The organism is Sulfuricystis multivorans (genome assembly GCF_003966565.1).
GTDB classification, from domain to species: Bacteria; Pseudomonadota; Gammaproteobacteria; order Burkholderiales; family Rhodocyclaceae; genus Sulfuricystis; species Sulfuricystis multivorans.
Map to the genome: position 1 here is coordinate 2515776 of NZ_AP018718.1, position 43722 is coordinate 2559497.

Consider the following 43722-nt stretch of genomic DNA (forward strand, 5'->3'; position numbering starts at 1 on the left):
GCGGCTTTGAGCGCCGGCAGCCCGCCGGCGGGACAAACCAGTTCGAAAGGTGTGCTCATCGGGCAGTCCGTAAAAAGTGGCGGTCGACTATAAGGCCGCGCGATGTGTCACGGCTTGACCTGGGTCAAACTCGGCGGCTTCGGGACGGCACATCAACGCAATGTCCCGCGCGGCTTCCGGCCGGCGTGCGAGAATATCCGGTCATAGAGCGGTCGCGGCAGCCATTTCAACACGCCGGCGACCAGTCCCATCTGCCAGGGCATCACCGCGAAGCGCGCGCCGCGCTCGATCGCCCGCGCCATGCTCGCGGCGGCGCGATCCACCGGCATCAGGAAGGGCATCGGATAGGGATTCTTCTCGGTCATCGGCGTGGCGATGTAGCCGGGCGCGAGGGTGACGACCTTGACACCCGTGCCGGCGAGTTCGACCCGCAGGCTCTCCAGATAGGCGATCGCCGCGGCCTTCGAGGCGCAATAGGCACCCGCGCCGGGCAGGCCGCGTATGCCGGCGACCGAACTGATGCCCACCAGCCGGCCGCGCCCGGCCTGCTTCATCGCCGCGACGAAGGGCTGGAAGGTATGCACCATGCCCAGCACGTTGATCTCGAGCACACGACGGAAGGACTGCAGATCCTCTGCCGCTTCGGTGAGCGTGCCGACCGAAACCCCCGCATTGGCGATCACGATGTCCGGCACGCCGGCCTTGCCGATGAAATCGGCGCCCGCCGCCTGCAATGCGGCGGCATCGGAGACATCGAGCGGGTAGAGATGGCAGGCCGTGTCCAGCTTCACGGCCAGCGCCTGCAACGCTTCGCCGCGCCGGGCGGCGAGGCCGAGGGTGGCGCCTGTTGCGGCATAGTGCCGTGCCAGCGCCGCGCCGATGCCCGAAGAGGCGCCGGTGATGAAGACGGATCGGGCGACTTTCAGGGTCTTACTTCTTCGCCGCTTTTTGCGACGCCGCCGGTTTCTTGATCTCGGCGCGGTTCCTGGCGATCAGGAAATCGGCCACCTGCAGCATGTGCTCATACGATTGCAGCTCCGGCCCGGGGCTGTATTTGCCGCCGATGACGAGCGCCGGCACCCCACTGAAACCGTATTCCTGAGTCATCTCGGCGGCTTTGCGCACCCGGGCTTCGACGCTGAAGGACTTGTAGGTGTCGGCAAAGGCCTTGCGATCGATGCCTTGCTTGGCCACCCAGTCGAGCAAAATGCTCTCGTTGCCAAGATCGATGTGCTGGTTGACCATCGCGTCGAACACCGCGCCGCCCAGCTTGTCGAGTAGGTTCATCGCCTCGAGGGTGTAGTAAAGGCGCGCGCCCGGCGCCCACCTGTCGCTCAGGATCGCCGGCACCTTGCGGAAAGAGACATCGGCGGGTAAGCGTTTCACCCAGGCTTCGAGCAAAGGTTCGAGTTTGGCGCAATGCGGGCAGCCATACCAGAAGAATTCGATCACCTCGACCTTGCCGTTCGCTTCGGTCGGCTGCGGCATCTGCAGGCGATGGTAATTGCGGCCCTCGACCGGATCGGCGGCCAGCGCCGGTTGCAGGGCCAATGCGCCGATGGCCAGTGCAGCGAATGCGATTTTGGCGAGCTTCATGCAAAACCCCCTTTTTAGTCTTGCGCCCTGACCACCGTGGTCTGGACACCCTGTTCGGACAATTCGCGTCGTGCCTGGTTCAATTCGTCCAGCGACGCGAAGGGACCGAGGCGCACGCGATGCACCGTGCCCTTGCCCGGCACTTCGACTTGGAGCACATTGGCTTCGAAGCCGAGCATCGCCAGTTTGGCCCGCAGGTTGTCGGCATCAGTCTTCTTCTGGAAAGCGCCGACTTGCAGATAGCTCGCGCCTGCCGTAGCGGTGGGCTCGGGCTTCGCCGGCGTCTCGGTCGCGGCTGGCGCGGTGGCCTGCGCCTCGGCAGCGGGCGGTTTCTTGCCTTCGAGGATGTCGTAAAACTCGAACTTGCGTTCGCTGCCGACCGGCTTGTCACCCGGCTTGCCGGGCAGTGCCAGCGGTTCCTTGGCGCCGTTGGCCACCTCCGGCCTCGATACTTTCTCGGTAAATGGCAGCGGCGTCTTGTTCAGATACCAGACCACGCCGAACGAGATCAGCACGCCGACGAGGATGCCCAGCATCAAGCCGATCAGGGTGCCACCGCGTTGGGTCATGTTCATGTGCCGTCCCGAAGCCGCCAACGTTTATTTACATGGCATCCGGGGCACTGACGCCGAGGATGAACAGGCCGTTACCGATCACCTGGCGCAACGCCAGCGCCAGCGCAAGACGCGCGCGCTTGACTGCCTCATCGTCAACCAGCAGGCGCGAGGCAGAGTACCAGGCATGGAATTCCGCCGCCAGCTCGCGCAGCCAGAAAGCGACGAGATGCGGCGCACGCTCACGCGCGGCATTCTCGATCAGCTCGGGAAACTCGAGGAGCCGGGCGGCCAGCTTGAGCTCGCGCTCGCCGGACAGCGGGGCCAGATCGGCGTCGGCAAGCGTTGCGGGGTCGCCGCCCCATTGCCGCAGCACGCTGCTGATGCGCGCATGAGCATATTGCACGTAATAGACCGGGTTCTCGTTCGACTGACTCTTGGCGAGCTCGAGATCGAAATCGAGCGGCTTGTCCTGCTTGCTGAGCAGATAGAAGAAGCGGCAGGCATCGTTGCCCACCTCTTCGCGCAACTCGCGCAAGGTCACATAGGAGCCGGCGCGCGTGCTCATCGACACCTTTTCCTTGCCGCGATAGAGGCTGACGAACTGTACCAGTGCCACTTCGAGCGCTTCGGCAGCCAAGCCCAGCGCCTGCAAAGCACCCTTGACGCGCGGAATATAGCCGTGGTGATCGGCGCCCCAGACGTCGATGATCTTCGTAAAGCCGCGCTCGAACTTGTTGCGGTGATAGGCGATGTCGGAGGCGAAATAGGTGAATTGGCCGTTTTCCCGCTGCACGACGCGATCCTTCTCGTCGCCAAAGGCGGTCGAGCGGAACCACTTGGCGCCATCCTGCACGTAGATGTGGCCGCGCTTTTCCAGCTCCGCGACGGCTTTCGCCACCATGCCGGTGTCAAAGAGGCTCTTCTCCGAGAACCAGCAGTCGAAATGCACGCCATACTCTTCGAGATCGGCGCGGCAGTCGGCGAGCTGCTCGGACAGCGCATGCTGGTGGATGTAGTTCCAGTCTTCGCCGAGCAGGTCTTTGGCCACCGCGATCAAGCCATCGAGATGCGCTTCGACGTCGGGCTCCGGCGGCGGCACGCAGGCCAGCACCGCAGCGGCCGGATGGACGTAACGATCGCCATGCGCCTCCTTGATCTGGCGCGCCATGTCGCGCACGTAGTCGCCCTGATAGGCATTGGGCGGGAAGGGCACTTTCTCGCCGAAGATTTCCAGATAGCGCAGCCAGGTCGACACGGCGAGGATGTCCATCTGCCGGCCAGCGTCATTGACATAGAACTCGCGGCAGACCTCGAAGCCAGCAAAAGCCAGCAGGTTGGCGAGGCTCGCGCCATAGGCCGCGCCGCGGCCATGGCCGACATGCAGCGGGCCAGTGGGATTGGCGGAAACGAACTCGACCTGCAGCCGGCCGGGCTTTTTCCCGCCCCGGCCGAAATGCTCGCCGCGCGCGAGGACCGCATGGATCACGGCGGTCTTGGCCACCACCGCAAGACGGAAATTGATGAAGCCGGCGCCCGCAGCTTCGGCCTTCTCCACCCACGGCGAGCGGGGCAGCTCATGCACCAGGCGTTCGGCGATCTTACGCGGGCTTTCTTTCAGGCCCTTGGCAATCTGCAAGGCAAGATTGCTCGACAGGTCACCATGCGCCGGATCGCGCGGCCGTTCGAGCTGGATTTCCGCCTTCACGCCGGGCGCGACGCTGGCAAGCGCCGCATCGAGCAGCGCGGCGAGATGCGACTTGATTTCAAAGGTGTGGGAGGACATGGCGGCAGATTATCCTAAAAACCTCAGTTGGACGCGCCCGATGGTGCGTCCCGGCGGGTGCATGGCGCGACGCGACGACGCAGCAGGCTCATGCCTGCAAGGAGGAGCAACAAAGCCAGGCGCCCGCCGGGGTGCGCCAGGGGGTGCGTAGCGGGCTCACCTTTTTGGTGAGCAGCGAAAGCGAGATAACTGCTGATTTCCGAAGACATTTTTTGCCTTGAGGAGCGGTCAACTGGGGTTTTTAGGATTATAGCGCCCAGCCGAGAAAGGGAATTTCGCCCGGGCAAAAGACATAGCTATTTTGTATGGAATAAGCCGCCCACCATAACCGTCTATCCATCTGCTGTTCGTCAATCCACACAACCCCGACGGAGGAGATCATGAAAAAAACGCTTTGGACGGTATGGCTGCTCGTTTGCTTTGTATTCACTGGCGCCGCGCTCGCCGACAGCGGCAGGCTCGGTGTCGCGATTCAGGTCAGCGACGACAACGTCGCCACCTGGAATCAGGCGCTCAATGTCGTCAAGAACATCCAGGCCAGCTACGGCAAGGACAAGGTGGAGGTCGAGCTGGTCGTATTCGGCAATGGTGCCGGTTTGCTGAAATTCGATTCGCAGCTTTCCAACCGCATCGACGACACGCTGGCCAGCGGCGCGAAGGTGCTGATGTGCCAGAACACGATGAAGGCTCAGAAGCTCACGCCTGAGGACATGCACGCCGGCATCGGCTATGTGAAGGCCGGTGTGGTCGAGCTGATCGAGAAGCAGCGGCAGGGGTGGGCGGTGATCCGACCCTGACGCGCGAACGGGTAGCGCGTTCCATTCCGTGATCCGGCGCTGGCGGAAAATGTGGCGTCCCGCCGGGCGCCGACCCACTTCGAATAGTCGGCGCTGGCGGGACGGCACCCCGCTGCCGGATCACGTGCCGTGGCGGATCATATGGTCGAAGGCGGACAGTGATGCCTTCGCGCCTTCGCCCATCGCAATGACGATCTGCTTGTAGGGCACCGTCGTGCAATCGCCGGCGGCGAATACGCCGGGCACCGAGGTGGCGCCGCGCGCGTCGATCTCGATCTCGCCGAAGCGGTTGAGCGCGACCGTACCCTTGAGCCAGTCGGTGTTCGGCAACAGGCCGATCTGCACGAAGATGCCTTCGAGTTCGAGGTGGTGACTTTCGTTGGTGGTGCGATCGGTATAGACGAGGCCGGTGACCTTCTGGCCGTCGCCGATCACCTCGGTGGTCTGGGCGCTCACGATCACGGTCACGTTCGGCAGACTGGCGAGCTTTTGCTGCAACACCGCATCGGCGCGCAGCTTGCCGTCGAACTCGAGCAGCGTGACGTGGGCGACGATGCCGGCGAGATCGATCGCCGCCTCGACGCCGGAATTGCCGCCGCCGATCACCGCGACCCGCTTGCCCTTGAATAGCGGCCCATCGCAGTGCGGGCAGAAGCACACGCCCTTGGCCTTGTATTCGGCCTCACCCGGCACCTTGAGTTCACGCCAGCGCGCTCCGGTGGCAAGGATGACGGTCTTCGCCTTCAGCGTCGCGCCTGATTCGAGACGAAGCTCGTGCAGCCTCTCGCCAGGCACGAGTTCGACCACGCGCTGTGCGTTCATGATGTCGACGCCGTAGTCACGCACGTGCGCCTCGAGCGCCGCGGCGAGCCGCGGTCCTTCGGTGTATTTCACCGAGATGAAGTTCTCGATCGCCAGCGTGTCGAGCACCTGGCCGCCGAAACGTTCGGCGACGACGCCGGTGCGGATGCCTTTCCTCGCCGCATAGATCGCCGCTGCGGCCCCTGCTGGTCCGCCACCGACGACGAGCACGTCGAAAGGCGCCTTGGCGGCGATCTCCGCGGCGGCGCGCTGGCCAGCACCGGTATCGAGCTTGGCGACGATTTCCTCGAGGCTCATGCGGCCATGACCGAATTCCTCGCCATTCAGATAGACGACCGGCACGGCCATGATCTGGCGCGCCTCGACTTCCTTCTGGAACAACGCGCCATCGACCATCGTGTGGGTGACGCCGGGATTGAGCACCGCCATCAGGTTCAGCGCCTGCACGACATCCGGGCAGTTGTGGCAGGACAACGAGACGAAAGTCTCGAATATGAACTTGCCAGGGATGGCCTTGATCCGCTCGATCAGTGCGGCATCGACCTTTGGCGGATAACCGCTCGCCTGCAACAGCGCAAGCACCAGAGAAGTGAATTCGTGCCCCATCGGCAGGCCGGCGAAATGGATGCGATGGGACTCACCCGGCCGCCCCACCGAAAACGACGGGCGACGCTCGGCAGCACCGTCTTCACGCACGCTCACTTTCGGCGAAAGCGCGGCGATCTCGGCTAGCAGCGCACTCATCTGGCGCGAGACGTCGCTCGCATCCGGCGAGACGACGAGCTCGATCGGCTCGACCAGACGTTCGAGATAGGCACTCAGCTGGGCCTTGATGGTATCGTCGAGCATGAGGACTTCCTTGTGCAGGGATGACAAGGGAAAGCCCCGGGGCTTTCCGCTGCCATCCCCCGGCGGAGCCGGGGGGATATGGGAAGGTGATGCTTAGATCTTGCCGACCAGTTCCAGAGACGGCTTCAGCGTCGCTTCGCCTTCCTTCCACTTCGCGGGGCAGACTTCACCCGGATGCGCCTCGATGTACTGCGCGGCCTTGACCTTGCGCAGCAGCTCGGAGGCATCACGACCGATGCCGAGATCATGGATTTCGATGACCTTGATGACGCCCTGCGGGTTCATCACGAAGGTACCGCGCAGCGCCAGACCCTCTTCCTCGATCATCACGTCGAAGTTGCGGGAAATCGTGCCGGTCGGATCGCCGATCATCGGATACTTGATCTTCTTGATCGTCTCGGAGGCATCGGCCCAGGCCTTGTGCACGAAGTGAGTGTCGGTGGACACCGCATAGACCTCGACGCCGATCTTCTGGAATTCCGGGTAGAGATCGGCCATGTCGCCCAGCTCGGTCGGGCAGACGAAAGTGAAGTCGGCGGGGTAGAAAAAGAAGACCGACCACTTGCCTTTGACGTCGGCATCGGTGATTTCGACGAACTTGCCGTTGTGGTAGGCCTGGGCTTTGAAAGGTTTGAGGGTGGTGTTGATCAACGACATGATGTGCTCTCTCCTTGTGTGGTGGTTGGATGATGTTCGGATGTGTGGCGTCGATAATCCCGACGCGACTGAATGAATTCTATGTGCGGCTGCAGCATCGTTCCAATTGATTGTTGCGATTTTCACGATAGCCTTTCCCTATTGACATGATCAGCCTTCTGATAGCCAAAGGCTATCAAATCATTATGAAAAAACAATTTCCCCAACGCTTCGCGCGGCTCTAGGATGAAATGGTCAGAGCGTTACTGCGTTCTGCGCCAACAACCATCATCTGAGGAGGTCACCATGCAACTCAAAGGATCAAAGACCGAACAGCACCTGAAAGCCGCTTTCGCGGGTGAATCGCAGGCAAACCGCCGCTATCTGTATTTCGCCAACAAGGCCGACGTCGAGGGTTATCCGGACATCGCCGCACTGTTCCGTTCCACCGCGGAAGGTGAGACCGGCCACGCCCACGGCCATCTGGAATATCTCGAACAATGCGGCGACCCCGCGACCGGACTGCCCTTCGGCACGACCAAGCAGAACCTCGCCGCCGCCGTTGCCGGCGAAACCCATGAATACACCGACATGTATCCGGGCATGGCCAAAGATGCCCGCGCAGAAGGGTTTGACGAGATCGCCGACTGGTTCGAGACGCTGGCGAAGGCCGAGCGCTCGCATGCCAATCGCTATCAGAAGGCTCTGAACGAAATGGGCTGATCCCACCGCGCGCGACCGAAGGCCGGATTGCGATGGCCGCCGGCGAGCACCCCCGACGCCGACAGAATCCTTCGAAAGGGATCACCATGGCACGCGAAGGCAATCTCGAAGCCCCAACCCGCCACCCCCTCGATTGGCAGAATCCCGCCTTTTACGACGAGGCGGCGCTCTACCAGGAGATGAAGCGGGTCTTCGAGATCTGCCACGGCTGCCGACGTTGTGTGAGCCTGTGCCAGTCCTTCCCAACCTTGTTCGACCTCGTCGATGTCTCGGAGACGATGGAAATCGACGGCGTCCGAAAGGAGGACTATTGGAAGGTCGTCGAGCATTGCTACCTCTGCGACCTGTGTTATATGACCAAGTGCCCATACGTGCCGCCGCACGAGTGGAATCTGGATTTCCCGCACTTGATGCTGCGTGCCAAGGCGGTGCATTTCAGGAAGGGCCAGACGAAGCTGCGCGACAAGCTGCTCACCAGCACGGACATGGTCGGCAAGTTCTGCGGCATCCCCATCGTCGCGCCGACCGTCAACGCCGTCAACAAGATCGGCGCGATGCGCAAGCTGCTGGAGGATGTCGCCGGCATCCATGCTGAGGCCTGGTTGCCCGAATTTTCCTCAAGGCCGCTGCGCAGCCGCCTGCGCGTGCTGCCGGATGACACGCCAGCCGAACCGACTGCCGGCACCACCGGCAAGGTGGCACTGTTCGCCACCTGCTACATGAACCGTAACGAACCGGGGCCGGGCGAGGACTTGGTCGCCGTCTTCGAGCACAATGGCATTCCAGTGTCTCTCGTACCCAGCGAGCAATGCTGCGGCATGCCGAAGCTGGAGCTCGGCGATCTCGAGGCCGTGCGTCGCGCCAAGGAAAACAACATCCCGGTGCTGGCGAGGCTCGTCGACGCCGGCTGGGACTTGACCGCCCTGATCCCTTCCTGCGTGCTGATGTTCAAGCAGGAACTGCCGCTGATGTTCCCTGCCGACCCTGAGGTGCAGAAGGTGAAGGATGCCTTCTTTGATCCGTTCGAGTATCTGATGCTGCGTCACCGTGAAGGCAAGCTGAAGACCGACTTCAAGCAGGGCTTGGGCAAGGTCTCCTATCACGCCGCCTGCCACCAGCGTGTGCAAAACATCGGCCAAAAGACCCGGGAATGCCTTTCGCTGATCCCCGACACCACGGTGGACATCATCGAGCGCTGTTCCGGCCATGACGGCACCTATGCGGTGAAGCGCGAGTTTCACCCCTCGGCGATGAAGATCGTCAAACCGGTGGTCAATCGCATCAACCAGAACGCGCCTGACCATTATGGCTCGGACTGTGCGATGGCCGGCCATCACATCGGCCACGCCCGCGCCGATGGCAGCGCGCCCGAACACCCGATCACCCTGCTGAGAAAGGCCTACGGCTTATGAATCCACTAACCCACGAGGAGCTGTTCGGCCTCGAGCAGTACGCGCGCGTGCGCAATGAATTCCGCGCCAAGGTTCTCGCCCACAAAAAGAACCGCATCGTCGCCCTCGGCCCGAATGCGACGTTGCATTTCGAGGATCGCCTGACGATGCAGTATCAGATACAGGAGATGCTGCGTCTCGAGCGCATCTTCGAGCCCGAACTGATCCAGGAAGAGCTCGACGTCTATAACCCGCTGATCCCGGATGGCAGCAACTGGAAAGCGACTTTGATGCTCGAGTTCCCGGACGAGACGGAACGCAGGGCACGGCTCGCCCAGCTGATCGGCATCGAGAAAGCGGTATGGATCCAGGTAGCGGATTTCGCGCGTGTTACGCCCATCGCCAATGAGGATCTCGAGCGCGAAACTCCCGGCAAGACCGCCTCCGTTCATTTCCTGCGTTTCGAGCTGACGCCAAAAATGCGCGAGGCCGCCAAGGCAGGTGCCATGATCCGCGCCGGCATCGATCATCCCCACTATCAGGCCGAAACGACCCTGCCCCAGGCCACACGCGACTCATTGGCCAGTGATCTGGCCCACGGTGACTCAGGCGGCGAGCAGCGTATGTAACAGCCGATGCACGTCTTCTCGCCGTCGCGCGTCGACGGCGCAGACCGGAGCATCTTGCTGCTGACCCCGCAAAAAGTCTCGATACTCGCCTAACCCGGGCAGCGGGCTGCGATCCGTGAAACTGACGCCTACGGCCATTTTTCCCGAAAAGGCAAAAGAGTGACGCCAGCGCAGATAAAAGCCGAGATCGTCGAACGGAGACCGGCGGCTGTTGTCGATCAAGATCGCCAGCCCCGAGATGCCTTCCCGCAAGATTTCCCACATGAAGTCGAAACGTTCCTGCCCTGGCGCCCCATAAAGGTGAACCCGCCTGCCGTCCGTAAGGTTCGTGACGCCATAATCGAGCGCGATGGTCGTGCGCGGCTTGCGAACACGGGTCATGTCGCTGACGGCGACGTCGGTGCAAACGACCGCTTTGTCACTCGCCGCGGCAATCGCCGTTGTCTTGCCGGCGCCGACCGGTCCGATGAACAATATCTTGTGCCGTTCTTGGCCATTGGCCATTTCTTGCTCCCGAAAGAAAAAAACTGTACAGCTTTGCGCAGCTAAGATGCCGATTGACTAACCTATCCCAGATCTCGATTCGCTTCGGGTGGAATAGCTGCCAAGGAATGGGGCAAATCGTGGTTTGCCCGGCGTAGAATGCAACGCTTCCCCACAGGAGTAGCCCAGTGAGCATCAGCCCGATCCAGGACATCGTCGCCGACATACGCGCTGGCAAGATGGTCATCCTCGTCGATGAGGAGGACCGTGAGAACGAGGGCGATCTCGTCCTCGCCGCCGAATTCGTCACACCCGAGGCGATCAATTTCATGGTCACGCATGCGCGCGGCCTGGTTTGTTTGACGTTGACCGAGGAACGCTGTCGCCAGCTCGACCTGCCGTTGATGGTGCGCGACAACAAGACACCGCACGGCACCGCCTTCACGGTATCGATCGAAGCCGCCGAAGGCGTCACCACGGGCATTTCGGCACATGACCGCGCCCGCACGATTCGCGTCGCGGTTGCCAAGCATGCCAAGCCCACGGACCTCGTCCAGCCCGGTCACGTCTTTCCGCTGAAGGCGCAAAAGGGCGGCGTACTGGTGCGCGCGGGGCATACCGAAGCCGGTTGCGACCTCGCGCAAATGGCCGGTTGCGAGCCCGCTGCGGTGATCTGCGAGATCATGAACGAGGACGGCTCGATGGCGCGCCTGCCGCAGCTGATCGAGTTCGCGGCGAAGCACGGTCTCAAGATCGGCACCATCCGCGACCTGATCCAGTATCGCTCGGAAAACGAAAAGCTCGTCGAGTGCGTCGCCGACAAGGAAGTGATCTGCACTCACGGCAGCTTCCGGCTGCGCGCCTATCTCGACCAGACCAGCAACGATGTCCATTTGACCCTGACGCGTGGCGAGATTCGTCCGGAGACCGAAACCCTGGTACGCGTGCACGAACCGGTCTCGGTGCTCGATTTTCTCGACTGCAAGAACCGCCGTCACAGCTTCACGATCGATCAGGCGGTGCAGATCATCGCGAAGGCGGAACGAGGCGCCATCGTGCTTCTGCATCGCAATGAAACCGGCGCCGACCTGCTCGACGCCTTGCAGAACGAGGCGCCGCCCCCGGCGCAGAAATGGGATCCGCGTCTGTATGGCATCGGCGCGCAAATCCTGCGCGAGCTGGGTGTGGGCAAGATGCGCCTGATGGCCAGCCCGCGCAAGCTGCCGAGCATGACCGGCTTCGGCCTCGAGATCTGCGGTTATCTGACCCCCGAGGAAATCCAGCCATGAGCTTCACCCCGAATCCGCCGACCTCTCCTGCCGCCACTCATCCTTGCTCCGCCGAGCTTACCGAGATCGAGCCCAATCTCGCTGGCGCCGACCTTGCCATTGGCATCGCCATGGCACGCTTCAACAAGGACATCGGCGAAGGGCTGCTCTCCGGTTGTTGCCATGAACTCCGCCGCCTCGGCGTCACCGACGTCACGCTCGTCAGCGTGCCGGGCGCGCTGGAGATCCCGCTCGCCTTGCAGACGATGGCGCAGACCGGCAAGTTCGACGCGCTGGTGGCGATTGGCTGCGTGATCCGCGGCGAGACCTACCATTTCGAAGTGGTGTCGAACGAATCCGCGCGCGGGGTGACCGATGTGCAACTGGCCACCGGCGTTCCGATCGCGAATGCGATCCTCACCGTCGAAAATGAGGCGCAGGGCGAAGTGCGGATGATCCAGAAAGGCGCCGAGGCCGCGCAGTGCGCGGTCGAAATGGCCAATCTGATGAAAGCGCTGAAGTGAGGGCCGAAAATTCCCACGCTGCCAAAGCGAAGAAGGCATCGGCGAGCCCGCGCCACCGCGCGCGCGAATTCGTCGTGCAGGGCCTCTACCAATATCTGGTCGGCGGCCAAGATCTTCCCGCGATCATCAGTCAGGCCGAATCGGTCGCCGGCTTCGAGAAGGCGCATCGTCCGCTCTTTGAGAGCCTGCTCCAGGGTGTGCTGGACGATCCGCAGGCGCTGCAGACCCTACTCGAACCCCACATCGCGCGTCCCTGGGGCGAGGTATCGCCGATCGAGCGCAGCATCCTGCTTCTGGCCGCTTGCGAGCTCAAGCACCATCCCGAGACGCCCTACCGCGTCGTCATCGATGAGGCCATCGAGCTGGCCAAATCCTTCGGTGGCACCGATGGCCACAAGTTCGTCAATGGCGTGCTCGACAAGCTGGCGCCGCGCCTGCGGCCTCATGAGGCGACAACGAAGTAATATTCGGCAGGCATGCCTTGCGAATTCGCACTGATCGACCGCTACTTCCGTCGCCCGCCCCGTCATGCCGTGCTCGGGGTGGGTGACGATGCCGCCATCGTGCGGCCCTCCCCCGGCTGCGAGCTGGTGATCTCCACCGACATGCTGGTCGCCGGGACGCACTTTTTCGCCAACGACGATCCCGAGGCGCTCGGCTGGAAGACGCTCGCGGTCAATGTCTCGGACATCGCAGCGATGGGCGCTCAGCCGCGCTGGGCGGTGATCGCCGCCGCCCTGCCGACCGCGAACGAGACCTGGCTGGAGAAATTTGCCAGCGGGCTGTTCGCCTGCGCCGATGCCTTCGGCATCGACATCGTCGGCGGCGACACCACGCGCGGCCCGCGCAATTTCTGCGTCACGATTTTCGGCGAAGTGCCGCAAGGCATGGCGCTTATGCGTTCCGGTGCCCATCTCTACGAGGAGATCTGGGTCTCGGGCATGCCTGGCCGCGCCGCGCTCGGCCTGGCTCACCTCCAAGGCCGCATCGTACTCACCGAGCCGGCGCTCTCCGTCTGCCTTGCCGCCCTGCACCGTCCCCAGCCACGCTTGGAACTTGGCCTCGCCTTGCGTGGGCTGGCCTCTGCGGCGATCGACGTTTCCGACGGCTTGCTCGCCGATCTTGGCCATCTGCTCGAAGCCTCGCGGCTTTCCGCCACGCTGCGTCTCGAACGACTGCCGGCATCCGGTCCGGAACGCGAGGCCTATCTTGCCGGCGGCGATGATTACGAACTGATTTTCACCGCCTCACCCGAGCATCACGCGGCGATCGAGGGGCTGTCCAAACGGCTCGGCCTGCCGCTCACCTGCATCGGCAAGACCGAAGCCGGCGAGGCGGGGCGGCTCACCGTCCTCGATGCCAGCGGAAAGCCGGTCGAAGTCAAGCAGCGTGGGTACGACCACTTCGCCTGAGATGTCATGGCCAAGGCCCCGCCCCCGCCTGCCGGCTTCCTGCTCTCCCATCCGGCACACCTGATCGCCTGCGGCTTCGGCAGCGGCCTTTCGCCCTTCGCGCCCGGTACTGCAGGCACGCTGTTCGCTTGGCTCACCTATCCCCTGCTGCGCATACCATTCCCCGCCGACGGCACCTTCGCCGTCTTCCTGCTGTTGGCCTTCGTGCTGGGGGTTACCTCCTGCCAGATCACTGGCCGCACGCTGGGCGAGGCCGATCATGGCAGCATCGTCTGGGACGAGATCGTGCCGTTCTGGGCCGTCCTGATGATGACGCCGGCCGGCTGGCTTTGGCAGCTCGCTGCCTTCCTGTGGTTCCGTTTCTACGACATCATCAAACCGCCGCCGGCGAATCATTTCGACGCGCGCATGAAAAACGGGCTGGGCGTGATGATGGATGACCTGATCGCAGCGGCCTACACTGTCTTCACCCTCGCACTGTTCAAACGCATCGTCGAAGCGCTGTCCTGAAATGGATGCCGAACTGGTCGCTCTCTCCGAAGCCGTCGGGCAGATCTGCCAGCGGCGCGGTCTGCTGATCGCCACTGCCGAATCTTGCACCGGCGGCTGGGCGGCGCAAGTGATCACTCACACGCCAGGCAGCTCCGCCTGGTTCGACCGCGGCTTCGTCACCTATACAAACGCGGCAAAAGTGGATATGCTTGGAGTACGCATGTTCACCATAGAAACCTTTGGCGCGGTTAGTCTGGAAACGGCCGGGGAAATGGCCGCGGGTGCCCTGACGCATTCCAACGCGACGATATCCCTGGCGATCACCGGCATTGCCGGCCCCACCGGCGGCACGCCGGAAAAGCCGGTCGGCACGGTCTGTTTCGGCTGGTGTCTGAAAGATGGGATGCCGTCTTGCGAACGCCGACTTTTTTCGGGTTGCCGCGAAACGATCCGGCGCCAGGCGGTGATCCATGCGCTGACCGGACTGATTTTAACCGCAAGAAACATGCCATAATCGAGCAATTTTTAGGGAAGGATGCAACATGGACGACAACAAGGCCAAGGCGCTCGCGGCGGCGCTCGCGCAGATCGAAAAGCAGTTCGGCAAAGGCTCCATCATGAAGATGGGCGAGGGCCAGATCGAAAACGATCTGCAGGTGGTGTCGACCGGCTCGCTGGGCCTGGACATCGCACTCGGTGTCGGCGGATTGCCGCGCGGACGCGTCGTCGAGATCTACGGCCCGGAATCTTCCGGTAAGACGACGCTATGCCTGCATGTCGTCGCCGAAGTGCAGAAGGCTGGTGGTGTGGCCGCTTACATCGATGCCGAAAATGCGCTCGACCCGGTCTATGCCGGCAAGCTTGGCGTCAATGTCCCCGATCTGCTGATCTCCCAGCCCGATACCGGCGAGCAGGCGCTCGAGATCGCCGACATGCTGGTGCGCTCCGGCGGCGTCGATCTGATCGTCATCGACTCGGTCGCCGCGTTGGTGCCGAAAGCCGAGATCGAGGGCGAAATGGGCGACCAGCTGCCCGGCCTGCAGGCGCGGCTGATGAGCCAGGCACTACGTAAGCTCACCGCCAACATCAAGCGCACCAACACGCTGGTGATCTTCATCAACCAGATCCGCATGAAGATCGGCGTGATGTTCGGCAACCCGGAGACCACCACCGGCGGCAATGCGTTGAAGTTCTATGCCTCGGTGCGCATGGACATCCGCCGCGTAGGCAGCATCAAGAAGGGCGAAGAGGTGATCGGCAACGAAACCAAAGTGAAGGTCGTCAAGAACAAGGTGGCGCCGCCCTTCAAGGAAGCCCATTTCGACATCCTCTACGGCGAGGGCATCTCGCGCGAAGGCGAGATCGTCGAACTGGGCGTCGAGCACAAGATCATCGAGAAGTCCGGTGCCTGGTACGCCTACAACGGTGAAAAGATCGGCCAAGGCAAGGACAACGCGCGCGAATACCTGAGGGAGCACCCGGAGATCGCGCGCGAGATCGAAAACAAGATCCGCGCCGCGGTCGGGGTAGCGGCATTGAGCGCTCCGCTTGCGGGTGACTGAGCTCTATGACCGCGCAGTGAGGCTGCTGGCGCGGCGCGAGCACACGCGCGCCGAGTTGTTGCACAAGCTCGCCGCGCATGGCACGCCGGATGAAATCGAAATGGTGCTGAACCAGCTTGCCGCTGCCGGGCTGCAATCCGACGCGCGTTTCACCGAGAGCTATCTGCGCGCCAAGGCCAGCCGACACGGCCCTGCCCGCCTGCGCCAGACCCTGCGCGCCAAGGGTGTCGATGAGGCCTTGATCGAAGCACAGATGGCCTCTCTGCCCGACGAGCTGGAACGCGCCCGTGAGGTCTGGGCGAAGAAGTTCTCCGCCCCTCCTGCCAATGTCCAGGAGTGGGCAAAGCAGGCCCGCTTTCTGCACGGACGCGGCTTCGCCGCCGATGTCATCCGTCAGCTGCTGAAAGAGATCGATTCATGACGACGCTCTCCGCCCGCCATCTGCTCAAGAAATTTCGCGGCCGCACCGTCGTGAAGGACGTCAGCTTCGATGTCGCCGCAGGTGAGGTGGTCGGCCTTTTGGGCCCCAATGGCGCGGGCAAGACCACCTGTTTCTACATGATCGTCGGCCTGATCCCCGCCGACGGCGGGGAAATCTTCATTCAGGACAACGGGCGCGAGACCCGCATCACCCATCTACCGATCCATCGGCGCGCCCGGCTCGGGCTTTCCTATCTCCCCCAGGAAAACTCGGTGTTCCGAAAGCTCACGGTGCAGGAAAACATCCGCGCCGTGCTCGAGCTCCAAGACTATGATGCAGCGACGATCGATGCCCGCCTCCAGGAACTGCTCGAAGAGCTTCACATCAGTCATCTGCGCGATCAGCGAGCGGTGGCGCTCTCGGGTGGCGAACGCCGCCGCGTCGAGATCGCCCGTGCGCTCGCCACCCAGCCGCGCTTCATCCTTCTCGACGAGCCCTTTGCGGGCGTCGACCCGATCGCGGTGATCGACATCCAGAAGATCATCGGTTTTCTCAAGGAGCGCGAAATCGGCGTCTTGATCACCGATCACAACGTGCGCGAAACGCTGGGCATCTGTGACCGCGCGACGATCATCAACGAAGGGGTGGTGCTCGCGGCTGGACATCCGGCCGAGATCATCGATAATGAAAACGTGCGCCGGGTCTATCTCGGCGAGCATTTTCGGATGTGAGTGTCGTGAAGCAAACGCTCCAGCTCAAGCTGTCGCAGCATCTCGCACTGACGCCGCAGTTGCAGCAATCGATCCGCCTGTTGCAATTGTCGACGCTGGAGCTCAACCAGGAAATCGAGCAGGCGCTGCAGGACAATCCATTGCTCGAATGGGCAGAGCCGGATGATGCTCACGTCTTCAGCGGCGCTTCGGATGCCTTGAGCCATGCCAATGAACTAGCGCCATCCACTGGCGAGGAGCACATCGAAACCACCGCCGCATGGAGCGAGGATGGCTTGGAGTGGCCCAGCGCTGGCGCCAAAGGGCCGCGTGATCCGAACGATGAAAACGATGCCGATGCCGGCGAGCTCGCAGCCGCCGCGACGAGCCTCACCGATCACCTGATCGCCCAATTGGCCCTGACGCAGCTTGCCGGGCGTGACCGGCTGCTCGTGGCGTTCCTGATCGAAGCGCTCGATGAGGACGGCTATCTCGGTCAGTCATTGGAAGAACTCGCAGAAGTGCTGCCACCGGAACTGATCGGCGAACCAGATGAAGTCGTCGATGACTTGCAAATCGCGCTCAAGCATTTACAAAGTCTCGATCCAACGGGCGTCGGAGCTCGCGATGCGCGCGAATGCCTGCTGCTCCAGCTCGCCAACTTACCGGCCACCCCGGAGCGCACGCTGGCCATGACGATCGTGCGCGACCACCTCGAACAATTGGCGGCACACGATTACGCGCGCATCAAAAAGGCGACGGGCTGTGACGACGAGGCATTGCGCAACGCCCAGGAGTTGATCCGTTCGCTCAACCCGCGGCCGGGCGCGCAATTCGCGGCGCTCGACACGCGCTATGTCGTGCCCGACGTGATCGTCCGGAAACTGCGCGGCCAGTGGGTTGCCCAGTTGAATCAGGATGTCATGCCGCGGCTGCGCATCAACCGTCAATACGCCGATCTGCTGCGCCGCCATCGCGCGAGCGGCGGCAACAATCTCACCGGCCAGCTGCAGGAAGCCAAGTGGCTGATCAAGAACGTGCAGCAGCGTTTCGACACCATCGCCCGCGTCGCACAAGCCATCGTCGACCGCCAGCGCGCCTTCTTCGACCACGGCGAGGTGGCGATGCGGCCATTGACACTGCGCGAGATCGCCGAAACGGTCGATCTGCACGAATCGACCATCTCGCGCGTGACGACGCAGAAATACCTCGCCTGTCCGCGCGGTGTCTATGAACTCAAATATTTTTTTGGCAGCCACGTCGCCACCGATACCGGCGGCGCGGCTTCATCCACCGCGATCCGGGCGCTGATCAGGCAGCTCGTCGCCGCCGAAGATGGCCAAAAGCCGCTCTCCGACGCGCGCATCGCGGATATCCTCGGCGAACAGGGCTTCAAGGTCGCGCGGCGCACCGTCGCCAAGTACCGCGAATCTCTGGGTATTCCGCCGGTCAACCTTCGCAAAACTCTCTGAAAGAGGAGCCATCATGAATCTCTCCATCACTGGACACCACATCGAGGTCACCCCGGCCCTGCGCGATTACGTTTCCTCCAAGCTGGAGCGGGTCGTGCGGCATTTCGATCACGTCACCAGCGTCCATGTGATCCTTTCCGTCGAGAAGCTGGTGCAGAAGGCCGAAATCACGCTGCACGTCAAGGGCAAGGACATTTACGCCGACAGCAGCGATAGCGATCTTTACGCCGCGATCGACACCCTGATCGACAAGCTCGATCGCCAGGTGCAAAAGTACAAGGGCAAGCACAACGATCACGGCCATACCCGTCCAGCGCTCGAGTAAGCGGCGAAATCATCCACGGGAAAGGAGGCGGGGTATATACTTCGCCCCCTGTTCGCCAGATTCGGGAAACCCCCGGCAGCGGCGAATCCCTTTTCACTCAGGGTGAACGGGCGATCCCCTTACCTGAAATGAACCTGATAGCTCAACTCCTCAGCAGCGACGACATCGTCGTCGGTCTGGATGCGACCAGCAAGAAGCGCCTGTTCGAACAGGCCGGGCAACATTTCGAACAACGTTACGGTATCTCCAGAAGCACGGTATTCGATGCGCTCTTCGCGCGCGAAAAGATGGGCTCGACGGGGCTGGGTCTCGGCATCGCGATTCCGCATGGGCGCATCAAAGGCTTGAAGGAAGCGCGTGGGGCCTTTTTCCGCTTGGCGGCACCAGTTCCATTCGATGCGCCGGATAATCAACCGGTCAATCTGGTGTTCGTCCTCTTGGTCCCCGAGGCAGCCAGCGAACACCATCTGCAGCTCCTCTCCGAACTGGCCCAGATGTTCAGTGACAAGAACTTCCGCGAACATCTCGCCGCTGCAGCGGATGTGAATGCGGTGTTTTCGCTCTTCACGCAGTGGCCATCGGTCAGTTGATCGTCGCCCAGCTGTTCGAAAAGAATCGCGAACGGCTGAAACTCACCTGGATCGGCGGAACCCTCAACCGCCCGATCGCCGTCAATCGCGACGATGTCTCTCCGGCCGATCTGATCGGCCATCTGAACCTGATCCACCCTGACCGCGTGCAGGTGCTCGGTTCGCCCGAGATCATCTGGTACAAGCGCCACCTGGGCGATCCCCACGAGCACATCTTCCAGCAGGTCATCGATGCCCGCCCGCCGGCGATCATCGTCGCCGATGGCTGCGACATCCTCGAGGAGATTCGCGCCGCCTGCGAGGCTACCGACACACCGTTGTTCGCCACGCCGCTGCCCACCGCGCAGGTCATCGACGCGTTGCGCATCTATGTCTCGCGCCAGCTCGCCGAAACCGTCATGCTGCACGGCGTGTTCATGGACGTGCTCGGCATCGGCGTGCTGATCACCGGCGATTCCGGCGTCGGCAAAAGCGAACTCGGCCTCGAGCTGATCACGCGCGGTCACGGCCTGGTGGCCGATGATGTCGTCGAGGTCTCACGCGTCGCCCCCGATGTTCTCGAGGGCCGTTGTCCGGAGCTGCTCAAGGATTTCATCGAGGTGCGCGGCTTGGGGCTGCTCAACATCCGCACCGTCTTCGGCGAAACCGCCTGTCGGCGCAAGATGCGCCTCAAGCTGATTGCCCACCTACAGCGGCCCTCCGCGGCCTCTGGCGAAATGGCGCGCCTGCCCCTCGATGCGCTGACCGAGAACGTGCTCGGTGTGCCAGTACGCAAGGTCGTGTTACCGGTGGCCGCCGGCCGTAACCTCGCCGTGCTGCTCGAAGCGGCAGTGCGCCAGACGATCCTGCTGCTCAGAGGCATCGACAGCATGGAGGAATTCCTGCAGCGCCAGCAACGCGCCCTGGATCAGTCCGAGTTCGGCTGATACTCAGCGCCTTGCGCTATGATGTCGAGACCCCACGTATTGGTCTATCTTCAACCCCTTCTGAGGCGATCATGGCCGGACTCGACCGCAAGACTCCCAACCCTACCGAAATCAAGTTGCACCAGAAGTCGCGCGAAATGGAGATCACCTTCGACGACGGCAGCAACTTTCGTCTTTCCTACGAATTCCTGCGCGTCTATTCGCCCTCCGCCGAGGTGCGCGGTCACGGACCAGGGCAGGAAACCCTGCAGACGGGCAAGCGCAACGTCGATATCAAATCCCTCGAACCAGTAGGCAATTACGCCGTTCAGCCCGTCTTTTCCGACGGCCACGATACCGGGATCTATTCCTGGGATCTCCTTTACGACTACGGCAAGAACCGCGATGCGCTCTGGGCTGACTATCTCGCCCGTCTCGAAGCGGCCGGCTTAAGCCGCGACATCGATTCCACCACGCAGCCACCGAAGACTGGCGGGGGTTGCGGCCACCACTGACAGGAACGACTCATGGCGAATACCCACTTCGGCTTCCAGACCGTTCCTGAAAGCGAGAAGGCGCAACGCGTCAAGGGCGTGTTTTCATCGGTCGCCGACAAGTACGACCTGATGAATGATCTGATGTCCGTCGGCTTGCACCGCCTGTGGAAGCTTTTTACCCTGCAGGTCGCCGCCGCGCGGCCGGGCGAACGCGTCCTCGACATCGCCGGCGGCACCGGCGATCTGGCGTCCGCTTTCCATGAGCGCGTCGGCCCGACCGGCGAGGTCTGGCTTACCGACATCAACAACGCGATGCTCACACGCGGCCGCGACCGACTGCTCGATGAAGGCAAGACCGGTCCCGTCGCCCAATGCGATGCCGAGAAACTGCCCTTCCCGAACGACCATTTCGACATCGTCACCGTCGCCTTCGGTCTGCGCAACATGACCCACAAAGAACAGGCGCTCAGGGAAATGTTGCGCGTGCTGCGACCTGGCGGCCGTCTGCTGGTACTCGAATTCTCGAAGATCTGGCAACCTCTGTCTTACGCCTATGACTTTTACTCGTTCAAGGTGTTGCCGTGGCTGGGCAAGAAAGTGGTCAATGATCCGGACAGTTACCGATATCTGGCGGAATCGATCCGTATGCATCCCGACCAGGAAACCCTGAAGCAGATGATGGAACAGGCCGGCTTCTCCCACGTCGATTATTTCAACCTGACGGCCGGCGTGGTCGCGCTGCACCGTGGCTACAAGATCTGATGATCGAACGGCCTTTGCTCGCCCTGCTCAATCATCTGCTCGACGGCGCGCCCTGGGCGCGCACACGGCTCATGCCTTACGCTGGCCGCCGCGCCAGCTTCGACATTCCGCCGCTGGCCCTCTCCTTCGCAATCACTGCAGAAGGCCGCCTGTCTGCGGCTGACGGCTCGACACCGACCGACGTCGTCATCCGTCTGCCGGCCGACACGCCACTCAAGCTGCCCCAGGGGCTCGACAAGGCGATGGCCCAGTTGAGCGTCGAAGGCAACGCCGAATTCGCAACGGCGCTGTCCTTCGTCTTCCGCAATCTGCGCTGGGACATAGAAGAAGACCTGTCATGGCTCGTCGGCGACATCGCCGCACATCGGCTCGTGCTCGCCGCCGCGCGCTTTTCCGAATGGCAGCGCCGCACCGCAGTAAGGCTTGCCGAAAACCTCGCCGAATACCTCGCGCATGAACGACGCTTGCTAGTGCCCAGGGACGATCTCGACGTCTTACGCGCCGAAATCGATCGCCTCACCGCCGCGCTCGGCAGCTTCGAGAGTCGTCTGGCGTCATTCGGCCGCTGACCCCTGCGGCTCATCCGCTTCGTTCATCACCATCAGGACCACCGCCTCGTCGTTTTCGGGCATCGCGACCGTCCGGCACTGGCAGCGCAACCAACGCACGCCGCCCTTGGGCGGAATCACTCCGACGACGGCTTGCCGCGCGGTGTCATTACCCGCCGCTGCGAGTAACTGCAGGACGGGATGATCGGCCACCGCGAGCGCGGCACTGTCTGCATCCACCCAGCGCAGGTTCAGTTCGGCAAACCTCATACCACGGGCAAGCGGCGCACCGAGCAACACCTCGGCGGCGGGGTTGGCGAGCAGGATTCTCTGCTGCGCGTCGATCACGACGATGGCTGCCGGCAGCGCCGCGAATACAGCGGTGAATTCGGCAGCGATTCGCCGCCGCGCCGCATCGGCTTCCATGAAGCTGGTGATGTCTTCTTTCACCGCCATGAAATGCGTGATGCGGCCTTTCGCATCATGTACCGGCGAGATCGAAGCGCGTTCCCAATACAGGGAGCCATCCTTGCGACGATTATGGAAGACCCCACGCCATTCCCTTCCCGCCTTGATGGTATTCCACAGCCGTCGATACTCTTCCGGTGAGGTTTCCCCCGACTTGAGGATCCGTGGCGTCAGGCCGATCACCTCTTCGATCCGGTAGCCGGTAGTGCTGACGAACTTCGGATTGGCGTAGACGATCTTGCCTTCGCTGTCGGTGACGATGATCGTCGCCGGACTTTGTTCCAGCGCATGCATCAGCAGACGTTGTCGCTGACTGGCCCGGGTATATTTCTCCTGCGACAATGCGGTCGCTACCCTTTTGGCGCTCAATTGCGCCCGCACGCGCGCCTCGCTGGCGCGAAACCAGGTGCGCAGCGTAGTCGTCGAGACGTTGAATTCGCGCGCGATGTCGAGCAGCGGCTTTTCGCCGGCGCGCATCAGGGCAACGGCTCGTTCCTGGGCTTCCTTGCTGTGTCGCATCTGGTTGGACCGCCACGAAGAAGGCTGAATTTTAGCGGGTGCCGTCCCCCCAGCGCCGACTTTGCAACAAAACTCAAGGGCAGCCGTAGCTGCCCTTGCGCATGCAAATAGGTGAGCGCCTACTTGCGGCGCAGTTTCTGGATGGTCGCCAGCTGTGCCACCGCCTCGGCCAGTTCGGCCTGGGCGCGGGCGAAGTCCATCTCGGCGTTCTTGTTGGCCATCGCCTCCTCGGCACGCTTCTTGGCCTCCAGCGCCTTGGCCTCGTCGAGATCCTTGCCGCGGATCGCCGTATCGGCGAGCACGGTCACCAGCCCCGGCTGCACCTCCAGTACGCCGCCAGCGACGAAGATCAGCTCTTCCTCGCTCTGGTTGGGAATCTTCAGGCGCACCGCGCCGGGTTTGATGCGCGTCATCAACGGCATGTGGCCCGGCAGGATGCCGAGCTCGCCGGCCTCGCCGGGCAGCACGACGAACTCCGCCAGGCCCGAGAAGATCGACTCTTCCGCACTGACGACATCTACATGAACGGTGAGTGCCATCGTGGCCCCTTACTGAAGTGTCTTGGCCTTCTCGAAAGCTTCTTCGATGCCGCCGACCATGTAGAAGGCCTGCTCGGGCAGCTGGTCGCATTCTCCATCGACGATCATCTTGAAGCCCTTGATCGTCTCCTTGAGCGTCACATACTTGCCGGGCGAGCCGGTGAACACTTCGGCGACGAAGAACGGCTGAGACAGGAAGCGCTGGATCTTGCGCGCGCGCGAGACGGTGAGCTTGTCTTCGGGCGAAAGCTCGTCCATGCCGAGGATCGCGATGATGTCGCGCAATTCCTTGTAGCGCTGCAGCGTCGCCTGCACGCGGCGGGTGGTCTGGTAGTGCTCGTCGCCGATGATGTTCGGGTCGACCTGGCGGCTGGTGGAATCGAGCGGATCGACCGCCGGATAGATGCCCAGCGAGGCGATGTCGCGCGAGAGCACCACGGTAGCGTCGAGGTGACCGAAGGTCGTTGCGGGCGACGGGTCGGTGAGGTCGTCCGCCGGCACATAGACGGCCTGGATCGAGGTGATCGAACCCACCTTGGTGGAGGTGATGCGCTCCTGTAGCCGCCCCATTTCCTCGGCCAGTGTCGGCTGGTAGCCCACCGCGGACGGCATGCGGCCAAGCAGCGCCGACACTTCGGTACCAGCCAGCGTATAGCGGTAGATGTTGTCGATGAACAGCAGCACGTCGCGTCCTTCGTCACGGAAAGCCTCGGCCATCGTCAGGCCAGTGAGCGCGACGCGCAGACGGTTGCCCGGCGGCTCGTTCATCTGGCCGAACACCATGCCGACCTTGTCGAGCACGTTCGACTCCTTCATCTCGTGATAGAAGTCGTTCCCCTCGCGGGTGCGCTCACCGACGCCGGCGAACACCGACAGGCCGGAGTGCTGTTTCGCGATGTTGTTGATCAGCTCCATCATGTTCACGGTCTTGCCGACGCCGGCGCCGCCGAACAGGCCGATCTTGCCGCCCTTGGCGAACGGGCAGATCAGGTCGATCACCTTGATGCCGGTCTCGAGCAGCTCGACCGAGGGCGAGAGCTCGCGGAAGGCCGGCGCCTTCTGGTGGATCGCCCGGCGCTCTTCGGTGGCGATGGGACCCGCTTCGTCGATCGGGCGGCCCAGCACGTCCATGATGCGACCCAGCGTTGCATGACCGACCGGCACCGAGATCGGCGCACCGGTGTTGTTGACCTTCATGCCGCGGCGCAGGCCATCCGAGGAGCCCATCGCAATGGTGCGCACCACGCCGTCGCCGAGCTGCTGCTGGACCTCGAAGGTCAGGCCCGCCTCACAGCCGGTCTCGCTCGGATCGATCGTCAGGGCGTCGAAGACCTTGGGCATTTCACCACGGGGGAACTTGATGTCCACCACCGCGCCGATGCATTGAACAATGTTTCCTTGACTCATGTTTTACCCCGCAATGGCGGCCGCGCCGCCGACGATTTCAGAAATTTCTTTGGTGATCGAAGCCTGGCGGGCCTTGTTGTAGACCAGCTGCAGCTCCTTGATCACGGTGCCCGCATTGTCGGTCGCCGCCTTCATCGCCACCATGCGCGCCGACTGCTCGGAAGCCATGTTCTCGGCGACCGCCTGATAGATCAGCGCCTCGACATAGCGTGTCAGCAGCTCGTCGATGACCACCTTGGCCTCTGGCTCATACAGATAGTCCCAGGAGCCTTCTGGCGTGCCGAGCCGCTCGCCGGTCAGGGGCAGCAACTGCTCCAGCACCGGCTCTTGACGCATCGTATTGATGAACCGCGTGTAGGCGAGATACACGACATCCAGCTCACCGTTCTGGAAGGCGTCGATCATCACCTTGATCGGTCCGATCAGCTTGTCCAAATGGGGCGTATCGCCCAAGTGCACCGCATGTGAAATGACGTTGGCGCCCAGACGCTGCATGAAGCCCAGGCCCTTGTTGCCGATGCAGGTGGCACGGATGTCCGTGGCGCCTTCGGCTTCCCACTTGCGCACCGCATTGAGCGTCATGCGCAGCACGTTGGTATTGAGGCCACCGCAAAGACCCTTGTCGGTCGTCACGACCACCAGACCGACGCGCTTGTGTTCCAAGCCACCCTTTTTGCCCAGGAACGGATGCCGGTACTCGGTGACGTTGGCGGCAGCCAGATGCGCGGCCAACCGGCGGATCTTTTCGCTATAGGGACGGGCGGCGCGCATCCGCTCCTGCGCCTTGCGCATCTTGGATGCGGCCACCATCTCCATGGCCTTGGTGATCTTGCGGGTGTTCTGGACCGACTTGATCTTGGTGCGAATTTCCTTGCCGCCTGCCATGGCGCGTTTCTCCCGACGGGTTTAGGCCCAGGTCTTCTTGAACGCGGCGATGGCGGCGGAAAGTTCCGCTTCGCCCTCCTTGTCCAGATCCTTGGTCGTCTCGATCTTCTCCATCAGCGCGCCGTGTTGCTGACGCATGTATTGATGCAGCGCCGCCTCGAAGGGCAGGATCTTGCTGCTGTCGATGTCGTCGAGAAAGCCTTGGTTGACCGCGAACAGCGACACCGCCATCTCGGCGATCGGCAGCGGCGAGTACTGCGGCTGCTTCATCAGCTCGGTGACACGCCGGCCGCGCTCGAGCTGCTTGCGCGTCGCGTCATCGAGATCGGAGGCGAATTGGGCAAAAGCCGCCAGCTCGCGATACTGGGCCAGCGCGAGACGCACACCACCGCCGAGCTTCTTGATCACCTTGGTCTGGGCCGCGCCACCGACGCGCGACACCGAGATACCGGCGTTGATCGCCGGCCGGATGCCGGCGTTGAACAGGTCGGTTTCGAGAAAGATCTGACCGTCGGTGATCGAGATCACGTTGGTGGGCACGAAGGCGGAGACGTCGCCGGCCTGTGTTTCGATGACGGGCAATGCGGTCAAGCTGCCAGTCTTGCCCTTGACGGCGCCATTGGTCATCTTCTCGACCCAGGCTTCAGAGACGCGCGCGGCGCGCTCCAACAGACGCGAGTGCAGATAGAAAACGTCGCCCGGATAGGCTTCGCGGCCCGGCGGGCGGCGCAGCAGCAGCGAAATCTGCCGATAGGCCCAGGCCTGCTTGGTCAGGTCGTCGTAAATGATCAGCGCGTCCTGACCGCGGTCGCGGAAATATTCGCCCATCGTGCAACCGGCATAGGGGGAGATGAACTGCATCGCGGCGGATTCCGAAGCAGTCGCGGCAACGACGATGGTGTAGTCCATCGCGCCGGTTTCCTCGAGCTTCCTGACCACGTTCATGATGGTCGAAGCCTTCTGGCCGACCGCCACGTAGATACAGATGAGGTCTTTGCCCTTCTGGTTGATGATGGTATCGACCGCGACGGCGGTTTTACCCGTTTGACGGTCGCCGATGATCAGCTCGCGCTGGCCGCGGCCGATCGGCACCATCGAGTCGACCGATTTCAGGCCCGTCTGCACCGGCTCGGACACCGACTTACGCCAGATCACGCCCGGCGCGACCTTCTCGATCTTGTCGGTGAGCTTCGCTTCGATGGGGCCCTTGCCGTCGATCGGCTCACCCAGCGCGTTGACGACGCGGCCGATGAGCTCAGGGCCGACCGGCACTTCGAGGATGCGGCCGGTACATTTGACCGTATCGCCTTCGGTGATGTGCTCGTATTCGCCGAGCACCACGGCACCGACCGAGTCGCGTTCGAGGTTCAGCGCGAGGCCATAGGTGTTGCCCGGGAATTCGAGCATTTCGCCTTGCATCACGTCGGCCAGGCCATGGATGCGGCAGATGCCGTCGGTCACCGTCACCACCGTACCTTCGTTGCGGGCGGTGGGTGCCAGTTGCAGATTCTGGATCCGGCTCTTGATCAGTTCGCTGATTTCGGAGGGATTGAGATTCATTGAAATAGCTCCTAGTTCTTGAGCGAAACCGCCATGGCGTTCAATTTGCCACGGACGGAAGCGTCGATGACCTGGTCGCCCAGGGCGATGCGCACTCCCCCGATCAGTTCCGGGTCCACTTGGACGCTCGCTTTGATGCGGCAGCCGAACTTGCGCTCGAGGTCGATGACGAGTTTGTCGAGCTGCGCCTCAGTGAGCGGGAACGCCGAGGTGACGAGCGCCTCGCGCGTGCCTTCCTGGGCGTTTTTGAGTTCATCGAACAGGGCACTGATTTCGGGCAGCACATCGAGACGGCGGTTATCGACGAGTATGCTGAGGAAATTGCATTGCTCAGGCGTCAGCTCGCCAGCCACGCCGAGGAACAGGTCGGTGAGCGTCGCTGATGAAAGCCTAGGGTCCGCCATGCACTCGCGCATCGCCGGATCGCGCGCCGCGACAGCCAGGCGTGCCAGCGCATCCTGCCAAGCAGTCAAAGCACCGGCCGACTTGGCGAGCTCGAAAGCGGCTTCGGCGTAAGGCCTGGCGATGGTAACGTTCTCGGCCATGGCAGATCAGAGCTCCGCCTTGAGCTGGTCGAGCAGCTCGGCGTGCTTTCCCGCGTCGATTTCCTTGCGCAGGATGCGCTCAGCGCCGGCGACGGCCAGCATCGCCACCTGATCCCGCAGGGCTTCCTTGGCACGCTGGGCAGCGACGGCCGCCTCGCCTTCGGCAGCCGCACGCGCGGCAGCGATGATGCGCGCCGCCTCGGCGCGCGCCTCATCGAGGATCTGGGCGGCCTGCCGCTCGGCGCCACCGCGCACTTCGTTGGCGGCTTCCCGCGCCTTGCGCAGCTCCTCGGTCGCGCGCCGTTCGGCCAGTTGCAGATCGGTCTTCGCCTTGTCCGCCGCCGCCAGACCATCGGCAATCTTCGCCGCACGCTCGTCGAGCGCCTTCATGATGGGCGGCCACACGAATTTCATCGTGAACCACGCCAGGATGAAGAACACAACCAGCTGGGCGAATAGCGTTGCGTTCAGATTCACGGTATCGATCCTTCAAAGCGTCAAAGGGAAAAGCCGCTTACTTGATGAACGGATTGGCAGTGGTGTACCAGAGCGCGATACCGGTGCCGATGATGAACGCGGCGTCGATCAGACCGACCAGCAGGAACATCTTGGTTTGCAGGGTGTTCATCAGTTCAGGCTGACGGGCAGATGCCTCGAGGAAGCGGCTGCCCATGATGCCGATGCCGATACAGGCGCCCGCAGCGCCCAGACCGATGATCAGACCGGCGGCCAGCGCGACGAAACCAACGATGCTTTCCATGATGACTCCTTGTGTTTGAAATAAAGGTTGAATGAAAGATGGGGTAAAACGAAATCAATGGCTTTCATGCGCTTGGCCGACATAGACCAGCGTCAGCATCATAAAGATGAAAGCCTGCAGCGTGATGATCAGAATGTGGAAGATCGCCCAGATCGAGCCGGCGATCACCCCGCCCAGCCAGAGCAAGCCGCTGCCGAAGGTGCCGGCCCAGGCGGCGCCCATCAGCGCGATCAGCATGAAGATCAGTTCGCCGGCATACATGTTGCCGAACAGACGCATGCCGTGCGAAACGGTCTTGGCGACGAACTCGATCAGCTGCATCGCGAAGTTGACCGGCCACAGCAACGGATGGGCACCGAACGGCGCGGTAAACAGCTCGTGGATCCAGTGACCAAGGCCCTTGATCTTGACGTTGTAGTAGAGGCAGATCAACAGCACGGCGAGCGACATCCCCAGCGTGGCGTTCAAATCCGCAGTTGGCACGACCCGCATATAGGCATGGTGCGGGTCATGCCCGGCGGCGCCGTAGATGGCACTCCAGAGATTGGGCAACAGGTCGAGAGGCAGGAGGTCCATCGCGTTCATCAGGAAGATCCAGACGAACACGGTGAGCGCCAAGGGCGCCACGAACTTGCGTGATTCGGGCGAATGGACGATCCCCTTGGCCTGGTCATGAACCATCTCGACGAGGATCTCGACCGCGGCCTGAAAGCGGCCCGGCACGCCGGACGTCGCCTTCTTCGCAGCCCGCGCCAGCAGGAAAACGGCGAACAGGCCGAGGGTCACCGAATAAAACAACGTGTCGAGGTGGAAGACCGACCAATCGACCAGCGACGTTTGCGTCGCGCTCTTCCAGTGGGTCAGATGATGGACGATGTACTCGGAAGCAGTGGGGGCGTGCTCGGTAGCCATGTCTTCAAGTTTTTAGCAACAACGCGAATAGATTCACGAACATCACGGCGAACAAGCCGGCGAGCAGCGCCGGCCAATGGATTTCCAGCACTCGCGGCAGCCACAGCAACAAGGCAACGACCATTGCGAGCTTGACGGCCTCGCCAATCAGAAATCCTACCGCTCCTGCACGCCGCGCGGCAATCGCCACCGCGAGGCGCAGCACGAACAGCAGGTTCGGCAGAAAATAGGCCATGCCGCCCGCCAGGGCCGATTGCACCCCGATCCGCCCCGCGAACAAGCCGGCCAATGCCGCCGTCGCGAGGATCGCGACCGCCTGGAGCAAGAGGGTTTTCAACATGCTCCAGCGACCCTGATTCTGCCTGTTTCCCCATCGTGTCGCCCACGGTTCGAACCATCGAGCACCATTGGCGACGCGCGCTTCCGTCAAAGCTCGCGAATATAAATCGACTGCTTGAATAAGTCAATATATCTGCTGCAAAGCAGCAAATTTATCGGTCCATCATTTCGCCAATGTCAAGTTCCCTGCTCCCCACGCAGGCGTTTCAGGATGCCATCGAGTTGATCGAGGCTGCCAAAGCGGATCGCCAGTGTTCCGGCCCCTTTGCGGTTGGCGCTCACTTTCACGGTGGCACCGATCGAATCTGACAGCTCTTCTTCGAGCCGTTCGAGATCGCGGCTTTTCGCCGCCCCCCCCTTGTGCGCCTGGGGATTGAGTTCGCGGGCCACGCGGCGTTCGGTCTCGCGCACCGACCAGCCCTTGTCCGCCGCCTCGGCGGCCAGCCGCCCCTGCTCGCTCTTCGGCGCCGCGAGGATGGCGCGTGCATGGCCCATTTCGATGTCGCCGGCCATCAGAAGATCCTGCGCCGGCTTGGCGAGCTGCAATAGCCTCAGCAGATTGGTCGTCGCCGTGCGCGAGCGGCCGACGGCTTCCGCCGCCTGCTGATGCGTCATGCCGAATTCGTCGATCAGGCGTTGTATCCCGGCCGCTTCTTCCAGCGGGTTGAGATCCTCACGCTGGATGTTTTCGATCAGCGACATGGCGAGCGCCGCTTCGTCCGGAATCTCACGGATCAGCACCGGCACCTCGGTCAGCCCGGCGATCTGCGCGGCGCGCCAACGGCGTTCGCCGGCAATGATCTCATAGCGGCCACCGGCGATGGGGCGCACCGAGATCGGCTGGATGAGGCCTTGCGCCTTGATCGATTGAGCGAGCTCTTCCAGCGAGCCAGGATCCATGCGCGTGCGCGGTTGATATTTGCCCGGCTGCAGCTCGCCGATCGGCAGTGTTGCCTGGCGTTGCTGACCTTCAGCCGTGGCTGCCTCGTCATTGCCCGCCAGCAGCGCCTCGAGCCCTCGGCCCAGCCCCTTCTTGCGTTGAATCATGTGCGTTGCTCCTCCCTTTGCCATCTGCCGACGCGCTCGATCATCTCGCGCGCAAAACTCTGATAGGCCAGCGCCCCCTTGGCGTGCTTGTCGAACAATACCCCCGGGATGCCATAGCTGGGCGCTTCGGCTAGCCGGACGTTACGCGGCACCAGCGTCTTGAACACCTTGTCGCCGAAATGCGCTTCGAGCTGCTGCGATACCTGGTTGGCCAGCGTCGAGCGCGGATCGAACATCACGCGCAGCAGACCGATGATTCTGAGCTCGCGGTTCAGGTTGCGGTGCACCTGCTTGATGGTATTGACGAGGTCGGAGAGGCCCTCGAGCGCATAGTATTCGCATTGCATCGGGATGATGACGCCGTGGGCGGCGCACAGGCCGTTCAAAGTCAGCATCGATAGTGACGGCGGACAGTCGATCAGGACGAAATCGTATTCACCGGCATGGCGCGCCAGCTGATCGCGCAGGCGCAGCTCGCGGCGCTCCAGATCGACCAGCTCGACTTCGGCGCCAGCCAGGTCACGGTTCGCCGGCAACACGTCGAAATGGCCGGAGGGCGAGCGCGCCCGCGCCTGTGTGAGGCTCGCGAGGCCGAGCAGCATTTGATAAACGGACACGCCAAGCAGGCGCTTGTCGATGCCGCTGCCCATCGTGGCATTGCCCTGCGGATCGAGATCGACCAGCAGCGTGCGCTGGCCGGCCTGCGCCAGCGCCGCCGCCAGGTTGACCGCCGTCGTGGTCTTGCCCACCCCGCCTTTCTGGTTGGCGATCGCGAAAATGTGCATGCTCAATGTTCCCTTTCCAGTTGCAAAAGGCAGCGCTGCGCGTCGAGACCCGGAACGCGCAGCGCATGACTGGCGACCACGCGCCAGCCGCTCGGCACGGCCGCGATCTCGTCGGCAGGATACGCGCCTTTCATCGCCCAAAGCCTGTCGGACAAATGTCCAGCCAGTCTTACGAAGTCGCCGAGCGAAGCGAAGGCGCGCGCGATGACCCCCTCGAATCTCTCCTGGCAGTCTTCGACACGCCCGCAGTAAATGCTCACATTGGTAAGTCCCAGCTCGATTTTCGCCTGCCGTTGGAACGCCGCTTTCTTCCCCGCGGCCTCGATCGACGTCACCCGCCAGTCGGGTTGCGCGATCGCCAGCACGAGGCCGGGCAGACCCGCCCCGCTGCCGACGTCCGCCAATGTGTATTGCCGTCCTGCCAGCGCCGACTTTCGCAGAATCGGCAGCACCGCGAGCGAATCGAGCAGATGCTGGGTCACCATCGCCTCGGGCGCGCGGATCGCGGTCAGGTTATGGACTTTGTTCCATTTCGCCACCAGGGCGAGATAAGCCGACAATTTTTCCTCAGCGCCCGTTGGCAGAGCGAGGCCAAGCGCAGCGATGCCTTCCGCCAGCGTCATCCGCGCAACCTTTTCAGATGCACGAGCAATACGGCGATCGCTGCCGGCGTGACGCCTTGGATGCGGCTCGCCTGCCCCACCGTCTGCGGCCTGGCCTGGCTCAGCCGCTGCCGCACCTCGATCGACAGTCCGTTGAGCTGCATGTAGTCGAGCTCGGGCGGAATCGGCAGGTTTTCCTGCGCCGCCATTTTCTCGACCTCTTCTTTCTGGCGCTCGATGTAGCCTTGGTACTTCGCCTGGATTTCGACCTGCTCGACGACATCCGGCGCTTCGACCGGCGCGCCGGCCCCCGGCAGGGTCATCAGCTGGACATAGCTCACCTCGGGGCGACGCAGCAGATCGAACAGCGAATACTCCCGCTCGATCGGCTTGCCCAGCACCCGCTCGATCTCGTGAGCCGCGACGACGTTCGGATTGATCCAGACGCTCTTCAGCCGCTCGATCTCAAACGCGACGGCATCGCGCTTACGGTTGAAAGCGTCCCAGCGGACATCATCGACCAGACCGAGGCGCCGACCGGTCTCGGTGAGCCGCAGGTCGGCATTGTCTTCGCGCAAGGAAAGCCGATATTCGGCCCGGCTGGTGAACATCCGGTAGGGTTCGGAGACGCCTCGCGTGATCAGGTCATCGACCAGCACGCCGAGGTAAGCCTCGTCGCGGCGAGGCCACCAGCCTTCTTTGCCGATCGCCTGCAATGCGGCATTGGCACCCGCGAGCAGGCCCTGCGCGGCCGCCTCTTCGTAACCGGTGGTGCCGTTGATCTGGCCGGCGAAGAACAACCCGGCGATCGCTTTCGTCTCCAGTGTCGCCCTCAGGGCGCGCGGATCGAAGTAGTCGTATTCGATCGCATAGCCCGGGCGCGTGATGTGCGCCTTTTCCAGGCCGCGGATCGAGCGCACCAGTTCGAGCTGGACATCGAACGGCAGGCTGGTGGAGATCCCCTGTGGATAGTATTCGTGGGTGTCGAGCCCTTCCGGTTCGAGGAACACCTGGTGGCTGTCCTTGCCAGCGAAGCGGTGGATCTTGTCCTCGATCGACGGACAATACCGGGGGCCGATGCCTTCGATGACCCCGGCGAACATCGGCGAACGATCGAGATTGGCGCGGATGATCTCGTGGGTCTTGGGATTGGTATGGGTGATCCAGCATGACACCTGCCGCGGGTGCTGTTCTGGCTTGCCGAGAAACGAGAACACCGGTGTCGGTACGTCGCCTGGCTGCTCCTGCATCACCGAGAAATCGATCGTCTTGCCATCGAGCCGCGGCGGCGTGCCTGTCTTCAGCCGTCCCACCGGCAAGGCGAGCTCACGCAAGCGGGCCGCCAGGCTCAACGAGGGCGGATCGCCGAAACGTCCGGCGCGATAGCTCTCCAACCCGACATGTACCAGGCCGTTCAGAAAAGTCCCGGCGGTCAGCACCACCGTTGTAGTTTCGAAACGGATACCCAGTCGCGTGATCACGCCACAGACGCGTGTGCCGCTGACCACGATGTCGTCGGCTGCCTGCTGGAAGATCGTCAGATTCGGTTGATTTTCCAGCCGACGGCGAATCGCTCGTTTATAGAGTGCGCGGTCGGCCTGGGCGCGAGTAGCGCGTACCGCCGGACCCTTCGAGGCATTGAGGATGCGGAACTGGATGCCCGCCTCGTCGGTGGCCGAGGCCATCGCCCCACCCAGCGCATCGACCTCCTTGACGAGATGCCCCTTGCCGATGCCACCGATCGACGGATTGCAGCTCATCGCCCCGAGCGTCTCGATGTTGTGCGTGAGCAGCAAGGTGCGGGCGCCGATGCGCGCCGCGGCCAGCGCCGCCTCGGTGCCGGCGTGGCCGCCACCGATCACGATCACATCGTAGCGTTCAGGAAACTGCATAGGAAATTCGGCGCTGGCGGCGCGGCAAGCAACTCGAAAAGGGCGACATCATACCCCCCAGCGTGCTCGCACTCAAAATTGTTTCACGTGAAACACGGCACCGGCGTTTCACGTGAAACATCGAGCTCAATGCTTACCGCCCAGACCGAGATACGCCTCGACGACCTTTGGATCGTCGGCCAGCACGTCGGAGTCGCCCTCCAATGCAATCTCGCCAGTTTCGAGCACATAGCCGTAATCAGCAACCTGCAGTGCGGCGCGCGCGTTTTGCTCGACGAGTAGGATCGCCACGCCCGAGTCACGCAGGTCCGAGATCACCCGGAAAATCTCACGCACGATCAGCGGCGCCAGACCCAGGCTGGGCTCGTCGAGCATCAACAGCTTCGGCCGCGCCATCAGCGCCCGACCGACGGCGAGCATCTGGCGCTCACCGCCGGAGAGCGTGCCGGCCATTTGGCGCTGCCGCTCCCTGAGGCGCGGAAAGATGCCATAGACGCTTTCGAGCATCTGCCGCTCGTCGCGAAATCCCATCCGTCGGCGCATGAAGGCGCCGAGCAGTAGATTGTCCTCGACGCTCATCTCGCCAAACAGCTCACGCTTTTCAGGCACCAGGGTCATGCCGCAGGCGACCATGCGCTCGATGTCGACTTCTGTGGCTACCTCTCCACAGAACGCAATTTCGCCGCGCTCGAACGGCAGCACACCCATGATCGCGCTCAACAATGTCGTCTTACCCGCCCCATTGGGGCCGATCACGGTGACGATCTGCCCGGGAAACACTTTCAGCGCGATGTGATGCAAGGCCTCGACCTTGCCGTAGGAAACGCACAGGTCATTCACCTCGAGGATCGGCACGGTCACTCCACACCCCCCAGATACGCCTCGATCACCGCTGGGTCGTTTTGCACCTCATGCGGCAGACCCTCGGCGATCTTCTTGCCGAACTCCATCACCACGACGCGGTCGGCGAGATCCATCACGAACTCCATGTCGTGTTCGACGAGCAGGATGCCCATGCCTTCGGCGCGCAGCTGGCGCAGCAGCTCGGCGAGCGCCTGCTTTTCGAGGAAACGCAGTCCGGCGGCAGGCTCATCCAGCAGCAGCAGACAGGGGTCGGCGGCGAGCGCCCGAGCGATTTCGACGATACGCTGCTTGCCGAGCGGCAGAGAGCCGGCGGTCTGAGCCAGGTGTTCCGCCAAACCGACACGCGCACACTGTCGCGCCGCTTCGGCCAACAACCGACGCTCCTCGGCACGTTCCAGATGCAGCATCGCCGCGACGACGCCGTAACGGCCGCGTAAGTGGGCTCCCAGGGCGACGTTCTCCAGCACCGTCATCGCCGGCAGCAAGCGCACGTGCTGAAAGGTGCGGCTCATGCCCATCCGGGCGATGGCACGCGATGAACGTCCTGCCACCTGCTGCCCGAGAAAGCGTACCGTGCCGCTGGTGGGCGGATCGACCCCGGTGATCGCATTGAACAATGTCGACTTACCGGCACCGTTGGGGCCGATCAAGGCGAGAATCTCGCCTGCGGCGACGCTCAGGCTCATCCGGTCGTTGGCCACAAGACCCCCGAATTGCTTCACCGCATCGCTGACTTCGAGTAAAGGGGTGCCGGCTGCAAAAACGGTGCGACGCGGCAGCGGTGCAGCATCGCGAAACTCGGCGCTGGCGATGCGGCTTCCGCGATCCGGAACGAAGCGTGCGAACAGCGGCCATAGACCCTCGCGCGCACGGTGTAGCACGAAGATCATCAAGAGGCCAAAGGCGATCACCTCGAAGTTGCCCGTCGCGCCAAAAAGCTGCGGCAGGAGATCCTGCAGCCACTGTTTGATGATCGTGATCACCGCCGCCCCGATGAGCGCCCCCCAGACATGCGCTGCGCCGCCGATCACCGCCATGAACAGATATTCGATGCCGATGCCGATGCCGAAGGGCGTCGGATTCAAGAAGCGCTGCAAGTGTGCATACAGCCAACCGGACAGGCAGGCGAACAAAGCGGCGATCAAAAAAATGGTGATCTTGACACGACCGGTATCGACGCCCATCGCCTCGGCCATCAGCGTGCCGCCCTTCAGGGCGCGGATCGCGCGACCGGCACGAGAGTCGAGTAGGTTGCGCGTCAAGCCGATCGCCACCAGCAGGATGATCCAGATCAGGAAATAGAACCGCCGGCCATCGCGCAATTCGAAGCCGGCGAAGGATAGCGCCGGGATACCGCCGATGCCGGTATGCCCGCCGAGGAATTCCAGATTGCCGAACAGAAAATAAAGCGAAATCCCCCAGGCAAGCGTGCCCAACGGTAGATAGTGGCCGGAAAGACGCAGCGTCAGCGCGCCCAATAGCAGCGCCATCACCGCAGTGAGTAAAACACCGAAGAGCAGCCCGCCCCACGGGTTGGCAAAAGGGAGCAGCCAGCCGGGTAATGAAGCAGTGGTCGTCAGCCAGGCAGTCGCATAAGCACCCATGCCGACGAACGCCGCCTGGCCGAAAGAGGTCAGGCCACCGATCCCCGTCAACAGCACGAGACCCAGGGCGACCAAGGCATACAGGCCGATGTAATTGAGCAGCGTGATATAGAACTCCGGCAATGCGAGCGGCGCCATGACCAGCAGCACGACGAAGGCGGCAAAGATGCTGCGTGGCTTCATTCGTCTTCCTCGACATGATGCGTGGTCAGGGAGCGCCACAACAGCACCGGGATGATCAAGGTGAAGACGATCACCTCCTTGAACGCCGAAGCCCAGAAGGAGGAAAAGGATTCGAGCAGGCCGACGAGCACGGCCCCGGCGGCCGCCACCGGGTAGCTGGCCAGCCCGCCGATGATCGCACCGACGAAACCCTTCAGCCCGATCAAAAAGCCAGTGTCATAATAGATCGTCGTGAGCGGCGCGATCAGGATGCCAGAGAGCGCACCGATCGTCGCCGCGAGCAGAAAGGTGAGGCGACCGGCGAGTGTGGTCGAAATCCCCATCAGCCGCGCGCCGGCACGATTCACCGCCGTGGCGCGCAATGCCTTGCCATAGAGGCTCTTCTCGAAAAAGAAGTAGAGCGCGACGATCAATAGCACGCTGGTCGTGATCACCCACAGGCTTTGGCCGCTGACAGTCAGTGCTCCGAGATCGAAGGCCGCCTCGGAAAAAGCCAGGGTGCGCGATCCTTCGGCACCGAAGAACAGCAAACCCAGGCCGACCAGGGTCAGGTGCAGCGCAATCGAGGCGATCAGCAATACCAGCACCGAGGCTTCGGCGATCGGTTGATAAACCAGCCGATACAGCTGCGGCCCGAGCGGCACCACCACCGCGAGGGCGAGCAGCACTTGCAACAGCAAAGGCCAGTTGCGCGGAGCGGCAAAGAAAAGCAGCGCGATGATGACAATCGGATAAACGAGCTGGATCGCAAGCAACCTGAGAAACCGCCCGCCACCGGCGCGCAGGCTGGCGGAGGCATCGACCGCCAGCGTCGCCAGCCCCAGAACCAGCAGCAACCAGATCGTGCCTGGCGTCTGCCCGGTCTGGATGCCTGCCAAGGTCAGCGCGCCATAGGCGACGAATTCGCCCTGGGGAATGAAGATCACCCGTGTGACGGCGAAGACCAGCACGAGAGCCAGCGCCAGCAGCGCGTAAATGGCGCCGGTGACGATGCCGTCCTGGCCGAGCAGCAAAGCGATTTGCAGATCCATCTTGAAACGACAAGGGCGCCGGAGAATCCGACGCCCCTGATTCCGAGACCCGGTCGATTTTACTGGATCAGCTTCCAGTCGCCGTTGTCGACCTTGACCATCACCCGTGCGCGCTGGTCGAAGCCCAAATGATCGGTCGGCGACATATTCACGATGCCATGCGAGACGGTGACGTTTTTCAGCCCTTCGAGTGCGTCGCGCAGCGCCACCTTGAATTCCTTCGTGCCCGGCTTGGCTTTCTTGAGTGCCACTGGCACCGCATTCTGCAACAGGATGCCGGCATCCCAGGCATGCGCGCCGAAGGTCGAGACGCTGCCCTTGCCATGCGCAGCCTCATACCTGGTCACATAGTCGAGCGCCACCTTCTTGATCGGGTTGCCATCAGGCAGCTGCGCGGCGACGAGCACCGGGCCGGCCGGCAGCAGCGTGCCTTCGCAGTCCTTGCCACAGACGCGCAAAAAGTCCTTGTTGGCCACGCCGTGAGTCTGATAAATGGTGCCCTTGTAACCCTTTTCCTTGAGCGTCTTTTGCGGCAGGGCCGCGGGGGTACCCGAACCGGCGATCAGCACGGCATCCGGCTTGGTGGCGATGATCTTCAGCACCTGACCGGTCACCGAAGTGTCATTGCGGTTGTAGCGCTCATTGGCGACGATCGATAGCTTTCTCGCCTCGGCAATCTTGGAGAACTCTTTGAACCAGCCTTCGCCGTAGGCATCGGCAAAGCCGATGAAGGCCACGCTCTTGATGCCGTGGCTGGTCATGTGTTCGACGATCGCCGTCGACATCTGGATGTCGTTCTGCGGCGTCTTGAACACCCATTTGACTTTCGGGTTGGTGGTATCGACGATCCGCGAAGAAGCCGCCATCGAGATCATCGGCGTCTCGGCCTCGGCGACGACGTCGATCATCGCCAGGGAATTCGGCGTGATCGTCGAACCGACGATCACATCGACCTTGTCCTCGGTGATGAGCTTGCGGGTGTTCTTGACCGCGGTAGTGGTATCGGAGGCATCGTCGAGGACGATGTAATTGACCTTTTCGCCGGCGATCGTCGACGGCAACAGCGCGATCGTGTTCTTTTCCGGGATGCCGAGCGAGGCCGCCGGCCCCGTGGCCGAGACGACGACGCCGACATTCAGATCGGCCAACGCGCTGCCGGCGACACTCGCCAGCAGCGCGAAGCACAGGGATTTCATCTTCGCTTTCATGGGCTCCTCCCTAAGTTGTGGCAAAAAACGCAGAGAACAGCACCAATTTATCATCGCGGCAGCTTCTCGTCCATGAATTCGAAAGGGGTTCACGGCGTTCCCCATGTATCCCAGGCAATTTTCACGATCAGCAGCGATGTCATCAGCAGGAAAACAGCGCGCACGAAACCGCTGCCATGCTTGATCGCCAGCTTGCTGCCCAGCCTTGAACCGGCGATATTGCACAGTGCCATGCCGAAACCGAGCGTCCAAAGCACATGATTCGTGGGCGCGAACAGCAACAATGCGCCAGCGTTGGTCGAGGCGTTGAGAATCTTCGCCGCTGCCGATGCATGCAGGAAGTCCATGCCGAAAAAGCGCACGAAGGCGAAAATCATGAAGCTGCCCGCGCCCGGACCGAAGAAACCATCATAGAAACCGAGCAGCGCCCCGACCAGGATCGCCACCGCGACGAGATGCTCTGCAGCCACCCGAGGTGAGCGCTTGCTCGCCCCGAAATCCGGTTTCGACCAGGTATAGACCGCGACCGCCACAAGCAGCACGAGCACCAGCGGACGCACCACGTCCTTGGGCAGCCAGGCCACCACGGCGGCACCAAGGAACGAAAACAAGAAAGCCGCGCCCGCCGCCGGCAACACCAGCCGCCAGGGAAGCGTCACCGCCCGGACATAGCGGCGCGCTGCGGAAAGCGTGCCGAAGATCGAGGCAAGCTTGTTCGTGCCGAACAGGGTTGCCGGCGATTCACGCGGCAACGCGGCAAACAGGGCTGGAACCTGGATCAGCCCCCCACCTCCCGCGACGGCATCGACGAAACCGGCGAAAAACGCGGCGATGAGCAGCGTGAGCCAAACGGGATCGAATGCGCTCATCGGGATGCCGTCCCACCAGCGCCGAATTTCATCACTTGCCGATGCAGAAACGGCCGAAAATCACGCCCAAGAGGTCGTCGGCGGTGAATTCGCCGGTGATGCCAGACAAGGCCTGCTGGGCCAGCCGCAGCTCCTCGGCGGCCAGCTCGAGCCGATGCAAATGGCTATGGGCAGCGGCTAGGCATTCGTCTGCCTCGGCCAGCGCTTCGAGGTGCCGCGCGCGGGCAAGCAGCGCGTCTTCGCCATGACCCTGCCAGCCGGCGATACGCAGCAGTTCCTGATGCAGTAACTCCATTCCTGCACCCTGCTTCGCCGACAATATGAGGTGGACGACGCCATGGACGAGATGCCGGCCGGGCGGACGCTTAGCCAAGTCGCACTTGTTTTCGATGATGATGCGCTCGATGCCGGCCGGCAGCCGCACGGCGATCGCCTGATCGGCTGGGGTGATGCCGCAGCGGGCATCGACGATCTGCAAGATCGCATCGGCACGACCGATTTCCTGCCAAGTGCGCGCGATACCGATCTTCTCGACCGCGTCCTCGGTTTCACGTAGCCCGGCGGTATCGATGATCGATACCGGAATGCCCTCGACGAGGATCGTTTCGCGCACTGCATCGCGCGTCGTGCCGGCGATCTCGGTGACGATCGCGCGCTCTTCGCCGGCCAGCCGGTTGAGCAGCGAGCTCTTGCCGACATTCGGTAGCCCAGCAAGCACCACCGTCAGACCGGAACGCAAAACGCTGCCTTCACGCGCACGGGTGCGCAAGCGGGTGAGATCGGCGCGCAGTCGTTCCAGCCGCGGCACGATATCGGTAGCGGTGAGTGGATCGAGCTCCTCGTCGGGAAAGTCGAGCGTGGCCTCGATCAGGCTCCTGAGCTCGACCAGAGCGTCAGTGAGCGCTCGCACGGCTCGTGAAAACTCGCCGGAGAGCGATCTGGCCGCCGCCCGGGCAGCCTGCAGGGATGCGGCATCGATCAAGTCGGCAATGCCTTCGGCCTGGGCCAGATCGATCTTGTCGTTGAGATAGGCACGCAGTGAAAATTCGCCCGGCTCGGCCAGTCGCGCGCCGAGCTCCAGGCACCGGGAAAGCAGGCTATGCATCACCACCGGCCCACCGTGTCCGTGCAATTCGAGCACGTCCTCGCCAGTGAAGGAATGCGGGGCCGGGAAGTAGAGCAACAACCCCTGGTCGAGCAATCTGCCGTCCGCGGCGAGGAAATCCACCAACAGGGCGCGGCGCGGCGCGATACGCTCTATTGGCTTGCCAGTGAGCCGGGCCGCCATCGGCAACAGGTCGGGGCCAGATACCCGCACCACGCCGATCCCGCCCCGGCCTGGCGGTGTCGCGATCGCGGCTATCGTGTCAGTGGGCTTTGAGGCCGGCACGCTCGATCATCCGGTTGACCTGCCACTGCTGGGCGATCGACAGGATGTTGTTGACCGTCCAGTAGAGCACCAGGCCGGCCGGGAAGAACAGGAACATGCCGGTAAACACGATCGGCATCCAGAGCATGATCTTGGCCTGGATCGGATCCGGCGGCGTCGGATTGAGCTTGGTCTGCACGAACATCGAAATGCCCATGACGATCGGCAAAACGTAATAGGGGTCTTTCACCGACAGATCGGTGATCCAGCCCAACCAAGGCGCGCCGCGCAGCTCGACGGTGCCGAGCAGCACCCAATAGAGCGCGATGAACACGGGAATCTGCACGAGGATCGGCAGACAGCCACCCAAGGGGTTCACCTTCTCGCGCTTATAGAGCTCCATCATCTCCAGATTCATGCGCTGCTTGTCGTCGGCGTACATCTCCTTGAGCTTCATCAGCTTCGGCGTCAGCACGCGCATCTTCGCCATCGACTTGTAGCTCGCCGCCGAGAGCGGAAAGAAAATCAGCTTGATCAAAATCGTCAGCACGATGATCGCCCAGCCCCAGTTGCCGACCAGCTTGTGTATCCATTGCAGCACCCAGAAGAGCGGCGCGGCGATGAAGGTCAGCCAGCCATAATCGACCACCAGCTCCAGCCCAGGGGCGATTTTCTCCAGCTTGTCCTGCTCTTGGGGCCCGGCATAGAGCGGCACCGTCAGCTCAGCACCGGTAAGCGGCAGGATGACGCCGGCGGCGTAGAGGTTACCGTCCAGCTTGCGGGTGAAGTATTCGCGCGGACCCTTGGCCGGAATCCACGCGGAAACGAAATAATGCTGCACCAGGGCGACCCAGCCGTCCTCGGCCGCGGTCGGATGCTTGCCTTTTTCGCCGAATGCCTTGAATTCGACCTTCTTGAACTTGTCCTGATCGGTGAAGAAGGCCGCGCCGGTGAAAGTGGACGTCGACATCGCACCTCCTGACCCTTCCGGCGGCATATCGTTGCGCACCAATTGGAAATAGGCATGGGCACCGGCCGGCGGTTGGGCACCGACGAATTTGTAGCGCACATCGACCAGATAATCGCCGCGCTTGAAGACATAGGTCTTGATGACCTTGCCGCCACCTTCGATCGGTGCCTCGAGGAAGACCTCGAGTTTGTCTTCACCCTCTTTGAGCGCCGCATCTTGCTTCGGCAGCGTCCATCGTGATTTGTGGTTCGGTAGGCCCGGCCCGATCAGCCCGGACTGGGCGGCGTAGCCAAAGGCCGGATCGATCAGCACGAAATGTTTGGCGGGGTTGTCGTGCGCCTGGTGCTTCAAGAGCTCCAAACGCACCAGATCCCCCCCCTGCGATGAAATCTCGGCCTCGACGAGATCGGTGCTCACCTTCAACACGGCCGCCTGATTCAAGGCCAAAGAATTCGCCGTCGCGGGAACAGTGGGCGCAGAAATCGGCGCTGGCGGCACGGCACCACCGGGAGCGGGCACAGCGGAACCACTGCCGGGCGCGGGAATCGTGGAAGTCTGCGCGGCAGGGACCGGCGGTGGCAAGTCCTTGCGCTGCCAGGCATTCCACAGCATCAGGCAGGAAAACAGAAAGACCAGCAGCAGAATCAGGCGTTGGTTGTCCATGTTCGGAGCAGACTGCGACGATAAAGGTGCGCCATTCTACGGCACCGGATCATGTCCGCCCGGATGCCACGGATGGCAACGCAACACGCGCAATAGCGACAGCCAGCTACCGCGCAGCAGGCCGTGCTTTTCGAGCGCCTCGATCGCATAGTGCGAGCAGGTCGGATGGAAACGGCAGGAGGGGGGAAAGAAGGGGCTGACCACGAGCTGATAGGCGCGTACCAGCCAGATCAGCGGCTTGGCCAGCAGATTTTTCACCGCGGGCTGCGCTCCCCGGCGTCCTCTTCCTGCCTCTTGGAGGCTGTCTTGGCGAGTTTGTCGAACAATCCCTCGATTTCCATTCGCCAGTCCATTTTTTCGATTGCGGCCACCGGCCGCATCAAACGCAGGACGATGTCCAGCGCCGGCAACCCAGGCCGCTTGAGGCGAAAGGCCTCGCGGACCTGACGCTTGATCGCGTTGCGCAGGACGGCGCTGCGCGCCTGCTTTTTGGGAAGCACCAGACCCAAGCGCGGGTATTTCAGACTGTTTTCCTTGAAATGAAGGGCGAAACGGTCACCGCGCACGGCCCGCCTGGCATCGAAAACCGCTGAGAACTCCTGCGGTCTGAGCAGCCGAAAACAGCGGTCGAAACCAAACCGACCAGGATCGGCGCCGCAATCGTTCAAGCGCGATCAGACGGCCAGACGATGACGCCCCTTGGCGCGGCGGGCGCGCAGTACCGCGCGGCCTCCACGGGTGCGGGAACGGACGAGAAAGCCATGCGTGCGCTTGCGGCGCACCACCGATGGTTGATAGGTACGTTTCATGTCGAATCCTTGTCTGGGAAAAAGCCCTGTATTACATCCTGTCGAGGATAGACCTGTCAAGGATTTCGCACGGATGAGCGCTTTCCGGTGCTCATCGGGTTGTGGATAACCTGGCGTGAATCGTTTAGAATCGATTGG

At 62.6% G+C, this 43722-nt stretch carries 52 protein-coding genes (1 of these 52 cut by a window edge); 20 read left to right on the plus strand and 32 right to left on the minus strand.

Annotation, left to right across the window (positions count from 1 at the left end):
- The 5 genes from ubiU to argS all read right to left on the minus strand — a co-directional run.
- A protein-coding gene (gene ubiU, locus EL335_RS12635; protein WP_126447442.1) for a ubiquinone anaerobic biosynthesis protein UbiU crosses the window boundary here: on the minus strand, positions 1 to 59 show its 5' end (the start). It extends 949 nt beyond the left edge of the window; 59 of the gene's 1008 nt are visible here — the first part of the coding sequence; the start codon lies at positions 57 to 59; its stop codon lies off the left edge, out of view.
- 93 nt (positions 60 to 152) lie between these two features.
- Complete coding sequence (locus EL335_RS12640) at positions 153 to 926, minus strand: SDR family oxidoreductase (protein ID WP_126447444.1); 774 nt, start codon at positions 924 to 926, stop codon at positions 153 to 155.
- Between the two features lie 4 nt (positions 927 to 930).
- On the minus strand, positions 931 to 1596 hold the full coding sequence (locus tag EL335_RS12645) for a thiol:disulfide interchange protein DsbA/DsbL (RefSeq protein ID WP_126447446.1): 666 nt from the start codon (positions 1594 to 1596) through the stop codon (positions 931 to 933).
- Between the two features lie 14 nt (positions 1597 to 1610).
- Positions 1611 to 2171, minus strand: a complete 561-nt coding sequence (locus EL335_RS12650) for an SPOR domain-containing protein (RefSeq protein WP_126447448.1) — start codon at positions 2169 to 2171, stop codon at positions 1611 to 1613.
- Between the two features lie 28 nt (positions 2172 to 2199).
- Positions 2200 to 3936: an arginine--tRNA ligase gene (gene argS, locus EL335_RS12655; RefSeq protein WP_126447450.1), complete on the minus strand. Its 1737-nt coding sequence runs from the start codon at positions 3934 to 3936 to the stop codon at positions 2200 to 2202.
- 380 nt (positions 3937 to 4316) lie between these two features.
- On the opposite strand from argS, the gene EL335_RS12660 reads away from it, so the two are divergent.
- Positions 4317 to 4733 (plus strand): DsrE family protein, encoded by a 417-nt coding sequence (locus EL335_RS12660; RefSeq protein WP_126447452.1) that lies wholly within the window; start codon positions 4317 to 4319, stop codon positions 4731 to 4733.
- Between the two features lie 120 nt (positions 4734 to 4853).
- Here the strand turns inward: EL335_RS12660 and ahpF are convergent, their stop codons facing one another.
- Both ahpF and ahpC read right to left on the minus strand, forming a co-directional pair.
- Complete coding sequence (gene ahpF / locus EL335_RS12665; RefSeq protein WP_126447454.1) at positions 4854 to 6404, minus strand: alkyl hydroperoxide reductase subunit F; 1551 nt, start codon at positions 6402 to 6404, stop codon at positions 4854 to 4856.
- Between the two features lie 93 nt (positions 6405 to 6497).
- Positions 6498 to 7061, minus strand: coding sequence for an alkyl hydroperoxide reductase subunit C (ahpC, locus tag EL335_RS12670; RefSeq protein ID WP_126447456.1), 564 nt, complete (start codon positions 7059 to 7061; stop codon positions 6498 to 6500).
- Between the two features lie 285 nt (positions 7062 to 7346).
- Here ahpC and EL335_RS12675 point away from each other — a divergent pair, with 285 nt between their 5' ends.
- The 3 genes from EL335_RS12675 (at position 7347) to EL335_RS12685 (ending at position 9783) form a co-directional block, all read left to right on the plus strand.
- Entirely contained in the window at positions 7347 to 7763 is a 417-nt protein-coding gene (locus EL335_RS12675; RefSeq protein WP_126447458.1) for a rubrerythrin family protein, read from the plus strand.
- Between the two features lie 86 nt (positions 7764 to 7849).
- Complete coding sequence (locus EL335_RS12680; RefSeq protein WP_126447460.1) at positions 7850 to 9175, plus strand: heterodisulfide reductase-related iron-sulfur binding cluster; 1326 nt, start codon at positions 7850 to 7852, stop codon at positions 9173 to 9175.
- Positions 9172 to 9783 carry a DUF3501 family protein gene (locus EL335_RS12685; RefSeq protein ID WP_126447462.1) on the plus strand — a complete coding sequence of 204 codons (612 nt, stop codon included), beginning with the start codon at positions 9172 to 9174 and terminating at the stop codon, positions 9781 to 9783. The genes EL335_RS12680 and EL335_RS12685 overlap by 4 nt, the downstream gene beginning before the upstream one ends.
- Here EL335_RS12685 and EL335_RS12690 read toward each other — a convergent pair.
- A complete protein-coding gene (locus tag EL335_RS12690) occupies positions 9760 to 10287 on the minus strand; it encodes a GTP-binding protein (protein ID WP_126447464.1) in 528 nt (175 codons plus the stop codon). The genes EL335_RS12685 and EL335_RS12690 overlap by 24 nt on opposite strands.
- Before the next feature lie 167 nt (positions 10288 to 10454).
- Between EL335_RS12690 and ribBA the strand changes: the two genes are divergently transcribed.
- From ribBA to EL335_RS12770, 16 genes are all read left to right on the plus strand, one after another.
- Entirely contained in the window at positions 10455 to 11555 is a 1101-nt protein-coding gene (gene ribBA, locus EL335_RS12695) for a bifunctional 3,4-dihydroxy-2-butanone-4-phosphate synthase/GTP cyclohydrolase II (RefSeq protein ID WP_126447466.1), read from the plus strand.
- On the plus strand, positions 11552 to 12058 hold the full coding sequence (gene ribH, locus EL335_RS12700) for a 6,7-dimethyl-8-ribityllumazine synthase (RefSeq protein WP_126447468.1): 507 nt from the start codon (positions 11552 to 11554) through the stop codon (positions 12056 to 12058). Before ribBA ends, ribH begins: the two co-directional genes overlap by 4 nt.
- Positions 12055 to 12522, plus strand: coding sequence for a transcription antitermination factor NusB (gene nusB, locus EL335_RS12705; protein WP_126447470.1), 468 nt, complete (start codon positions 12055 to 12057; stop codon positions 12520 to 12522). Before ribH ends, nusB begins: the two co-directional genes overlap by 4 nt.
- 12 nt (positions 12523 to 12534) lie before the next feature.
- A complete protein-coding gene (thiL, locus tag EL335_RS12710) occupies positions 12535 to 13470 on the plus strand; it encodes a thiamine-phosphate kinase (RefSeq protein ID WP_126447471.1) in 936 nt (311 codons plus the stop codon).
- Between the two features lie 6 nt (positions 13471 to 13476).
- Positions 13477 to 13980 carry a phosphatidylglycerophosphatase A family protein gene (locus EL335_RS12715; RefSeq protein ID WP_126447473.1) on the plus strand — a complete coding sequence of 168 codons (504 nt, stop codon included), beginning with the start codon at positions 13477 to 13479 and terminating at the stop codon, positions 13978 to 13980.
- A gap of 1 nt (position 13981) precedes the next feature.
- Positions 13982 to 14476 carry a CinA family protein gene (locus EL335_RS12720; protein WP_126447475.1) on the plus strand — a complete coding sequence of 165 codons (495 nt, stop codon included), beginning with the start codon at positions 13982 to 13984 and terminating at the stop codon, positions 14474 to 14476.
- Positions 14477 to 14504: 28 nt separating this feature from the next.
- Positions 14505 to 15524, plus strand: a complete 1020-nt coding sequence (gene recA, locus EL335_RS12725) for a recombinase RecA (protein ID WP_126447477.1) — start codon at positions 14505 to 14507, stop codon at positions 15522 to 15524.
- Positions 15517 to 15945, plus strand: coding sequence for a recombination regulator RecX (recX, locus tag EL335_RS12730; RefSeq protein ID WP_284155511.1), 429 nt, complete (start codon positions 15517 to 15519; stop codon positions 15943 to 15945). Before recA ends, recX begins: the two co-directional genes overlap by 8 nt.
- Positions 15942 to 16676, plus strand: coding sequence for an LPS export ABC transporter ATP-binding protein (gene lptB, locus EL335_RS12735; RefSeq protein ID WP_126447481.1), 735 nt, complete (start codon positions 15942 to 15944; stop codon positions 16674 to 16676). Before recX ends, lptB begins: the two co-directional genes overlap by 4 nt.
- Positions 16677 to 16681: 5 nt before the next feature.
- Positions 16682 to 18127 (plus strand): RNA polymerase factor sigma-54, encoded by a 1446-nt coding sequence (locus EL335_RS12740; RefSeq protein WP_126447483.1) that lies wholly within the window; start codon positions 16682 to 16684, stop codon positions 18125 to 18127.
- Between the two features lie 13 nt (positions 18128 to 18140).
- Positions 18141 to 18452 (plus strand): ribosome hibernation-promoting factor, HPF/YfiA family, encoded by a 312-nt coding sequence (gene hpf / locus EL335_RS12745; protein ID WP_126447485.1) that lies wholly within the window; start codon positions 18141 to 18143, stop codon positions 18450 to 18452.
- 128 nt (positions 18453 to 18580) lie between these two features.
- Positions 18581 to 19042 carry a PTS IIA-like nitrogen regulatory protein PtsN gene (gene ptsN, locus EL335_RS12750; protein ID WP_126447487.1) on the plus strand — a complete coding sequence of 154 codons (462 nt, stop codon included), beginning with the start codon at positions 18581 to 18583 and terminating at the stop codon, positions 19040 to 19042.
- The gene (gene hprK, locus EL335_RS12755; protein ID WP_431306253.1) at positions 19024 to 19968 is read left to right on the plus strand and encodes an HPr(Ser) kinase/phosphatase; all 945 of its coding nucleotides are present in this window, start codon (positions 19024 to 19026) and stop codon (positions 19966 to 19968) included. Before ptsN ends, hprK begins: the two co-directional genes overlap by 19 nt.
- 71 nt (positions 19969 to 20039) lie before the next feature.
- Complete coding sequence (locus tag EL335_RS12760) at positions 20040 to 20462, plus strand: gamma-butyrobetaine hydroxylase family protein (protein WP_126447489.1); 423 nt, start codon at positions 20040 to 20042, stop codon at positions 20460 to 20462.
- 12 nt (positions 20463 to 20474) lie between these two features.
- The gene (gene ubiE / locus EL335_RS12765) at positions 20475 to 21206 is read left to right on the plus strand and encodes a bifunctional demethylmenaquinone methyltransferase/2-methoxy-6-polyprenyl-1,4-benzoquinol methylase UbiE (protein ID WP_126447491.1); all 732 of its coding nucleotides are present in this window, start codon (positions 20475 to 20477) and stop codon (positions 21204 to 21206) included.
- Positions 21206 to 21775 (plus strand): ubiquinone biosynthesis accessory factor UbiJ, encoded by a 570-nt coding sequence (locus tag EL335_RS12770; protein ID WP_126447493.1) that lies wholly within the window; start codon positions 21206 to 21208, stop codon positions 21773 to 21775. Before ubiE ends, EL335_RS12770 begins: the two co-directional genes overlap by 1 nt.
- Here EL335_RS12770 and EL335_RS12775 read toward each other — a convergent pair.
- The 24 genes from EL335_RS12775 to rpmH all read right to left on the minus strand — a co-directional run bounded on the left by EL335_RS12775 (position 21761) and on the right by rpmH (position 43584).
- Positions 21761 to 22741, minus strand: coding sequence for a PAS domain S-box protein (locus EL335_RS12775; RefSeq protein ID WP_126447495.1), 981 nt, complete (start codon positions 22739 to 22741; stop codon positions 21761 to 21763). The genes EL335_RS12770 and EL335_RS12775 overlap by 15 nt on opposite strands.
- A gap of 119 nt (positions 22742 to 22860) precedes the next feature.
- A complete protein-coding gene (locus EL335_RS12780; protein ID WP_126447497.1) occupies positions 22861 to 23280 on the minus strand; it encodes a F0F1 ATP synthase subunit epsilon in 420 nt (139 codons plus the stop codon).
- A gap of 9 nt (positions 23281 to 23289) precedes the next feature.
- Positions 23290 to 24687: a F0F1 ATP synthase subunit beta gene (gene atpD / locus EL335_RS12785; protein WP_126447499.1), complete on the minus strand. Its 1398-nt coding sequence runs from the start codon at positions 24685 to 24687 to the stop codon at positions 23290 to 23292.
- 3 nt (positions 24688 to 24690) lie between these two features.
- Positions 24691 to 25572 carry a F0F1 ATP synthase subunit gamma gene (gene atpG, locus EL335_RS12790; protein WP_126447501.1) on the minus strand — a complete coding sequence of 294 codons (882 nt, stop codon included), beginning with the start codon at positions 25570 to 25572 and terminating at the stop codon, positions 24691 to 24693.
- A gap of 21 nt (positions 25573 to 25593) precedes the next feature.
- Positions 25594 to 27132 (minus strand): F0F1 ATP synthase subunit alpha, encoded by a 1539-nt coding sequence (atpA, locus tag EL335_RS12795; protein ID WP_126447503.1) that lies wholly within the window; start codon positions 27130 to 27132, stop codon positions 25594 to 25596.
- Between the two features lie 11 nt (positions 27133 to 27143).
- Complete coding sequence (locus EL335_RS12800) at positions 27144 to 27677, minus strand: F0F1 ATP synthase subunit delta (RefSeq protein WP_126447505.1); 534 nt, start codon at positions 27675 to 27677, stop codon at positions 27144 to 27146.
- A 6-nt stretch (positions 27678 to 27683) separates the two neighbouring features.
- Positions 27684 to 28154, minus strand: a complete 471-nt coding sequence (locus tag EL335_RS12805; RefSeq protein ID WP_126447507.1) for a F0F1 ATP synthase subunit B — start codon at positions 28152 to 28154, stop codon at positions 27684 to 27686.
- Positions 28155 to 28191: 37 nt separating this feature from the next.
- Complete coding sequence (gene atpE / locus EL335_RS12810) at positions 28192 to 28437, minus strand: F0F1 ATP synthase subunit C (protein WP_126447509.1); 246 nt, start codon at positions 28435 to 28437, stop codon at positions 28192 to 28194.
- Between the two features lie 54 nt (positions 28438 to 28491).
- Positions 28492 to 29349, minus strand: a complete 858-nt coding sequence (gene atpB, locus EL335_RS12815; protein WP_126447511.1) for a F0F1 ATP synthase subunit A — start codon at positions 29347 to 29349, stop codon at positions 28492 to 28494.
- A 4-nt stretch (positions 29350 to 29353) separates the two neighbouring features.
- Positions 29354 to 29689 (minus strand): ATP synthase subunit I, encoded by a 336-nt coding sequence (locus tag EL335_RS12820; RefSeq protein WP_126447513.1) that lies wholly within the window; start codon positions 29687 to 29689, stop codon positions 29354 to 29356.
- A 176-nt stretch (positions 29690 to 29865) separates the two neighbouring features.
- Positions 29866 to 30735, minus strand: coding sequence for a ParB/RepB/Spo0J family partition protein (locus EL335_RS12825; protein WP_126447515.1), 870 nt, complete (start codon positions 30733 to 30735; stop codon positions 29866 to 29868).
- On the minus strand, positions 30732 to 31520 hold the full coding sequence (locus EL335_RS12830) for a ParA family protein (protein ID WP_126447517.1): 789 nt from the start codon (positions 31518 to 31520) through the stop codon (positions 30732 to 30734). Before EL335_RS12830 ends, EL335_RS12825 begins: the two co-directional genes overlap by 4 nt.
- 2 nt (positions 31521 to 31522) lie before the next feature.
- A complete protein-coding gene (gene rsmG, locus EL335_RS12835) occupies positions 31523 to 32143 on the minus strand; it encodes a 16S rRNA (guanine(527)-N(7))-methyltransferase RsmG (protein ID WP_126447519.1) in 621 nt (206 codons plus the stop codon).
- Positions 32140 to 34014 carry a tRNA uridine-5-carboxymethylaminomethyl(34) synthesis enzyme MnmG gene (gene mnmG, locus EL335_RS12840; RefSeq protein ID WP_126447521.1) on the minus strand — a complete coding sequence of 625 codons (1875 nt, stop codon included), beginning with the start codon at positions 34012 to 34014 and terminating at the stop codon, positions 32140 to 32142. Before mnmG ends, rsmG begins: the two co-directional genes overlap by 4 nt.
- Before the next feature lie 126 nt (positions 34015 to 34140).
- Positions 34141 to 34869 (minus strand): ABC transporter ATP-binding protein, encoded by a 729-nt coding sequence (locus tag EL335_RS12845; protein ID WP_284155373.1) that lies wholly within the window; start codon positions 34867 to 34869, stop codon positions 34141 to 34143.
- A 2-nt stretch (positions 34870 to 34871) separates the two neighbouring features.
- Complete coding sequence (locus EL335_RS12850; protein ID WP_126447525.1) at positions 34872 to 36665, minus strand: branched-chain amino acid ABC transporter ATP-binding protein/permease; 1794 nt, start codon at positions 36663 to 36665, stop codon at positions 34872 to 34874.
- Entirely contained in the window at positions 36662 to 37696 is a 1035-nt protein-coding gene (locus EL335_RS12855; RefSeq protein ID WP_126447527.1) for a branched-chain amino acid ABC transporter permease, read from the minus strand. The genes EL335_RS12850 and EL335_RS12855 overlap by 4 nt, the downstream gene beginning before the upstream one ends.
- A gap of 59 nt (positions 37697 to 37755) precedes the next feature.
- Complete coding sequence (locus EL335_RS12860) at positions 37756 to 38904, minus strand: ABC transporter substrate-binding protein (protein ID WP_126447529.1); 1149 nt, start codon at positions 38902 to 38904, stop codon at positions 37756 to 37758.
- A gap of 89 nt (positions 38905 to 38993) precedes the next feature.
- Positions 38994 to 39773, minus strand: a complete 780-nt coding sequence (locus EL335_RS12865; protein ID WP_126447530.1) for a TSUP family transporter — start codon at positions 39771 to 39773, stop codon at positions 38994 to 38996.
- 31 nt (positions 39774 to 39804) lie between these two features.
- Positions 39805 to 41163: a tRNA uridine-5-carboxymethylaminomethyl(34) synthesis GTPase MnmE gene (mnmE, locus tag EL335_RS12870; RefSeq protein WP_126447532.1), complete on the minus strand. Its 1359-nt coding sequence runs from the start codon at positions 41161 to 41163 to the stop codon at positions 39805 to 39807.
- Positions 41141 to 42775, minus strand: coding sequence for a membrane protein insertase YidC (yidC, locus tag EL335_RS12875; RefSeq protein WP_126447534.1), 1635 nt, complete (start codon positions 42773 to 42775; stop codon positions 41141 to 41143). Before yidC ends, mnmE begins: the two co-directional genes overlap by 23 nt.
- Positions 42776 to 42811: 36 nt before the next feature.
- Positions 42812 to 43024, minus strand: coding sequence for a membrane protein insertion efficiency factor YidD (yidD, locus tag EL335_RS12880; protein WP_431306275.1), 213 nt, complete (start codon positions 43022 to 43024; stop codon positions 42812 to 42814).
- A gap of 5 nt (positions 43025 to 43029) precedes the next feature.
- Positions 43030 to 43443, minus strand: coding sequence for a ribonuclease P protein component (gene rnpA / locus EL335_RS12885; RefSeq protein WP_126447538.1), 414 nt, complete (start codon positions 43441 to 43443; stop codon positions 43030 to 43032).
- A gap of 6 nt (positions 43444 to 43449) precedes the next feature.
- Positions 43450 to 43584, minus strand: a complete 135-nt coding sequence (gene rpmH, locus EL335_RS12890; RefSeq protein WP_126447540.1) for a 50S ribosomal protein L34 — start codon at positions 43582 to 43584, stop codon at positions 43450 to 43452.
- Between the last annotated feature and the right edge of the window lie 138 nt (positions 43585 to 43722).

Excerpts from the sequence above, each read along its gene's own strand:
- EL335_RS12645 (WP_126447446.1), bottom strand. The coding sequence starts at position 1,596 with ATGAAGCTCGCCAAAATCGCATTCGCTGCACTGGCCATCGGCGCATTG.
- EL335_RS12650 (WP_126447448.1), bottom strand. The coding sequence starts at position 2,171 with ATGAACATGACCCAACGCGGTGGCACCCTGATCGGCTTGATGCTGGGC.
- argS (WP_126447450.1), bottom strand. The coding sequence starts at position 3,936 with ATGTCCTCCCACACCTTTGAAATCAAGTCGCATCTCGCCGCGCTGCTC.
- EL335_RS12660 (WP_126447452.1), top strand. The coding sequence starts at position 4,317 with ATGAAAAAAACGCTTTGGACGGTATGGCTGCTCGTTTGCTTTGTATTC.
- ahpF (WP_126447454.1), bottom strand. The coding sequence starts at position 6,404 with ATGCTCGACGATACCATCAAGGCCCAGCTGAGTGCCTATCTCGAACGT.
- ahpC (WP_126447456.1), bottom strand. The coding sequence starts at position 7,061 with ATGTCGTTGATCAACACCACCCTCAAACCTTTCAAAGCCCAGGCCTAC.
- EL335_RS12675 (WP_126447458.1), top strand. The coding sequence starts at position 7,347 with ATGCAACTCAAAGGATCAAAGACCGAACAGCACCTGAAAGCCGCTTTC.
- EL335_RS12680 (WP_126447460.1), top strand. The coding sequence starts at position 7,850 with ATGGCACGCGAAGGCAATCTCGAAGCCCCAACCCGCCACCCCCTCGAT.
- EL335_RS12685 (WP_126447462.1), top strand. The coding sequence starts at position 9,172 with ATGAATCCACTAACCCACGAGGAGCTGTTCGGCCTCGAGCAGTACGCG.
- EL335_RS12690 (WP_126447464.1), bottom strand. The coding sequence starts at position 10,287 with ATGGCCAATGGCCAAGAACGGCACAAGATATTGTTCATCGGACCGGTC.
- ribH (WP_126447468.1), top strand. The coding sequence starts at position 11,552 with ATGAGCTTCACCCCGAATCCGCCGACCTCTCCTGCCGCCACTCATCCT.
- thiL (WP_126447471.1), top strand. The coding sequence starts at position 12,535 with ATGCCTTGCGAATTCGCACTGATCGACCGCTACTTCCGTCGCCCGCCC.
- EL335_RS12715 (WP_126447473.1), top strand. The coding sequence starts at position 13,477 with ATGGCCAAGGCCCCGCCCCCGCCTGCCGGCTTCCTGCTCTCCCATCCG.
- EL335_RS12720 (WP_126447475.1), top strand. The coding sequence starts at position 13,982 with ATGGATGCCGAACTGGTCGCTCTCTCCGAAGCCGTCGGGCAGATCTGC.
- recA (WP_126447477.1), top strand. The coding sequence starts at position 14,505 with ATGGACGACAACAAGGCCAAGGCGCTCGCGGCGGCGCTCGCGCAGATC.
- lptB (WP_126447481.1), top strand. The coding sequence starts at position 15,942 with ATGACGACGCTCTCCGCCCGCCATCTGCTCAAGAAATTTCGCGGCCGC.
- hpf (WP_126447485.1), top strand. The coding sequence starts at position 18,141 with ATGAATCTCTCCATCACTGGACACCACATCGAGGTCACCCCGGCCCTG.
- ptsN (WP_126447487.1), top strand. The coding sequence starts at position 18,581 with ATGAACCTGATAGCTCAACTCCTCAGCAGCGACGACATCGTCGTCGGT.
- EL335_RS12760 (WP_126447489.1), top strand. The coding sequence starts at position 20,040 with ATGGCCGGACTCGACCGCAAGACTCCCAACCCTACCGAAATCAAGTTG.
- ubiE (WP_126447491.1), top strand. The coding sequence starts at position 20,475 with ATGGCGAATACCCACTTCGGCTTCCAGACCGTTCCTGAAAGCGAGAAG.
- EL335_RS12770 (WP_126447493.1), top strand. The coding sequence starts at position 21,206 with ATGATCGAACGGCCTTTGCTCGCCCTGCTCAATCATCTGCTCGACGGC.
- EL335_RS12775 (WP_126447495.1), bottom strand. The coding sequence starts at position 22,741 with ATGCGACACAGCAAGGAAGCCCAGGAACGAGCCGTTGCCCTGATGCGC.
- EL335_RS12780 (WP_126447497.1), bottom strand. The coding sequence starts at position 23,280 with ATGGCACTCACCGTTCATGTAGATGTCGTCAGTGCGGAAGAGTCGATC.
- atpD (WP_126447499.1), bottom strand. The coding sequence starts at position 24,687 with ATGAGTCAAGGAAACATTGTTCAATGCATCGGCGCGGTGGTGGACATC.
- atpG (WP_126447501.1), bottom strand. The coding sequence starts at position 25,572 with ATGGCAGGCGGCAAGGAAATTCGCACCAAGATCAAGTCGGTCCAGAAC.
- atpA (WP_126447503.1), bottom strand. The coding sequence starts at position 27,132 with ATGAATCTCAATCCCTCCGAAATCAGCGAACTGATCAAGAGCCGGATC.
- EL335_RS12800 (WP_126447505.1), bottom strand. The coding sequence starts at position 27,677 with ATGGCCGAGAACGTTACCATCGCCAGGCCTTACGCCGAAGCCGCTTTC.
- atpE (WP_126447509.1), bottom strand. The coding sequence starts at position 28,437 with ATGGAAAGCATCGTTGGTTTCGTCGCGCTGGCCGCCGGTCTGATCATC.
- atpB (WP_126447511.1), bottom strand. The coding sequence starts at position 29,349 with ATGGCTACCGAGCACGCCCCCACTGCTTCCGAGTACATCGTCCATCAT.
- EL335_RS12820 (WP_126447513.1), bottom strand. The coding sequence starts at position 29,689 with ATGTTGAAAACCCTCTTGCTCCAGGCGGTCGCGATCCTCGCGACGGCG.
- EL335_RS12825 (WP_126447515.1), bottom strand. The coding sequence starts at position 30,735 with ATGATTCAACGCAAGAAGGGGCTGGGCCGAGGGCTCGAGGCGCTGCTG.
- EL335_RS12830 (WP_126447517.1), bottom strand. The coding sequence starts at position 31,520 with ATGCACATTTTCGCGATCGCCAACCAGAAAGGCGGGGTGGGCAAGACC.
- rsmG (WP_126447519.1), bottom strand. The coding sequence starts at position 32,143 with ATGACGCTGGCGGAAGGCATCGCTGCGCTTGGCCTCGCTCTGCCAACG.
- mnmG (WP_126447521.1), bottom strand. The coding sequence starts at position 34,014 with ATGCAGTTTCCTGAACGCTACGATGTGATCGTGATCGGTGGCGGCCAC.
- EL335_RS12850 (WP_126447525.1), bottom strand. The coding sequence starts at position 36,665 with ATGAAGCCACGCAGCATCTTTGCCGCCTTCGTCGTGCTGCTGGTCATG.
- EL335_RS12855 (WP_126447527.1), bottom strand. The coding sequence starts at position 37,696 with ATGGATCTGCAAATCGCTTTGCTGCTCGGCCAGGACGGCATCGTCACC.
- EL335_RS12860 (WP_126447529.1), bottom strand. The coding sequence starts at position 38,904 with ATGAAAGCGAAGATGAAATCCCTGTGCTTCGCGCTGCTGGCGAGTGTC.
- EL335_RS12865 (WP_126447530.1), bottom strand. The coding sequence starts at position 39,773 with ATGAGCGCATTCGATCCCGTTTGGCTCACGCTGCTCATCGCCGCGTTT.
- yidC (WP_126447534.1), bottom strand. The coding sequence starts at position 42,775 with ATGGACAACCAACGCCTGATTCTGCTGCTGGTCTTTCTGTTTTCCTGC.
- rpmH (WP_126447540.1), bottom strand. The coding sequence starts at position 43,584 with ATGAAACGTACCTATCAACCATCGGTGGTGCGCCGCAAGCGCACGCAT.